This window comes from Asticcacaulis aquihabitans (assembly GCF_032490435.1).
Lineage (GTDB): Bacteria > Pseudomonadota > Alphaproteobacteria > Caulobacterales > Caulobacteraceae > Asticcacaulis.
The window spans coordinates 519,045-576,715 of the sequence record NZ_JAVGWM010000002.1 but is presented as its reverse complement, the minus strand read 5'-3'; the positions used below and the strand labels follow the sequence as shown (position 1 = coordinate 576,715).

The 57,671-nt window shown below is 58.1% G+C and carries 45 protein-coding genes (2 of these 45 cut by a window edge); 23 read left to right on the top strand and 22 right to left on the bottom strand.

Going from position 1 to position 57,671, the window contains the following annotated elements:
• The 3 genes in view from RCJ00_RS09265 to RCJ00_RS09255 are tightly spaced (at most 3 nt apart) and all read left to right on the top strand, a layout consistent with a single transcriptional unit that may run on beyond the window.
• Positions 1 to 116, top strand: partial view of an efflux RND transporter periplasmic adaptor subunit gene (locus tag RCJ00_RS09265; RefSeq protein WP_411267530.1) — the final stretch only. The gene continues 1,042 nt to the left of window position 1, outside the view; only the last 116 of its 1,158 coding nucleotides appear in the window; its start codon lies off the left edge, out of view; it ends in the stop codon at positions 114 to 116.
• 3 nt (positions 117 to 119) lie between these two features.
• Positions 120 to 3,302, top strand: coding sequence for an efflux RND transporter permease subunit (locus tag RCJ00_RS09260; protein WP_316221538.1), 3,183 nt, complete (start codon positions 120 to 122; stop codon positions 3,300 to 3,302).
• Entirely contained in the window at positions 3,289 to 4,647 is a 1,359-nt protein-coding gene (locus RCJ00_RS09255; protein ID WP_316221537.1) for an efflux transporter outer membrane subunit, read from the top strand. The genes RCJ00_RS09260 and RCJ00_RS09255 overlap by 14 nt, the downstream gene beginning before the upstream one ends.
• Before the next feature lie 41 nt (positions 4,648 to 4,688).
• Here RCJ00_RS09255 and RCJ00_RS20650 read toward each other — a convergent pair whose 3' ends face one another.
• Together RCJ00_RS20650 and RCJ00_RS09250 are read right to left on the bottom strand one after the other, a co-directional pair.
• Positions 4,689 to 5,123, bottom strand: a complete 435-nt coding sequence (locus RCJ00_RS20650) for a DUF6678 family protein (protein WP_411267529.1) — start codon at positions 5,121 to 5,123, stop codon at positions 4,689 to 4,691.
• 1,091 nt (positions 5,124 to 6,214) lie between these two features.
• On the bottom strand, positions 6,215 to 7,132 hold the full coding sequence (locus RCJ00_RS09250; RefSeq protein WP_316221536.1) for a LysR family transcriptional regulator: 918 nt from the start codon (positions 7,130 to 7,132) through the stop codon (positions 6,215 to 6,217).
• A 124-nt stretch (positions 7,133 to 7,256) separates the two neighbouring features.
• On the opposite strand from RCJ00_RS09250, the gene RCJ00_RS09245 reads away from it, so the two are divergent.
• Both RCJ00_RS09245 and RCJ00_RS09240 read left to right on the top strand, forming a co-directional pair.
• Positions 7,257 to 7,952 carry a pirin family protein gene (locus RCJ00_RS09245; RefSeq protein ID WP_316221535.1) on the top strand — a complete coding sequence of 232 codons (696 nt, stop codon included), beginning with the start codon at positions 7,257 to 7,259 and terminating at the stop codon, positions 7,950 to 7,952.
• Positions 7,953 to 8,098: 146 nt separating this feature from the next.
• Positions 8,099 to 8,935, top strand: a complete 837-nt coding sequence (locus tag RCJ00_RS09240; protein WP_316221533.1) for an alpha/beta fold hydrolase — start codon at positions 8,099 to 8,101, stop codon at positions 8,933 to 8,935.
• Positions 8,936 to 9,089: 154 nt separating this feature from the next.
• Here the strand turns inward: RCJ00_RS09240 and RCJ00_RS09235 are convergent, their stop codons facing one another.
• On the bottom strand, positions 9,090 to 9,608 hold the full coding sequence (locus RCJ00_RS09235; RefSeq protein WP_316221531.1) for a hypothetical protein: 519 nt from the start codon (positions 9,606 to 9,608) through the stop codon (positions 9,090 to 9,092).
• Positions 9,609 to 10,023: 415 nt separating this feature from the next.
• Between RCJ00_RS09235 and RCJ00_RS09230 the strand changes: the two genes are divergently transcribed.
• Together RCJ00_RS09230 and RCJ00_RS09225 are read left to right on the top strand one after the other, a co-directional pair.
• The gene (locus tag RCJ00_RS09230; protein WP_316221530.1) at positions 10,024 to 11,121 is read left to right on the top strand and encodes an MBL fold metallo-hydrolase; all 1,098 of its coding nucleotides are present in this window, start codon (positions 10,024 to 10,026) and stop codon (positions 11,119 to 11,121) included.
• A gap of 191 nt (positions 11,122 to 11,312) precedes the next feature.
• Positions 11,313 to 11,969 (top strand): SDR family NAD(P)-dependent oxidoreductase, encoded by a 657-nt coding sequence (locus tag RCJ00_RS09225; RefSeq protein ID WP_316221529.1) that lies wholly within the window; start codon positions 11,313 to 11,315, stop codon positions 11,967 to 11,969.
• A gap of 54 nt (positions 11,970 to 12,023) precedes the next feature.
• On the opposite strand, the gene RCJ00_RS09220 is transcribed toward RCJ00_RS09225, so the two are convergent.
• A complete protein-coding gene (locus RCJ00_RS09220; RefSeq protein ID WP_316221528.1) occupies positions 12,024 to 12,314 on the bottom strand; it encodes a hypothetical protein in 291 nt (96 codons plus the stop codon).
• A gap of 481 nt (positions 12,315 to 12,795) precedes the next feature.
• Here RCJ00_RS09220 and RCJ00_RS09215 point away from each other — a divergent pair, with 481 nt between their 5' ends.
• The 11 genes from RCJ00_RS09215 (at position 12,796) to RCJ00_RS09165 (ending at position 22,553) form a co-directional block, all read left to right on the top strand.
• A complete protein-coding gene (locus tag RCJ00_RS09215; protein WP_316221527.1) occupies positions 12,796 to 13,293 on the top strand; it encodes a TspO/MBR family protein in 498 nt (165 codons plus the stop codon).
• Positions 13,294 to 13,368: 75 nt separating this feature from the next.
• Positions 13,369 to 14,082: a GTP cyclohydrolase I gene (gene folE / locus RCJ00_RS09210; RefSeq protein WP_316221526.1), complete on the top strand. Its 714-nt coding sequence runs from the start codon at positions 13,369 to 13,371 to the stop codon at positions 14,080 to 14,082.
• Positions 14,083 to 14,090: 8 nt separating this feature from the next.
• On the top strand, positions 14,091 to 14,510 hold the full coding sequence (locus RCJ00_RS09205; protein ID WP_316221525.1) for a BLUF domain-containing protein: 420 nt from the start codon (positions 14,091 to 14,093) through the stop codon (positions 14,508 to 14,510).
• 1 nt (position 14,511) lies between these two features.
• Positions 14,512 to 16,083 carry a cryptochrome/photolyase family protein gene (locus tag RCJ00_RS09200; RefSeq protein WP_316221524.1) on the top strand — a complete coding sequence of 524 codons (1,572 nt, stop codon included), beginning with the start codon at positions 14,512 to 14,514 and terminating at the stop codon, positions 16,081 to 16,083.
• A 1-nt stretch (position 16,084) separates the two neighbouring features.
• Positions 16,085 to 16,255 (top strand): DUF2256 domain-containing protein, encoded by a 171-nt coding sequence (locus RCJ00_RS09195; protein WP_316221523.1) that lies wholly within the window; start codon positions 16,085 to 16,087, stop codon positions 16,253 to 16,255.
• Between the two features lie 170 nt (positions 16,256 to 16,425).
• Complete coding sequence (locus tag RCJ00_RS09190; RefSeq protein ID WP_316221522.1) at positions 16,426 to 17,124, top strand: SDR family NAD(P)-dependent oxidoreductase; 699 nt, start codon at positions 16,426 to 16,428, stop codon at positions 17,122 to 17,124.
• Between the two features lie 110 nt (positions 17,125 to 17,234).
• Positions 17,235 to 17,993: a hypothetical protein gene (locus RCJ00_RS09185; protein ID WP_316221520.1), complete on the top strand. Its 759-nt coding sequence runs from the start codon at positions 17,235 to 17,237 to the stop codon at positions 17,991 to 17,993.
• Positions 17,990 to 18,841 (top strand): hypothetical protein, encoded by an 852-nt coding sequence (locus RCJ00_RS09180; RefSeq protein ID WP_316221518.1) that lies wholly within the window; start codon positions 17,990 to 17,992, stop codon positions 18,839 to 18,841. Before RCJ00_RS09185 ends, RCJ00_RS09180 begins: the two co-directional genes overlap by 4 nt.
• A 140-nt stretch (positions 18,842 to 18,981) precedes the next feature.
• Positions 18,982 to 19,203, top strand: a complete 222-nt coding sequence (locus RCJ00_RS09175) for an AbrB/MazE/SpoVT family DNA-binding domain-containing protein (RefSeq protein WP_316221516.1) — start codon at positions 18,982 to 18,984, stop codon at positions 19,201 to 19,203.
• Position 19,204: 1 nt separating this feature from the next.
• Positions 19,205 to 19,615, top strand: a complete 411-nt coding sequence (locus RCJ00_RS09170) for a death-on-curing protein (RefSeq protein ID WP_316221514.1) — start codon at positions 19,205 to 19,207, stop codon at positions 19,613 to 19,615.
• A 166-nt stretch (positions 19,616 to 19,781) separates the two neighbouring features.
• Positions 19,782 to 22,553 carry a bifunctional diguanylate cyclase/phosphodiesterase gene (locus RCJ00_RS09165; RefSeq protein ID WP_316221512.1) on the top strand — a complete coding sequence of 924 codons (2,772 nt, stop codon included), beginning with the start codon at positions 19,782 to 19,784 and terminating at the stop codon, positions 22,551 to 22,553.
• Between the two features lie 21 nt (positions 22,554 to 22,574).
• Here the strand turns inward: RCJ00_RS09165 and RCJ00_RS09160 are convergent, their stop codons facing one another.
• The 11 genes from RCJ00_RS09160 to RCJ00_RS09110 all read right to left on the bottom strand — a co-directional run bounded on the left by RCJ00_RS09160 (position 22,575) and on the right by RCJ00_RS09110 (position 37,034).
• Positions 22,575 to 23,834: an SGNH/GDSL hydrolase family protein gene (locus tag RCJ00_RS09160; RefSeq protein WP_316221510.1), complete on the bottom strand. Its 1,260-nt coding sequence runs from the start codon at positions 23,832 to 23,834 to the stop codon at positions 22,575 to 22,577.
• A 155-nt stretch (positions 23,835 to 23,989) separates the two neighbouring features.
• Complete coding sequence (locus RCJ00_RS09155) at positions 23,990 to 24,607, bottom strand: ParB-like protein (RefSeq protein WP_316221509.1); 618 nt, start codon at positions 24,605 to 24,607, stop codon at positions 23,990 to 23,992.
• On the bottom strand, positions 24,591 to 26,225 hold the full coding sequence (locus RCJ00_RS09150; protein WP_316221894.1) for a SulP family inorganic anion transporter: 1,635 nt from the start codon (positions 26,223 to 26,225) through the stop codon (positions 24,591 to 24,593). The genes RCJ00_RS09155 and RCJ00_RS09150 overlap by 17 nt, the downstream gene beginning before the upstream one ends.
• Positions 26,226 to 26,487: 262 nt before the next feature.
• Positions 26,488 to 26,901, bottom strand: a complete 414-nt coding sequence (locus RCJ00_RS09145; protein ID WP_316221507.1) for a hypothetical protein — start codon at positions 26,899 to 26,901, stop codon at positions 26,488 to 26,490.
• Positions 26,902 to 27,064: 163 nt separating this feature from the next.
• Positions 27,065 to 27,370: a hypothetical protein gene (locus tag RCJ00_RS09140; RefSeq protein ID WP_316221505.1), complete on the bottom strand. Its 306-nt coding sequence runs from the start codon at positions 27,368 to 27,370 to the stop codon at positions 27,065 to 27,067.
• A 104-nt stretch (positions 27,371 to 27,474) separates the two neighbouring features.
• Positions 27,475 to 28,962, bottom strand: coding sequence for an efflux transporter outer membrane subunit (locus RCJ00_RS09135; RefSeq protein WP_316221504.1), 1,488 nt, complete (start codon positions 28,960 to 28,962; stop codon positions 27,475 to 27,477).
• Positions 28,959 to 32,135 carry an efflux RND transporter permease subunit gene (locus tag RCJ00_RS09130; RefSeq protein WP_316221503.1) on the bottom strand — a complete coding sequence of 1,059 codons (3,177 nt, stop codon included), beginning with the start codon at positions 32,133 to 32,135 and terminating at the stop codon, positions 28,959 to 28,961. Before RCJ00_RS09130 ends, RCJ00_RS09135 begins: the two co-directional genes overlap by 4 nt.
• Positions 32,136 to 32,189: 54 nt before the next feature.
• Positions 32,190 to 33,350, bottom strand: coding sequence for an efflux RND transporter periplasmic adaptor subunit (locus RCJ00_RS09125; protein ID WP_316221502.1), 1,161 nt, complete (start codon positions 33,348 to 33,350; stop codon positions 32,190 to 32,192).
• Between the two features lie 178 nt (positions 33,351 to 33,528).
• Entirely contained in the window at positions 33,529 to 34,884 is a 1,356-nt protein-coding gene (locus tag RCJ00_RS09120) for a sensor histidine kinase (protein ID WP_316221501.1), read from the bottom strand.
• A complete protein-coding gene (locus RCJ00_RS09115; RefSeq protein WP_316221500.1) occupies positions 34,877 to 35,557 on the bottom strand; it encodes a winged helix-turn-helix domain-containing protein in 681 nt (226 codons plus the stop codon). The genes RCJ00_RS09120 and RCJ00_RS09115 overlap by 8 nt, the downstream gene beginning before the upstream one ends.
• Before the next feature lie 118 nt (positions 35,558 to 35,675).
• Positions 35,676 to 37,034, bottom strand: a complete 1,359-nt coding sequence (locus RCJ00_RS09110; protein WP_316221499.1) for a carbohydrate porin — start codon at positions 37,032 to 37,034, stop codon at positions 35,676 to 35,678.
• A gap of 331 nt (positions 37,035 to 37,365) precedes the next feature.
• On the opposite strand from RCJ00_RS09110, the gene RCJ00_RS09105 reads away from it, so the two are divergent.
• Positions 37,366 to 39,483 carry a right-handed parallel beta-helix repeat-containing protein gene (locus RCJ00_RS09105; RefSeq protein ID WP_316221498.1) on the top strand — a complete coding sequence of 706 codons (2,118 nt, stop codon included), beginning with the start codon at positions 37,366 to 37,368 and terminating at the stop codon, positions 39,481 to 39,483.
• A 62-nt stretch (positions 39,484 to 39,545) separates the two neighbouring features.
• On the opposite strand, the gene RCJ00_RS09100 is transcribed toward RCJ00_RS09105, so the two are convergent.
• The 6 genes from RCJ00_RS09100 to RCJ00_RS09075 form a co-directional block, all read right to left on the bottom strand.
• On the bottom strand, positions 39,546 to 42,008 hold the full coding sequence (locus RCJ00_RS09100) for a glycoside hydrolase family 95 protein (protein ID WP_316221496.1): 2,463 nt from the start codon (positions 42,006 to 42,008) through the stop codon (positions 39,546 to 39,548).
• Positions 42,005 to 43,945, bottom strand: coding sequence for a sialate O-acetylesterase (locus tag RCJ00_RS09095; RefSeq protein ID WP_316221495.1), 1,941 nt, complete (start codon positions 43,943 to 43,945; stop codon positions 42,005 to 42,007). The genes RCJ00_RS09100 and RCJ00_RS09095 overlap by 4 nt, the downstream gene beginning before the upstream one ends.
• A 47-nt stretch (positions 43,946 to 43,992) precedes the next feature.
• Positions 43,993 to 46,677: a glycoside hydrolase family 3 C-terminal domain-containing protein gene (locus RCJ00_RS09090; RefSeq protein WP_316221494.1), complete on the bottom strand. Its 2,685-nt coding sequence runs from the start codon at positions 46,675 to 46,677 to the stop codon at positions 43,993 to 43,995.
• A 105-nt stretch (positions 46,678 to 46,782) separates the two neighbouring features.
• A complete protein-coding gene (locus RCJ00_RS09085; protein ID WP_316221493.1) occupies positions 46,783 to 47,814 on the bottom strand; it encodes an alpha/beta hydrolase in 1,032 nt (343 codons plus the stop codon).
• 8 nt (positions 47,815 to 47,822) lie between these two features.
• Positions 47,823 to 49,862 (bottom strand): alpha-L-arabinofuranosidase family protein, encoded by a 2,040-nt coding sequence (locus RCJ00_RS09080; protein WP_316221492.1) that lies wholly within the window; start codon positions 49,860 to 49,862, stop codon positions 47,823 to 47,825.
• A gap of 231 nt (positions 49,863 to 50,093) precedes the next feature.
• Entirely contained in the window at positions 50,094 to 50,963 is an 870-nt protein-coding gene (locus tag RCJ00_RS09075; protein WP_316221491.1) for an aldo/keto reductase family oxidoreductase, read from the bottom strand.
• A 94-nt stretch (positions 50,964 to 51,057) separates the two neighbouring features.
• On the opposite strand from RCJ00_RS09075, the gene RCJ00_RS09070 reads away from it, so the two are divergent.
• From RCJ00_RS09070 to RCJ00_RS09055, 4 genes are all read left to right on the top strand, one after another.
• On the top strand, positions 51,058 to 51,969 hold the full coding sequence (locus RCJ00_RS09070) for a LysR family transcriptional regulator (RefSeq protein ID WP_316221490.1): 912 nt from the start codon (positions 51,058 to 51,060) through the stop codon (positions 51,967 to 51,969).
• Positions 51,970 to 52,370: 401 nt separating this feature from the next.
• Entirely contained in the window at positions 52,371 to 53,069 is a 699-nt protein-coding gene (locus RCJ00_RS09065; protein ID WP_316221489.1) for a TorF family putative porin, read from the top strand.
• Between the two features lie 31 nt (positions 53,070 to 53,100).
• The gene (locus RCJ00_RS09060; protein WP_316221488.1) at positions 53,101 to 54,774 is read left to right on the top strand and encodes a methyl-accepting chemotaxis protein; all 1,674 of its coding nucleotides are present in this window, start codon (positions 53,101 to 53,103) and stop codon (positions 54,772 to 54,774) included.
• 352 nt (positions 54,775 to 55,126) lie between these two features.
• On the top strand, positions 55,127 to 56,185 hold the full coding sequence (locus RCJ00_RS09055; protein ID WP_316221487.1) for a PAS domain-containing protein: 1,059 nt from the start codon (positions 55,127 to 55,129) through the stop codon (positions 56,183 to 56,185).
• A 154-nt stretch (positions 56,186 to 56,339) separates the two neighbouring features.
• Here the strand turns inward: RCJ00_RS09055 and RCJ00_RS09050 are convergent, their stop codons facing one another.
• A protein-coding gene (locus RCJ00_RS09050; RefSeq protein WP_316221486.1) for a TonB-dependent receptor crosses the window boundary here: on the bottom strand, positions 56,340 to 57,671 show its 3' portion. 600 nt of this gene lie beyond the right edge of the window; 1,332 of the gene's 1,932 nt are visible here — the last part of the coding sequence; the start codon falls outside the window, past its right edge — the gene reads right to left on this strand; the stop codon is at positions 56,340 to 56,342.

The following is a 57,671-nucleotide window of genomic DNA, read 5'->3' as shown; positions in this document are numbered from 1 at the left end:
TCATGGAAGGCCTCAAGGCTGGTGACAAGGTGATCGCCGAGGGCGCCATGAAGTTGAAGGACAAGGGCGATATCAAGGCGAAGCCCGTCAAGCCCGCTCCTGCAACGGAGCAATAAGTTATGCTGTCGCGCTTTTTTATCGTCCGGCCGATCTTTGCCTGGGTCATCGCCATCGTCATCATGTTGGCCGGTACGCTGGCCATCTTCACCCTGCCGATCGAGCAATACCCGAAGATCGCCCTGCCGCAGGTGACGGTCTCCGCTACCTACACCGGCGCCTCCGCCAAGGTGGTTGAGGATTCGGTGACGCAGGTGATCGAACAGGGCATGACCGGGCTCGACGGCCTGAAATACATGACCTCGACCTCTTCGACTGGCTCAGGATCAGTCACACTGGTTTTCGAGGCCGGCACCGACCCCGACGTCGCTCAGGTTCAGGTGCAGAATCAGGCCAATTCGGTGTTGCGCCGCTTACCCACCGATGTGCAGACCTTGGGCCTGCGCGTCAACAAGGCCTCAGGCTCGACCCTGATGGCCATTTCGCTCTATACGGAAGATGAGAGCCTTTCCAACGCCGACCTGGGCGATTGGATCGCTTCCAACCTGAACGATCCAATCTCGCGCATCGAAGGCGTGGGCGACACGCGCGTGTTCGGCTCGCAATATGCCATGCGCATCTGGCTCAACGCCGACAAGCTCGCCAGTTACAGCTTGACGCCGGCCGACGTCGTGGCCGCCATCCAAGCCCAGAACACGCAGGTCTCCGCCGGCAATCTCGGCGCCGATCCGGCTAAGCCGGATACGGCGTTGACCGCCACCATAACGGCGCAATCGCAGCTCCAGACGGCAGCGCAGTTTGAGAACATCATCGTCAAGAACAACACCGCTGGCACGCCGGTTTATCTGCGTGACGTCGCGCGCGCCGAGCTTGGGCCGCAATCCTACGGCAATATCGCCCGTCTGAACGGCCACACCGCATCCGGCATGCAGATCACCCTGGCCACCGGCGCCAATGCGTTGAAAACCGCTGATTTGATCAAGGCAAAGATCAAGGAATTGGAACCCTCCTTCCCTCCCGGCGTCAAATACGCGATCCCCAATGACTCGACCGAATTCGTCAAGCTGGCGATCGAGGACGTGGTCAAGACCCTGATCGAAGCGATCGTGCTGGTTTTCCTGATCATGTTTCTGTTCCTGCAAAACTGGCGCGCCACCCTCATTCCCACCATCGCCGTGCCGGTGGTTCTCCTGGGCACCTTCGGCATCCTTGCTGTCTTCGGCTATTCGATCAACACCCTGACCATGTTCGGTCTTGTACTGGCCATCGGCCTTCTGGTCGATGACGCTATCGTCGTGGTCGAGAACGTCGAGCGCGTCATGCACGAAGAAGGCTTGGGCCCGCTCGAAGCCACGCAGAAATCGATGGATGAGATTACCGGCGCCCTGGTGGGCGTGGCCTCGGTTCTGGCCGCGATGTTCGTGCCAATGGCCTTCTTTGGCGGCACGCAGGGCATCATCTATCGCCAGTTCTCCGTCACCCTCGTGTCGGCCATGGCCCTGTCGGTTATCGTCGCCCTGGTCCTGACGCCGCCTCTTTGCGCCACCTTGCTGAAGGCGCCCAAAAAGGTCGAAGGCGCGGCAGAGCATGATCCACACGCTCCCGAAGAGGACGTCAAGGTCAAGGGCTTCTTCTCCGGTTTCAACCGAGGCTTCCAGGTCTTTTCCAACCGGTATCAAAAATCGGTCAAGGGGATTATCCGCACGCCCGGCCTCTTCATGGTCGTCTATGCCGCTATCATTGCGGCTGTGGTGGGGCTGGCTATGACCTTGCCAACCTCTTTCCTTCCCGATGAAGACCAGGGCGCCCTGATGACGCAGGTACAGTTGCCGGTCGGCTCGAAGACCGACAAGACGATTGCCGTACTAAAGCAGGTGCAGGACGTCTATCAGAAGGACCCGTCTGTCAAATATGTCTTTACTATCGCCGGTTTCGGCGGCTCCGGCTCGGGTGAAAACCAAGGTATGTCGTTCGTGCGTATGAAGGACTTCAAGGAGCGTCACGACGACAATATGAAGGTGTTTGCGCTCGTTGAGCGCGTCAACAAGCAGTTCTCGCAGATCCACACCGCGCGCGTGTTCCCAATGATCCCGCCGGCGGTGCGTGAACTGGGCAATTCGTCCGGTTTCGACCTCCAGCTTAAGGACGTGGGCGGCGTCGGTCATGAAACCCTCGCGGCAGCCAGCGATCAGCTTATCAGTATGGCGGCGAAAGACCCGCTTCTGAGCAATGTCCGCGCCAATATTCAGGACGACACCCCGCAACTCAAGCTCGATATCGACAATGCCCGGGCCGGCGCCATGGGCGTTTCGGTGGCCAACATCAATTCCCTGCTCGGCACCGCGCTCGGCGGAACCTATGTCAACGACTTCATCGATCGCGGCCGCATCAAGCGAGTCTATGTTCAGGGGGACAGGGAGTTCCGCAGCCAGCCTGAGGACATCAACCGGTGGTATCTGCGCAATTCCGCCGGCGAGATGGTGCCCTTCTCGACGTTTGGCACCTCACGCTGGACCTTCGGACCGCCACAGCTCCAGCGCTATAATGGCGCGGGTTCGATGGAGATTCAGGGCACAGCCGCCGCTGGCCAATCGAACGGCAAGGCCATGGACAAGATGGAAGAACTGACTAAACAACTGCCGGCGGGCGTCGGATTTGAATGGACAGGCATCTCGCTGCAGGAAAAGGAATCCGGCGCCCAGGCCCCTGCCCTTTATGCGCTTTCCATCCTCGTCGTCTTTCTGTTGCTGGCGGCGCTTTATGAAAGCTGGTCCATCCCGTTCGCTGTCATCCTTGTGGTGCCTCTCGGCGTTTTCGGCGCCCTTCTGGCCACTTGGTTCCGCGGCCTCGATAACGACATCTACTTCCAAGTCGGCCTGCTGGCCACCATGGGTTTGTCGGCCAAGAACGCCATATTGATCGTCGAGTTCGCCAAGCTGCTGCACGAAGAAGGCCGCACCCTGATCGATGCCACCCTCGAAGCCGTCCGTATCCGCCTGCGTCCCATCATCATGACGTCGCTGGCCTTTACTTTCGGGATCATGCCCCTGGCCCTGGCCAATTCGGCCGGCTCTGCCTCGCAGCATGCTATCGGCACGGGCCTGATCGGCGGCGTTCTGTCGGCGACCTTCCTGGCCATCTTCTTTGTGCCGCTTTTCTTCGTCTTGGTGCAACGCCTGTTCCGTCATGACAATAGGCCGCAAGACATCGCGGCGCGTGAGGAGGCGAAAAATGCAAAACGCTAAACTGACCCTGATGCTCACGCTCAGCGCCGTGACATTGAGCGCCTGCACACTGGCGCCTAAATATGTCCGGCCCGCGCCTCCCGTGGCGTCGCAATGGCCCATCGACACGCCCACCACGGCCGACGTTCATTTGAAGTGGCGCGACCTATTCCTCGATAAGCGCCTGCAGTCGACCATAGACCTGGCAATCGCCCAGAATCGCGACCTGCGGGTCGCCGCTCTGAATATCGATCATGCTCAGGCCCAGTACCGCATCCAACGCTCAGCCCTCCTGCCTGCGATCAACGCATCGGGAACCAGCACCCGTAACCAGACCAGCGACACCTACAGCGCCAATCTGGGTCTGGCCGCTTACGAAGTGGATCTCTTCGGGCGCGTCCGCTCGCTGAAGGATGCCGCCCTCGAAAGCTTTTTCGCCGAACGTGAAAACCGCAACGCCGTTCAGATCAGCCTGATCGCCGCCGTCGCGCAGCAATGGCTGACACTGGCCGCCGATCAGGACGCTTTGCGTCTGGCAAAGCAGACCCAGGCCGGACAGCTGGACACCTTGAAGATCGCCGAAGGTCGCGCTCGCATCGGCGTCCTGAGCGATCTTGATCTCAACCAGATCACAGTCCAGGCTGAAACCGCGCGTGCGGATGTCGCACGCCTTGAAACCGTCATCGACCAAGACAAAGCCGCCCTGACATTGCTTGTCGGCGCTCCCCTGACGCCGGACCTATTGCCTGACGGCCTCACCTCCGGCTTGGTGATCGATGCCCTGCCGGTCGGACTGCCGTCCGACGTACTGCTGGCGCGTCCCGATGTGCTGACGGCCGAACACGACCTCAAATCGGCCAATGCCAATATCGGCGCGGCCCGTGCCGCCTTCTTCCCGCGCATCACCTTGACCGGCTCAACCGGCTCATCCAGTTCCGACCTCGACGGCTTGTTCAAATCGGGTACCAATACCTGGAGCTTCTCGCCCGCCATCAGCGTGCCGATCTTCGCCGGCGGCGCCAATCGCGCGGGCCTGGACAGCGCCAAGATCAACCGCGATATCGCCGTGGCGCAATACGAAAAGGCGATTCAATCGGCGTTTTCAGACGTGAGTGACGCCTTGGCCGTAAGGTCGCGCATCGACGAACGCCTGAGTGCCCAGACCGCCGCCACCAATGCCGCAAGTCGTAGCCTGACCCTGTCACAAGCGCGCTACGATACTGGCTCGGATAGTTATCTTGTCCTGCTCGATGCCCAGCGCACCCTCTACAGCGCCCAGCAAACGCTCATTAGTCTTCAGGCCTTGCGCGCGACCAACCTAGTCGCCCTTTACAGGGCCCTCGGGGACGACACGAGTCTGAACTAGGGCAAATATCTAGCGGATTGCCTTAATAGCGGGCGGCGCACCTAAGCCGTTCGGATATACCCGCGAATTATCAAGCCCCGTTCGGTCATCTCCAGCGGCAACTGCCCCAAGCCAGTCAGAACGCGCATAGCCCCGTCCACGTCCTGACGAACAAGGTGGGCTGGAGTCGTACGACCTGTCTGATACTCTGCAATACGTGGAAACAACAGCCATTCGATTGATCGGAGCGGGATTGGACCGAACGAAGTCGTGTCGACCCAAGGGCGAGGGACGTGCAAACAGGCGCCTGGATTTCCAATTCGTTCTTCAGGGCTGTCAATGAACTTAATTATGCATTGGCGCAGTTCCAATTCTTGATGCGCCTGAATCGCCGCAAACACCTTTCGCCACTTTGTGTCCGACATAAGCGAACCGATCGTCGTGCTGCGTACACGACGACGGACGTGGTCAAGTTCTGCGCGGTCATGAACAGCCATGCTGGCAGGCTATAATGATATCCCGTCTTTGTCAGCAATCTCTCGAAATCTATTTTAACCGTCTGTGCAAAAACCCTGTAATTAATATTAAGAACAATAGGCAAGGAAGTCCAAAGTCGAATACTTCCAGCATATGTAGATCTGACATATTAACGTAAATAATATCCCCCTTCATGCTATGCGGATAAATACGTCCATCTGCTACCGATAAGACGCGATAACTATCTCCAAAGCGGCTCGGAAAGGTGCTCCATATTGCCATTGCGGCCACAAGAATAATCACGAACGAGCCGCCCAATATGGTAAGAATTCGCCGCAATCCCCCCCCCTCAAAACGAATTATGCGCCCATCGGCGCTTCCGTGCCATTGTACTATTGACCGCTTACTTCTCAAGCTATTGAACTGCCTCAGTTACGGCTTTCGCGACGGGTGCTACTGCTGTTTCGGTAACAGGTTTGGCTGACAGAGTCATAGCGGTATAGCTGGTTCCTACTTCGACCGCTAGCCTGCCTATTTGGTGATGAAGGCGGCGGACGAATATCACAGCAAGACGATAGAGCCGAAGCAAATGTGCGGAGGGACTTCACCTACTCTAATATCATACGCTGGGGCGAGTTCTAACTGTCACCATCCTCGATGACTTCTCCCGTTATATCGTCGCCCGAAACGGAACTACACAACGCCCGATGACACCGTCTCGACATCGATGTTAGAACATTGCCATATGCTGGCGTAAGCGGGTTGCCGCGGCCTTCTAGAGGTAAGGGCCACACGCCCACATACGGCTTTCGTCACGGCCACCAAATGATAAGAGCCATGCCGGTCAGTATCAACGCGATGCCAGCAACATACAACCAGATATGCGCTGAAGGCGCCCTCGTCTGCTCGACATTGCCATAAGCCGTCGGCCTAGTCGTGATCTTGCGTGCCTTCGCTTTCGCGTATGGCGGTTTCGTTTCTGCGTACCTGATGTGTCTCATTTCCGGCATTCCCGCGTCAGGAATACCTTTACCTGCAAGGTTTATGCCTGGGAGGCGACTCCGTTAATGGGTCGTTGCCTCACTCGAAGAATGGTTTCACTCCCAGGCACCTATGTTCCCCCTTGCGTCCAGTTGGCCTTGGCGATCTTCCCGACAAGAAAGGCCATCAGAACCTGAACGCGGGCCGGACGCAGCGTGCCGGGAGGGGTCACGAGATAAAGGGATAAAGGCGGGGGCGCCCAGCCAGGAATGGCAATCTCCAGACGCCCCGCCTGGATATCGTCCCACACAAGAAAATCTGGCTGCATGGCTATGCCCGCGCCGCCAATAAGGGCCGGACGGAGAATATCGGCGTTGTTCACCCGTAACGGGCCCGGCACGGATACGGAATACTGCCCATCCGTGGCGTGCTGGAAGCGCCACATGCCTTTGGCACGGCCATTCGTATAGACAAGCCCGACATGATCGGTAAGGTCCTTGGGGTGAGTTGGGCGTCCACGCCGATCAAAATAGCTCGGCGCCCCGACAGGCAGTATACGAACCGGCGCCAATCGCCGCGCCATCAGACTGGAATCCTCCAGATCAGAAATGCGCAATGCCACATCAAAGCCGTCTTCGACAATGTCGATGAAATGGTCGGCCAAGGTCAGGTCGACCGTCACCTCCGGATAGAGGGCGAAAAATTCCGGTAGCATGGCCCCGAGATGCGCAATGCCAAACGACATGGGCGCCGTCATGCGCACCACGCCACGCGGCCGTGCGGCCAGGGCCCACGCCTCCGTTTCCAGGGCTTCTGCGCTGGCCAGCAAACGTGTGGCGCCCTCCAACGCCGCCAGACCGCTTTCGGATAAGGCGACGCGGCGTGAGGTGCGATGAAACAGGGTTGCGCCCAGTTTCGTCTCCAGCCGGCCGATCAGTTTTGACACCGTCGCCTGAGAAAGCCCCAGGTCCTGGGACGCCGCAACGAACGAACCGGTTTCGGCCACCTTGGCAAAAACGGCCCAGGCTTCAAAGTCTGGCAACTTCATGATGTCATTTTTCGAAATGGTTTCTTTCTATCATTTGTATTTCAGAGGTCATGGCAAAAGTCCATAGTGTGTTCAGACAGGACGCACACGGCGGCCGGCAATTTTAGCAAGTGGAGATATAACCATGATCGAACGTAGACCTTTTAACAGCCTCGGTGGCGCCAACCACGGTTGGCTGGACGCCAAACACCATTTTTCGTTTGCCAGCTATCGGGATCGCGCCCGCGACCAATGGGGCAATCTGCGCGTCTGGAACGACGATACGATCGCACCCGGGACTGGCTTCCCGCCCCATCCGCACGCCGATATGGAAATCATCACCTATGTGCGCGAAGGCGCCATCACCCATCAGGACAACCTTGGTAACAAAGGCCGCACCGAAGCGGGCGATGTGCAAGTCATGAGCGCCGGCAGCGGCATCCGTCATTCCGAGTATAACCAGGAGCCAGGCGTTACCCGCATCTTCCAGATCTGGATCCTGCCGAGCGAAACCGGAAAAGGACCGGCCTGGGGCACCAAGCCATTCCCCAAGGGCGACCGGTCCGGCAAGTTCGTGGCCTTGGCCAGCGGTTTCGCCAACGACGATGACGCCCTGCCCATTCGTGCCGACGCCCGCGTCCTGGGTGCGACCTTGAAAGCCGGAGAAACAGCGGAATATAGTCTGGCCGGCCGCAATGGCTACCTTGTCCCATCGGCCGGATCGGTTACCGTCAACGGGGTACGCATCGACACCCGAGACGGCGCCGCGATCGCGGATGAAGCGCTTATCCGCGTCACTGCCTTGGAAGACTCGGAACTTGTTCTCGTAGACGCCGCCTAACGGCCGTTTTTAGTCGCCCAAAGCGCTTTTCGTATAAAAAGCGCGTAAAAGTAAAAAATTAGAGCGCCGATCTGATGCAGTCAGATCGGGACAGGCTCAAGCGTAAGCCAAACCTTCAAATCCCATCACAAATCGGAGATACGACCATGACCAGCAATAGCTATGTCACCACCCAAGACGGTACCGAAATCTACTATAAGGACTGGGGCCCCAAGACCGCCCAACCGATCGTCTTCCATCACGGCTGGCCCCTGTCGTCCGACGACTGGGACACCCAAATGCTTTATTTCCTGGGTAAGGGCTATCGCGTTGTCGCCTTTGACCGCCGCGGGCATGGCCGCTCGACTCAGGTCAGCGATGGTCACGATATGGACACCTACGCCGCCGATGCCAATGCGGTGGTCGAGGCCCTGGACCTGAAGAACGCCGTCCATATCGGCCACTCGACCGGTGGCGGTCAGGTCGCCCGCTATGTCGCTCGCTATGGCAATGGCCGTGTCGCCAAGGCCGTCCTGGTCAGCGCCGTTACCCCCATCATGCTGAAGACAGACGCCTTCCCGCTGGGCTTACCCATAAGCGTGTTCGATGGCCTGCGCGAACAGACAGCCACCAATCGGACCCAGTTCTTCAAGGATCTGCCCATCCCGTTCTATGGCTTCAACCGCGAAGGCATAAAACCTATTGACGGGGTGATCGACAACTGGTGGCGTCAGGGCATGATGGGCAGCGCGAAGGCCCATTATGAAGGCATCAAGGCGTTTTCGGAAACCGATCAGAGCGAAGACCTGAAGGCAATAGACGTGCCGGTCCTGATCATGCACGGCGATGACGATCAGATCGTGCCCTATAAAGCCGCCGCCCTGGAAGCCATCAAGCTGGTCAAGAACGGCACCTTGAAAATCTATGAGGGCTATCCGCACGGCATGCTGACCACCCATGCCGACGTTATCAACCCGGACCTACTTGCCTTCATCCAAGCCTGATCCTTACCCACGGGCACCCAATGAACGGGTGCCCGTGATCGCATCTATGCGGGCCTTAGTATAGGCAGATATACCCCAGCGCCACTACCCGAAGCGATGGGAGGCAGCGGAGGGTCAACAAGCCCGGTAATAGCCGTGGCGTTTTGTATAGACCTCAGTGGCTTGCCCCTTCGTTTGCCCAATAGCTCTCGGTTTCGAGTTCACAAAAAAGCACCGGCGGTTTCTGGCGAGCCAGTCGGATCGACCCTGTGAACGTGTGGCATGTTACCGCCTTTCCGGGCATGCCGGTGCTGTCAACGGACACAAGAACCTGAGGTTCACCCTCACTCGTTTGCGGCAACTTTTTTGCGTCAAGGGGGCTTCCATACAGATGGACCCTACGAGCACTATTGGCATATTTAAATATTTCCCGGCCGAGATATATGCGGTGAAGTGTGTCGGCTTCGCCAATAAAGGCGGGCTTGGCGTGACCATAGTAAAAGGCATCGACGTATAGGTTTTCAGCGCTTTTCAATGTCACCTCCGCCTTTGGTGACGTCTTTAGGATCAGGTCGAAGCTGTAGGGGCCCTCTTTCGGCTTTGGGTTGTGAATGGCTTCGATCACATCGCACTGTGTCAGACCAAAAATCAGCGGCACCAGGGCCATATATCTGGCAAAATTAAAATATTTCATGCTCTCCCCCTCTGAGATGAAAAGCTTAACACAGAACAAGCATGCTTGTCTAAATGAGTTGAAAAGTGAGCCCGCCGAAAATAAGATAACATTTTCAATAATTTAAAGTTATTCCCAGAATCTGAATCAGGCTATGTTTTGCTGCGAATTTGCGGTGTCGCCCCATGCTACACTCGTAATGAGGTAGCTGTCGCGTTGATATGGTCAGGGCATCAACCGGATGGGGGCAGACAGCCCTCGTCTGTATTCTCGGCGGCTTGTACCGGTTAGGTGATCAACGTCCGGTGCAAGGCCGAGCACGTTTTCCCATAAACCTTGCCGCTTTTTAAAGCTGGACAAAGGCTAGGGAATAGGTTTGGCTCAACACCTTGGATTTGAAATCACACCTTCGTCCGAATAGAGCCGGGGACTGCAAATGGCATTTTCCTATCCCTCACGCAGATCGTTTATGGTGGCCGGCGCAGCGGTGGCGGGCGCGCTATCTACCACCACGCGGGCAAGTCCATTACTAACGGTACCCGTCGTCGATAGCCTCTCAACCCAGGTTCTGGTTGATAGCGCTCAGTTTGGACCCTTTCTGGACGATGTGAAACGCCCTGGACTGCTTATTGAACGCAGCAGTAGCAAGAGACCGCCTGCCGCCAGGATGACTGGGAAAACCTTGGAGGGCCAATTTGGCCTTTCGCTCCTCAATGAGTCGCGTATGGTCGGGCAAACCCGACGCATTTTAATCGATTTCGGCTTTACCTACGATGTCCTGGCGAACAACATTACCGAGCTCGGGATAGATCCGACGCAAATTGACGCCGCTGTTCTTAGCCACGGTCATATCGACCACTATGGTGGCTATCGAGGACTGTTCGCAGCCCGAAAGCCGGACCGCCCTCTTCCACTTTACGTCGGCGAAGAAGAAGCCTTTTGCGAACGTACCGGCCTTGGCGGCAACCCACCCATTATAATGGGGGCGCTGGATCGCGCGGGATTGAGTGATGCGGGCTTTGTTGTTCTGACACGCCCTGACCCCGTGATTATTGCGGATCAGGCGTTCACCACCGGTATCATACCGATGTCGACGGCCGAGCGCGCCGCTATCCCGACTCAGATGCGTCCGGGAGTGGGCTGTGAGGTCGCGTTGCTGTCGCCGTCCAAACGCGATAAAGCTCTGCTGCAAGATGACGGCGAACACGAACTGGCCACCGCCTATGTCGTCAAAGGCCTGGGGCTCGTGGTGATTTCATCCTGTGGACATCGCGGCATTTTAAACACCATTCGCCAGGCGCAGCGCGTGTCCGGCGTCGAGAAGATCCATGCCGTCATGGGCGGTTTTCATCTTGTGAGACCCCGGACAGAAGAAGAGGCCAAGGCAACAGCGGCTGCGCTAAAGGATATCAACCCCAACTACATCATTCCCATGCATTGTACGGGTGAAGTGTTTATTACCGAGGCAACACGGCTAATGCCTGGGAAGGTTATCCGTCCTTATGTCGGCAATCGGATCACGTTTTCGCTCTGAATCGGGCAATAGGGCGAGGCAAGGTGCCAACCGCAACTGCGGCATAACCCGCCTAAACGCCATGGCCATACCACAATACCTGTTTATTGGCGGTGTAACATCTTGAACTGGGAGCGCAATTCGTGACGGCGAACAGATCTGCGAAGACGGAATGGACGCCCGCCAATATACCCTCTTTAGAGGGCCGTAATATGCTCATAACCGGCGCGAATAGTGGCATAGGATATCAGGCGGCGCTGGTCTTGGCCGCGAAGGGGGCACAGGTTACGCTTGCCTGCCGTGACAAAGTTCGGGGAAACGCTGCCCTCCAGGCTATCCGCCAGAGCGTGCCTGACGCCCGCCTTATCCTTGGCCATCTCGACCTGGGTTTGCTCTCATCGGTGAAGCGCTTTGCCGAAAGCGTGCTGAACCAAGGCCAGCCACTGCACTGCCTGATAAACAATGCCGGCGTGATGGCTCCGCCGCGCCGGCTTGAAACAGCGGATGGCTTCGAATTGCAGTTCGGAACCAATGTGCTGGGGCATTTCGCCTTGACCGCCCTTTTAATGCCGGCCCTTCAACACGCCATCAGCGCTAATATTACCGATGCGCCCCGCGTCGTCACGCTTGCCTCTATCGCGCACAAACGTGGCCGTATCAATTTTGACGATCTGCAATCCGAACATCGGTATTCGCCAATGGCAGCCTATGCGCAGTCAAAGCTCGCCGATCTGATGTTCGCCCTGGAACTCAATCGACGTCTGCGCGCGGCGGGTTCGGACATCTTGTCCGTTGCCGCGCATCCTGGAATTGCCAGCACCAATCTGTTTAAAACGGGCGACTATCACGGCATTGAAAAGGTCGTGTGAAATGCCTTTGGGCCACTGATCGGCCTGGCCCTCAATACCGATGCGGCGGGCGCATTACCGACACTCTATGCGGCGACGGCCGATGCTGTGGAGGGCGGGTGTTACTACGGCCCGCAAGGAATTCTGGAGGTTCGCGGCCAACGCGTAGGGAAAGCCCGGATTGCCGATCAAGCGCTGGACCTGACCGTCGCCGAACGTCTTTGGCAAACTTGCGAAGACTTGACGGGTCTCCCCTTCCCGGTCATCGGCCAGACAAACTGAGGCGACAATCGCTTCCGACATACCTGAACCGACCGATGCCATATGGATTTGCATATTGGCCTGATCCACTCGCCAAGTGATCACGTATGTACCGTCAGGACATATGACATGGGACCAAACGACAAAGCTTTGAAGCGTTTTACGCGAGATCATGATGTGGTCTGTGTGGACTGCCTCACTGTTCCCCTGTTCATCCGCCACAATGGTCGTGACTACGTTGTATGCGAAGGCTGCGGGCATAAGGTGCCGTCGTTTGAGGCCGCGACAGGCGCATCGCAACATGTCTCCCGGCGACACGTTTCGCTGATCTTGCCCTATTTAGAAAAAAGCAAACTTGAAACGGGGATTATGCGCAAACGCTTGGCACCATGCTCAAGCGGAAAACCGAAGTTCATCTACAGGGCGTGGGCTGAGACAGACGCGCTTGGCGGGCGCTGACTGACCGTCTCATGTCGCCGCGTTATCGGCCGTAGCCCGGATATCGGATTGAATATACGCAAATCGGCCTTTCGCTGAACCAAGTAGCGCGTTCGCACGTATACGTACGAAACGATAAAGGACGGCCATGGACGCCACAAGACAGACCAGAAGACATCCACTGCGAGCCGCCGCTATCTCGGGCGGTCTTGTGCTAGCGGCCGCGGCCATCGGCAACCTGGCCACGTTTGCCAATTTGAAGACGTGGTACGCTTATTTGCACAAGCCGGCCTTTACACCGCCGAACTGGGTGTTTGGACCGGCCTGGGGGATTCTCTATGTTTTGATGGCTGTGGCCTTCTGGCGCATCCTGACCGTGTCCGACAATGCCCGAAACAAACGGTTCGCCGTTACTTGCTTTCTCGTCCAACTTGCCTTGAACGCGTCTTGGTCAGTGGTCTTCTTTGGCATGAATTCGCCCGCCGGCGCGCTGATTGTCATCGCTTTGATGATCGTAGCCATCGTGGCGACCTTGATCGGATTTCTGCGCCTAGACCGTATAGCTGCGCTATGTCTGGTTCCCTATCTGGCTTGGGTGTGCTTCGCAACGGCCCTGAATGCCGGTGTCTGGAGTCTTAATCGCTAATTAGGGCGCATCGCCGTCAAACGAGTGGCGATACAGGCGGCTCACAAGGCGCTAAATATCTGAGGAAGTGAGAGAATGATCAATCCAGATTTGCCCACCGCCGGCGAGGACAGCGACCCGGTGTCGACACGCATACGCAAACGTCTGCAAGCCGCCAAAACACGCTTTTTTGCCAATGACAATATCTCAGCCTTCATCGAGACCGGCGAACTCATAGAGATTGAAAACGAGGTGGCCGAGAAGTTTGCCGCGGTACTGGACAGCCTTATCATAGACGTCGAGCAGGATCACAATACGCGTGAGACAGCACGCCGCGTCGCGAAGATGTATCTACGGGAGGTGTTCGCCGGCAGATATTCACCCGCGCCGCCCGTTACGGAATTTCCGAATATCTCCGCCCTCAACGAACTTATGATCGTGGGGCCCATCACCGTGCGAAGCGCATGCAGCCACCATTTTTGCCCCATAATGGGCCGTCTATGGATCGGGCTTATGCCCAATGGTCACTCAAACCTGATAGGGTTATCCAAATATGCCCGCGTCGCCGAATGGATCATGTCGCGCCCGCAGATTCAGGAAGAGGCCGTCACCCAACTGGCCGACCACTTCATGGAGCGCGTGCGGCCTGATGGCTTAGCTATCGTCATGGAGGCAGACCATTTCTGCATGCATTGGCGCGGCGTGAAGGACAATGAATCGAAAATGATCAACAGTGTCATGCGGGGCTCCTTTCTAAAGGACCCCGCCCTGCGACGCGAATTTCTATCGCTTATCACCCCCAGCCGCTGAGGCATATCATGCTTGTTCGTTGTCTCTACGCCAGCCGTCTAACGTCAAAGTTGTCTGCATCCCTGCTCTCGGACATTCTCGACCAGTCTCGCCGCAACAACCCAGCCCGCGGCATAACCGGGCTGTTGTGTCACACGCAATCGGTCTTTGTGCAGGTGCTGGAAGGCGATCGTGAACAGGTATCGATATTGCTGGCAAAACTGATGCAGGACGACAGGCATCAGGCGGTAACCGTTTTACTGTTCGAGGAAATAGCCGAACGCGCCTTCTCGGGCTGGACGATGGGCCAGGTGAATATCGACTTAGTCAATCCGGGACTGTTGCTCAAGTATTTTCCGCAACCGAAGCTCGACCCGTTTACCGGCACAGGCAGAACCGCCATGGCGTTCCTTATGGAACTGGTGGCCACTGGCGCCATTGGGGCCTGAGGTGGCGACAACCGGGCCAAAGCCTGCCGGGCGGGTCGGAGCTGTCCGCCTGATCCTTGCGGATCAGTTGTCCTCGCGGTTGCCCATCCTTATGGATGCGGACAAGCAAAGCGACGTTATTTTGATGGCTGAGGTGATGGCGGAGGCGACCTATGTGCGCCATCACGTCAAGAAAATCGCCTTCCTGTTTTCAGCCATGCGTCATTTTGCCGAAGCGCTTAGGCGCGCCGGATTCAATGTCCGCTACGTGACACTTGACGATCCGCAAAATCGGCAAACCCTATCGGGCGAAATCGAACGTGCCGTCGAATGCTTGGCACCGCAGTGTGTCGCGGTCACCGAGCCCGGCGAATGGCGTCTGAAGGAAGCCTTCAAGGCGCTGGAACGCACTTTATCCGTCCCGCTGCACAATCTGCCGGATACTCGCTTTCTGTGTTCGCATGAACGGTTCGCTGCCTGGGCAGAAAAGCGGCAAAGCTTGCGCATGGAATTCTTTTATCGGGAGATGCGTCGGGACTACGGTATCCTTATGGAACCCGACGGCCAACCGACCGGGGGGAAGTGGAATTATGACGCCGACAACAGGCAGCCGCCCAATCCCAAACTCAAAGGACCGCGACGTCTGAGTTTTAAAAAGGACGACATCACACGTGCGGTACTCGACCTCGTCCGAGAGAGATTTCCGGACGGCTTTGGTGTGCTTGAGCCATTTCATTTCGCCGTGACGCGGACCCAGGCCTTACGCGAACTGAAGCATTTTATAGCCGACATTCTGCCTGACTTTGGCGATCATCAAGATGCCATGATTGCCGGAGAGCCCTATCTCTACCATTCGTTATTATCGGCCTATTTGAACGCGGGGCTGCTATATCCGCTGGAAATTTGTCAGGCGGCGGAGGCGGCCTATCGGCAGGGGCACGTGCCGCTAAACGCCGCCGAGGGCTTTATTCGCCAAATCCTGGGATGGCGCGAATTCATCCGCGGCATCTACTGGCGGTTCATGCCGGGCTACGCCCAACACAACGGGCTGGATGCGCAGGAGCCCTTGCCCTGGCTCTATTGGAGTGGGGAAACAAAAATGGCATGCATGCGAGAAGCGATCGCGCATACACGGCAACATGCCTATTCCCACCATATTCAACGCCTGATGATCACCGGCAATTTCGCCTTGATCGCTGGTCTAAGGCCGGCTGACGTCCACGACTGGTACTTGAGCGTCTATGCCGACGCCTACGAATGGGTAGAGTTACCCAACACACTCGGAATGGCTCTTCATGCCGATGGGGGGATTGTCGGTTCCAAGCCCTATGCCGCCAGCGGTAACTATATCAATCGCATGAGCAATTATTGCGCGGATTGCACCTATAATCCCAAGTTGTCCGTGGGCGAGTCCGCCTGCCCCTTCAACGCCCTCTATTGGGATTTCCTCGCCAGACACCGCTCGCGCTTCGCCGGCAATCCCCGCCTGCCCTATGTCTACGCAACCTGGGACAAAATGGGCGAAGACAAACGCATGAATATTCGAAGCCAGGCACAGGCTCATCTTCGGTCGATGCGCCAGGGTAGCCTCTGACATGGCAAGACGCACGGAAAAGTCTGATCTGCCCGTGAAACTATGCGGGGTGTGCCAGCGTCCGTTCACCTGGCGCAAAAAATGGGCGAAGGTGTGGGACGACGTCAAATATTGTTCCGACCGATGCAAAGGCAATCGCCAATCTGCCACGTCCACCCAACCCCGCCAATGACGCGGCGCCGATATATTTTACGCTTATCGCGGCGGCACATGAACCGATACCAGGGCGCGTACGTATGAACTAAGGCTGGTCGCACAATACGACACCTAACGATCCGCCCGCTAAAGGCGTTTGCCTTTCGCGGTCATTTAGGTCTTTGAGCAAGCATATGGGGAACACGCGTGGCGAATTATCTCGTTTTGGCGGCATCAAGCGCCATAGGTCTGGCGACCACCGAACGGTTGAAATCGCAAGGCCACCGCGTTCTCACCACCGCACGTACCGCCGATAAAATCACCCCGGATTACATAATAGATGCGTCCGACTTTGATGCCGTAGAGCAGGTTTTCGCCGACGCGGGCCCGTTGGACGGCGCCGTCAATTGCAGCGGGTCGCTTTTGCTGCGCTCAGCGCACCTCACCTCCCGCGCTCAGTTCGACGCCGTGATCTCCGCCTCCTTGACCACGGCTTTTGCGACCGTTCGTGCCGCCGGTAAGCATATGACTGGCGGCGGCTCCCTTGTTCTCATATCGTCTGCAGCCGCGCTTGAAGGGCTTGCCAATCACGAGGCGATTGCGGCGGCCAAAGCGGGCGTTATCGGCTTGATGCTGTCTTCGGCAGCCACCTATGCACCTATGAACTTACGCATAAATGCGGTCGCCCCCGGCCTCGTGCAATCGCCGTTGACCGCACAGCTTACGGTGAGCGAGGCGGCACGCAAAGTGTCTGAATCGATGCACGCCTTGGGACGTTTGGGTAAGCCGCAAGACGTGGCGGCCGCCATAGCCTTCCTGCTCGACCCCTCGAACGATTGGATTACCGGCCAAACCTTGGGAGTTGATGGCGGTCTATCACGTGTCCGGCCCAAGATGAAGATTTAGGCATCCGCACCAACGCCCGTCCAGCTTGTGTGGGTGCGCGGCGTCCTTATTTTCGCCACATCGGTCGGCAAAGTCGCGGTCGGGATAGAGATTATAAAAGGACGCCTGTTTTGCACGACCCGGTTACCGCTCTCGTCGTCACCCTGTTCAGTTCGCCCGGCGTGGCGCTTCTTCTGGCCGGCGCCATTCTTCTATTCGGTATAGGCTTGATCACCTGGTCAAGCTTCAGCGAGTATCGGCCCTTGCAGGAAGAACTGCGTGAGCGGTGGAACCTGCTCTCAGCCTTGCGCGGCGGCGCAGCGCGTGCCGCGTTTTATAGCCAATTTTCAAATCTGGATGTCCGCTTCGGCGGGGCGGCCAACAATGCTTCCACATCAGCCGCCCTGGTTCTGGGATGGGCAAACTATAGAAGCCTCCTGGTCGATACGGGTGACAACACCTATGCCACGTCCATACGGGCAGCCGAAGCCTTCGACCGCCTGGATGAACCGGCACGCAGCCTGGAATGGTGGGCCAATATCCTTGTCGCCATCGGTCTGGTCGTGACCTTTCTCGGCATTGTGGCAGCCCTCAGCGAGGCCACCGCCGCCATGGCCGATACCAAGGGGGCAGGTATGGAAGCCGCCCTCATGGGACTTCTGGCCATTGCCGCCACCAAGTTCTGGACGTCGATCGCCGGGGTTCTGGCCTCCATTATTTTACGCTTCGTGGCCCGCTGGCGCCGCCAGCGTATCCAGTCTCTGGAAGCCACCCTATTCGAAAGCCTGGATGCCTGCGTGCAATTCATGCCGCCGGAAAAAGTCATGCTCGAACAACTCAAGAGCCTAAAGCGTCTGGAAATCGCCTTGTCGCGCGAGGCGGCGGCATGAAGTTCCGTCACCGGCGCGCCGAGGATGTCGAGGAAGGCGAGAGCTATTATGTCTCCATGACCGACATGATGGTCGGCGTTCTTTTCATCTTCATCATCCTGCTTAGCTATTTCGCCCTCAATTACCGTAGCACCACCGCAGCCCTCACAAGCGCCAAGGACAGCCAGACGGCTCTGCTCCTGCAAACGGCGACCGCGCTTGAACGTCGTGATGCCTCCCTCGAGGTCGATACCAAAAACCGCATTGTGTGCCTGCCAGGTAGCGTGCTCGGCGATCCATCGGGCGACCGGCACTGCTTCGCCTATTCGGGCGGGGCGGAACCGGCAAAGCCGGCGACCGCGATTGCCGCCGCCGATCGCGCCGCCTTCATGTCATCGATAAATGCGCAATTGGGCAGCGTGGCCAGAAGCGATTTGAACGCGGCCACCCTCTCCTTCACGGCCGACCAGTTGTTCGTGACGGGCACGGCTACCCTAAAGCCGGAAGGTCAAGCTATCGCCCAAAAGGTCGCTCAGACCCTGGCATCGCAGCTGCCCTGCTATAGCTATGGCGTCCCCCCGGCCGGCGGTTGCACCAACGACACGAAGATGGCCATCGTCAATGTGGTGGCCAGTGTGAACCTCGATGTCAGCACGCCGCAGGGCCGCGCGGCGCAAGCCTTGGCCCTGGAACAATCTGTGGCCTTACGCGACGCCCTCATCGCCCATCAGCCACTACTGGCGCAGTTGCGCGCCCAACAAGACCCTGGCGGCCAGCCCATGTTGCAGGTCGCGTCCTATGCGCAGTCCCAGACAAACGCAGCGGGTAGCGGCGCAAATCTGTCGATTGAATTCCGCATGGCGCAGTAGGCCCAAGTCGCGGAGGCGCGGACATGCCCACGCCTCCGAATACGGTTTCTTATTACCTCTTCACGTATATACAGGCGTTTATACACCGATTTTTGACGATTAGAGTCTAGGCTTGGGAAACTCCTGATTCGAGGCGGGCCATGGAACTTAAAATCACCAAGATCGGCAACTCACTGGGCGTCATCCTGCCACGTGAATTGCTTACGCGCCTGAAGCTGGAAAAGGGCGATACCATCTTCATCACCGAGACGCCTGACGGCTACCGTCTTTCCCCTTACGATCCCGCCTATGCCGAGCAAATGCATACGGCGCGCGAACTGATGAAAAAACGCCGCAACGTTGTTCATGAACTGAGCAAATAGCATGGCCTTTCTGCTCATTCGCGAGGGCGTAATAGAGGCCGTTCAGGCCGAACTGGTGGCGGACCACGGTACCAACGCCGACCGCGCGACGGGCTTGCGCGAACGCAGCATGATGAAGATGATGCATGCCCGGGTCCACGCCCTGAACCAGAGTTCTGCGACCGATCTGGCCAGCCTGGCCGCATGCTATGGCTACGCTCTGGCGCACGATCAGCTTTTCCATGGCGGCAATCTGGCCGTCGCCCTGATCACCATAGAACTATTCCTGACGCTGAACGGCTACATGCTGAGTGCTGACGATACCACCTGTTTCCTCGGCCTTATGGTTGTGGCTGACGGCGAACTGAGCGCTGAAAATTTCGCAAGCTGGATACGCAACCATATTGTGCCGATGCCGGCGAAGGCCGGATAAAGACAAATCGGCGGTTTCGATTAAAATAACCGCCTATCCACCTGCCAGAGCGCTACGAATTTAATAAAACAACAAGCAAATCAATATATTCTACAATAAATACATCGCCAAAGTTAACATCAGGGCAATATGTATTAAAATTGGCGCGTCATAACCACGTTCGAGTATGTTTAGAGTTCTGTATTGCCTTAAGGATCAGCACGACTGGAGACTAGTGCTCCTGGCGGGTGTCATCTGTCTCATCTCTTGTTTTGTGTCGGCACTCCTCATTGGGCGTGCGCAATCCACCCAAGGTGGACAACGCCTACGCTGGATTTTGGCTGCCGGCATGGCGTGCGGCTTCGGCATATGGGCTACACACTTCGTCGCCATGCAGGCCTTCAATCCCAACGTAGCGATCGCCTACGACCTGATGTTGACCCTTGTGTCGCTCATTTGCGCCCTGGTGATTACTACAGGAGGCGTAGAGATTGCCGTCAGTCGCGCTTTCCCGCACGCGCGTCTCGTTGGGGGCAGCGTAATTGGATCCGGCATCGCCACTATGCACTACCTCGGTATGATGGCGCTGGATGTTCCAGGCAATGTTGAATGGGCGCCCGACCTCGTTATCGCGTCGATCCTTATAAGCCTGCTACTGGGTGCACTCGCTCTTTGGACCATAACACTGCCCGCCCATAGCAAACTGCGTCGCGTCGGCTGGCTTATATTGCTGCTAGCGATTGTCGGCCACCACTTTACTGCCATGGGCGCAGTCACCATCCGGCTCGATGCGACACGCAAGATGAGCGGCTTGGTCCTGTCACCACAAGCCATGTCTCTGGCCATCACCGTTGCCGCCGTCGCCGTCTTAAGTCTATGCGCCTTTGCGGTCGTGTCGGCTCGCCGCTTAGATAGCCTGCGCGCCGACACAGATCGCCGCTTCCGTATCCTTCTTGAAGGGATGGAAGACTATGCCATTTTCATGCTGGACACGCGCGGTAACGTCGTTGATTGGAAAGCTGGCGGAGATCGGATGAATGGCTATCTGACTTCAGACATTGTGGGGCGATGTTACGCAGATGTCTGTGCCGTAGACACCACCTTTCCGGACCAGTATCGCGCCGCCCTGATTAAAGCCGCGGAGGCAGATCGGGCAGAAATTGAAGGCCCCGCCCGCCGCGCGAACGGGAAAGTCTTCTGGAGCCACACCCTGTTGCGTGCACTGCGCGACGATGACGGCAAATTGCTGGGCTTCGCCAACATCACACAAGACATCAGTGAACGAAAGGCAACGCAGGATCGCGTAATAGAGAGCGCGCGAAATCTCGACGCTGCCCTATCCAATATGCCTCTGGGCCTGTTGCTCTTCGACCGAAACGAGCATCTAATCCTCGCCAACTCGCGCTTTTCCGAGTTATACGGTCTGGATCCGGCCTTCATGGCTCCTGGACTAACCTTCCGTGCCTTGTCGGACCATATGGTCCGCATATGCCTGGGTCGGTCCGTGGATCCCGGAACCTTAGCCATGCACCATGCGCGCCATATGGCGTTGATCACCGAACCCGGTGGTGGGACCATGGTATCGGATCTGTTCAAGGCGCGTTCCATTGCGATTTCGCATCGGCCGACCTCTGACGGTGGCTGGGTATCGACATTTGAAGATGTAACTGAGCGCCGGCTGTCTGAACAACGCATCGCCCACCTATCGCGTCATGACGGTTTGACAGGCCTGCCCAACCGATTGCATTTCAACGAATATCTTGATCAAGAGCTGACCGCCGCGGTGCGCAGCGGCGAGCAGGTCGCGGTGATCATTGCAAATATCGACCGCTTCAAGGACATAAACGACCAACGTGGGCACGGCGCCGGCGACACGGTCTTGAAGGCCGTAGCCCGTCGCCTGTCAGATGCAGCAAACAGTTGCGGGCTGATCGCCCGTTTCGGTGGAGACGAATTCGCCGTGGTCATGCGCTTCGACCGGCGCGAGACGGTCGAAGCGAGGATTGCCGCACTCAGCAACGCCGTCTGTGCGCCCATTTCACTCGACGGAGGGCCTACTACAGTCCAGGCCAGCTTCGGCGTAGCCCTATATCCCGGTGACGGCGGCAACCGAGAAACCTTGCTTAATAACGCCGATCTGGCGCTGAACCGCGCCAAGAGCAATGCTACGCAAAAAATCTGCTTCTATGACTCCGGAATGGATGAGGCCGAACGCCATCGGCGTGCCTTGGCTGCGGATCTTGACGTCGCACTGGGCAATGGCGAATTCCGGCTATTCTACCAGGTGCAGCATTCGGTGCGCACCGGGGAGATAACTGGCTACGAAGCCCTTATCCGCTGGAACCACCCGGAACGTGGTTTCATTTCTCCCGCCGAATTCATCCCCATCGCCGAGGAAAGTGGTGCAATCATCGCTATTGGCGCCTGGGTGCTGCGAGCCGCGTGCTTGGAAGCCCTAAGCTGGCCCAACACAGCCAAGATCGCCGTTAACCTCTCGCCTATACAACTTAATGACGTCGCTCTGATAGAAACAGTTAAATCGGTGCTCATCGAAACCGGCCTGTCGCCATCGCGTCTGGAATTGGAAATAACGGAAACGACCATTATCGGCGATAAGGTCCGAGCCCTGCACCTTCTGCGACAGATCAAGGCGCTGGGCGTCACCATAGCCATCGACGACTTCGGCACCGGGTATTCCTCCCTGGACACCCTCAATTCCTTCCCGTTCGACAAGATCAAGATCGATCGCTCCTTCTTGATGGAGGCCGATAAGAGCCCGCAAGCGCGCGCCATCGTTCGCGCCATCCTCGCACTTGGCAGATCACTGGGCATACCGGTTCTGGCTGAAGGCGTTGAGACCGAAAGCCAGTTGGGACTGCTGCGCGAAGAAGGTTGCGACGAAGCTCAGGGGTACCTGTTGGGGCGACCGGTTGAGTTTATTGGCCGAAAAGCGGCTTGACCGCCGGTGACCTTGCCTACCCTACCGCCTGCCCCCGTCAAAAAAGCCAAGCGGAATAGCATTGGCCATGGCGGCGGCGCCCGCATCATTGGGATGAAGATGGTCGCCGACGTCGAAATCAGGCCTTAGCTTCGTCGGGGTGTCGGGTTGGCGCACGGCCAGATCGAAATCGAACACACCATCGAAGATATGGCTTGTCCGCAGCCATGTATTGATCGCCACACGGCGTGCTTCCTTTTCGTCGGAATAATAGCTGCTGAAAACCGTGCCTTCGAAAGGCGTCAGGGTGCCGGCATAGATGCTGAGGCCCCGCTCATGGGCCCGCGCCGCCATCTGGCTCAGGCCATCAATGATATCCTCGGCGGACACATAGTCTTGCGACCCCGGCCCTTGCGCATGCCCTAAATCGTTGATGCCGATAAGGACAATGACGGCGGAGACATTCGGTTGGGCCAGGACGTCGCGGTCGAAGCGCGCCAGACCGTTGTCACCGAACCGTGCCCATTGGCCATGGTGCAGCAGGCGATTACCGCTAATCCCGCTGTTGACGACGCTGAGCGGAATGCCGGCCTCACGCAGGCGGCGCCCAAGAACCTCCGGCCAGGTCCCGCCACGATCGGGTGTAAGACCATAGCCGTCGGTGATGGAATCGCCGAAGGCAATAATGGCGCTTTTGGCCTCTCCGCCCGACACTTCGACTTCCGCAATCCATGGGAAAGCCTTGCCTAAGCCAATGTCGGCGGCGGACGCTTCTGTAAATTCGGCCATGTCGGTCATCCGCCCCGGCGCCGTGTAAAGGACGCTGCGCTGAATATCGTGAACCGTAGAGAGCGACGCCGAACCAGCGGCATATACGCTGACCGCCAGGTCGTGATCGGCGATTATGTCAAGGGCGATAGGATCGCTCAGCGCATAGGCGCCGGGCGCCAAAGTCACGCCCGACTTACCATTGAATGTCACGGTGCGGTCACTGGCCGCGTCAATACGACTGCCGGACACCCTGCGCGCTACGTGTATCTCGTCAAGCCGCAACGGCTGGACGCCATAGGCGTTGGACAGGCGCACGCGCACGGCGCTACCGCCAGCGCTGACGCGAACAATCTGACGCAAGGTCATGTCCTTGATCTGCAAGGTGCTGCCGGCAGGCTCCGGCGCGGCATACCAAGAGGGAATCCAGACCGCTTGATTGGCCGACGGCTGCCGGGGCGCCTTCGCGGCCACTGGCATCGCCTGAACCCCCGCGACACAAACAAGAGCGGCGACAATAGAGATAATCTTCATAAGCGGCATCCTGAGCGGGAATCGCTCAAACACTACATGACGTGCAGGCGCGGGGACAAGCACAGACGGCCAAACCTCCACCTGTTTTCGCCTATTCAGCCTGCACCGACTCGATAGGATGCCATGCGTCCCGAATGATGGCCCGCATTACCGCCTCAGTCCGTTGGACCGCACCACCCCGGCAGGTAACTGGCTTCAGATGTTTTGGCGATCTCACACGCCTGAGCAAGACAGGTTTCAAAGTTTTTCGCCAGGGCCGAGCTTTTGATACGCCGTCGCAGAAAGTCGGCCCAAAGGAACTCGCTGAATGGCACCGTATCCTTGGCATAGCCACCCGCCCGACGCAGAGCCCCCGCCAAAGAGCGATAAGGATCATCGGCTAAATCCTGGACAGACTTAGGAATATCCTCGTACCTGCGCCTTTGGCCCGCTTCATCGAAGGGGTGCATCCAGTTACGATTGTCCAGGACAACCCAGAACGCATCCTTGGTGAGATGGCTGAGATCGCTGACGACAGACACGAGCACATCCTCCACACCTTCATCATGCAGGGCTCGCGTAAGGTGATGATGGTCGATGATGTAGGCGCGCTGCTTCGGGCCCAACACGACAGGGATCATATGGCGGCCCAGAAACACCTCGCCCTTGCCGTCCCGCTCGCTCTGCCATCTCTCGCGCTTGGCGGACACTTCGCGCATCCCTACCGTCATCTGAGTCGGGCGCAGATCGCGGATAGGCGTGGGTTTGACCCGAGGTTCACGAACCGGACGCATTCACATCTCCCGTCGACAGGGTGGGTGAGGCCTTCAAGGTGTTTACCGCCTCATTGACGCTGTGAAAAAATAGGCCTTCGCCCAGCTCACGCATAATACCGAAGCGCTCAAACGCGTCCTGCGCCTTAATGGATTCAAGCCGGGCCAGGGCCAGACTGATATGATGAAGGCGGCAATAGGCAATGACATCTATGAACGCCTGCGCCGCGGAATAGTCAATATCGGCTATACCGCTCGCTTCCAAAACCACGACCCGCGGCAACGGCTTCGCTGTGCTTATTTTACCGATCATGCCCCGCCGGAACACGTCGGCATTGGCAAACAACAGAGGCGCCTGGAATGCCACTACCAGAATACCTGCATCTTCCGGCGCCGGGGCATTCCCCTTGTGAGGCCACCAGATCGTCGTTCCCGGCAATCTGGACAATTCAACCGGTCGGGTCTGAAGGATCATGGCAACGCCATGCAGCAGGGACAACCCGATGCCAACGGCGACACCGGTTTGTATCGGCAGTCCTATAACCGCCGCCGCAGTCAGGATAACCAGGCCACCCTCAAGCGGTGTCTGCCTGATCACCTTTATGACGGTGCCGACGCTACAAATGCGCTGAGCGACAAACAATAAAATGCCGGCGAAGGCCGCCTGCGGGACAAGCCTGAACAGACCGCCGCCCCAAAAGACGACGATCAATACAAAGATACTCGCGATAATGGCGGCGAGTTGCGACGTGCCCCCGGCCTGCGCCACCACTGCGGTACGCGGCGGGCTGGCATTCACTGGAAACGCCCCCACCAGGGCAGCGATCAGGTTTCCCGCCCCCATGCCCAGAAAATCACGATCGATGTCCGGTCCGCTACCCGCAGGTGACGACACCGACTGACTGACGGCCGCGGTTTGCATCATGACAATCAAAGTAATGATAAGGGCCAGCGGCACCAATCTCGCCCATCCTGAAAAATCCGGAAGGGTTAGCTGAGGCAGCCCGAAGGGTATAGCGCCCATGACCGATACGCCATGAACGGTTAGATTGAAACCGCTGACAGCCAGTGTCGCCAAGACTATGGCAATAAGCGCACCTGGAAGGCGGCCGCTCAGTTTTTCCGACACAAGCATTATGGCCAGCACGCCCAACCCTGTCGCCAAGGTGTACGGGTTCAGCGCGGACATATGTCCAATGATATATCCCAAACGCTCCGGTAAGGTGTCGCCGGCGGCTGAAATCCCTAAAAGCTCAGGGAGCTGCGACACCAGAATGTGCCCGCTAATGCCAATAAGAAAGCCAGTGATGATAGGGACGGACAAAAGGCCCGACACCCATCCCAGCTTCATTAAACTGCTGACGATCAGCATGCCGCCGACCAGTATCGCCAAAGCCGCCGCTTCGGCCGGAAGAGAACTGGCATTGGTAACCGCAAGCGCCGCCAGCGTGCCGGCAAAAATTGGCACGGTCGTGGAATCGGCACCGGCCGTCAGGAGGCGATTGCCGCCGAACAGAGCAAACCCCAAGGTCGCCGCAACAAAGGCGAATATACCCGCCTGCGGTGCAAATCCCCCCAGATGCGCCGTGGCGATTTGTTCGGGCAGGGTTATGGCTGCCAAGGTCAATCCCGCTGTCAGGTTCTGGCCCCACCGCGCGTTCGTCCAGCCTCTGAAGGGCGAGAGAAGATATGTTAAACTTAGACGGCCGTGGGAGTCTATGGACCTGATCCCTATGTCTTTGTCACCCGAACTGGCGTTCCCGATGCGTTGTACGCAGCGTTCTCTTCGACCGGGTGCTCCTAGAGCATCTCGCGTTCAATTTGACTTGAATTGAACGCGAGATGCGGACAAACTTAAAATGTAGAGCGAGGATTTTGATCGAACCAGGCCGGATCTGTCACTAGGATCCGTGACTTGCAATCAGGTGTTTGGCGATTTCAAATTCCTGCGCGTCGAGCAGATCGGCATCCAGAGCGCCTTTCAATGCGACGGCGTCTTCCTCGCGGATAAGCCTTTTCTTTTTCAGCAGCCGCCTGATCCTCTGCCCATACAGCACTTGTAACTCCGACAAGGTCATGAGGCCTTCAGAACGCATAATATCGTCGATCCGTTGGCGGTCTTCCGGAGGTAGGTGAAAACCATTCTCGGCAAGATCTCCGAGTCCAGCCTCCAGTCCCCTGCGCTGTTGCAGCGGCGTACATTCTGTCTTCCATTTTTCGATGTCGGCCAAAATATCATATTGCGGGATCATCTGCTCCGCCAGCCTGAGCAATATCTTTAGAAAGTAATCAAACTCGGTTGATTGAATGGCCATCTTTTTCCCCAGATTCATTCAGTTTAGTAGCGCAAAAGTCTATATCAAAAACCGACCCTCTACGACGTACAAAATTTACCATATTTTTATGACTGAACAGAGGAAATCCCGACGGTCAGCCGCCCGGCATTCCACTGGCCAATCACTCCTATGATCCGTCACCCTAACGACCCGTCAGTTGTCTGCACACGTCTTGAAAATGACGAATATTGGACAGGGCGGCGTCGCCGTATTTAAGTCGTCGCTGCTCCATCAGTAACTTGCAATCCTCCGACAATGACGCCGCATCCGCATCCGTCGCCCGTTCGAGGCGCACGCAAAGGGCGATGGCTGCGGCCTCATTGCCGCTCGGAAAATTCGTCAGTTGCTCCCTTACCCTGCCTGCTCCGCCACGATAGGCGGCTGACCGATAGGTTGGCCATCGCGCATCCAGCCGGCAATCACTCAGAAGGTGCTCACGAATGGACATGTCCTGTATCCCGGCCAGGTTCGGCGGGATTTGAGGACCGGCGGCGCAACCGCACAGTAAGCCCGAACCTATCAAAATCCAGGTGTGGTTTTTCGCCATCTTCGCTACCGATCCGCCGTCGGCGGACCGACGGCAATGTAAAAGGCGACCGTATCGAGGTAGCGTTGCAGCCGGGCGGCATCCACAGCGCTGTCCGCCTGCGCCTTGGCCCGAACAGCGGCCAGAAGCTGAATCTGACCTCCGGCGCCCTGCGCCGCCTGGCTTTGGTTAAAGGCCAGATTTCTGTTGGCCACGGTTTGTACATCCAGAGCATGCGCCAATCCTGTGGCGTCGGCATACAAGGCGTCCAGGCAATCTGCGACATTTGAAAGCGCCTGCAAAACAACGGAGTGATAGCTGGCCTTGGCGGCTTCCAGTTGTTGCGTTGCCGCTCTCGCCTGATGCTTAAGGGCCACTGCATTCGTTATGGGCTGGGTCAGGCCCAACGCCATTGTCCAGTAATCGTTTCCTTGATCGACCAAATGCGACAACTGACTCGCCGCCCCTCCTGCACTTCCGTCCAGGGAAATGGCAGGTAGGCGGGCCGCCTGGGCCATGCCTGCGGCGGCATAGGCCGCGCGCAAATTGGCCTGGGCCTCCAATATATCCGGTCGTTGCGCCACCAGGTCAGCAGGGGCGACATAGGGCAGATTATCCGGCAGCGAGAATAGCCGCAGACCGAGGGGGGCCGCGACAGGGGCCGCCGGCTCATGGCCGGTCAGGCGTTTCAGTACGTCCTGGGCCACAGTCAATTGGTGGCGAACACCCTCTTCCTGAACGGCATCCTGCGAGGCGGTGGTCTGATAAACGACAAGATCGGCTTGGCCAACGGCGCCCAGTGTCGCCTGGGTCTGCATCAATCGGAGTGTCTCTTGGCTGGCGTGGCTTGCCACCGCGGCATCTGCCAACTGGTCCTGAAGGCCAGCCACTGTCAGCTCGGCCGCCACCATGTTGCCAACAAGAATCTCCCGCGCGGCCGTCGTCTGATAGGTTTGACTGGCGAGCAGGGCCTTGCCTTGCTCGAGGCTGCGATGATTTTCCCCCCAGAGGTCGACGGCATAGCTTACGGCCACTTGGCCCGTATGCAATGTGTAGGTTGGCGGGGGTTCATTACCGGATAAGGGGTTGGCAAGCGTATCGGAATTTTTGCTGCGCTGTAGCGAATAATTTATCCCGACCTGGGGCAACAGCGACGTTTTTTGCGCGGCATACATTTCCCTGGCGGCCGCCAAGCTGAAGGCCGCAGACTTTAGATCCGGATTTTGCGCCAGGGTTTCCGCGACCCGCTGATTCAGCTCATCCGACCTGAAAGCGCGCCACCACTCAGTGTCGTGACTCTGCGAGCCAAATATTTGGGCGCCAAGTGTCTGCGTTACCGCGTCGGCACGCGGGAGCGCCGTTGGATCACCAGACGTGGCGTAGGATTTGAGTACAGGCGCGGACGGCGCAACGTAAGCCGGACCGACTGCACATCCGCTTGACCCCAAGAGGGCAGCGATGGCCAGAGAGAAGGCCAAGGCGCGAACGGACGACGAAAAACGAATATCTGTCATTGCAGAACCTGCGCGCTTGGGGTGGTGGCACCGGATTCGTCCACCTCTTCCGAAATCAGGTGACGGCTGACATGTTTGGAAAACAGGCTCAGCAGAACGGGCAGTACGGTCAGTATCAGCAGGGGCGCCAGACTGGCGCCGCCGACAACGACGATGGCCAGGGGTTTCTGGACCTGCGAGCCAACGCCGTTCGCAACCGCAGCCGGGAGCAGCCCGACAAAGGCGACGAAGCAGGTCATGACGACAGGTCGCAGGCAGTGTTTCAAGGTCAACTGCATGGCGCGCGTCCGCGACAGGCCGTCGTCAATGGCCTGATTGTAGGTTGAGACAACGATAATGCCATCCATCACCGATATGCCCAGCAAGGCGACAAAGCCGATGGCAGCGGATATGGAAAACGGCGTATGGGTCAGTAGAAGCCCAGCCACGCCCCCGATCATGGCCAGCGGCATGGCCGCGCCGGCGATCGCCATGTCCCGCACGGAACCGAAGTTCATAAACAAAAGGACCAGGATAAGGCCAATCGCCACCGGCACGATAACCGCAAGTCTCGCCAGGGCCTGATTGAGTTCGCCCAGTTCTCCCGCCCAGGATATGTGGTAGCCGGGCGGCAATTTAATCTCTTTATCTATCCGTGCCTGCGCTTCCTTGACCGCGCCGCCCAGATCGCGTCCACGCACGGAGAACTTGATCGGCACATACCGCTCCCCGCCTTCCCGGTAGATAAAGGACGCGCCCGAGATCAGTTTTATGTCAGCGACATCACTCAAGGGCACGGAAAGGGGAAGGCCTGTGGGAGATGTGCCTGTAACGGGAATGCGGGAAATAGCGGCAATGTCATTGCGGTCAGACGGACTGAAGCGAACGATAATCGGGTAATTGCGGTCGGTTCCCGGCTCGTAATAGGCTGCTGCGTTTGCGCCGCCAATAGCCGCCTGAACGACCGCATTTACATCGCCTGTATTGAGCCCGTAGCGCGCCGCCTTTTCGCGGTTCACCGTAATGTTCAAAGTCGGCTGCCCCAGAGAGTTGAACACACCCAGGTCGGCGATACCTCGCACATGAGACATGGCTTCTTGTATACGTCCCGCCGTCTTTTGCAGCGTATCGAGATCCGGACCGAATAGCTTGATGGAGTTCTCACCCTTGACGCCGGAAGCTGCCTCTTCGACATTGTCTTGAATATATTGTGAGAAGTTGAACTCAATACCGGGGAACCGGCCAGCGAGCTTCGCGTTCATCTGTTCGATGAGCTTTTCCTTGGACTGGCCCTTCCAGGCGGCATTGTCCGTGAAGGGTTTGAGCGGCACGAAGAATTCTGCGTTGAAAAAGCCCGTGGCGTCGGTTCCGTCGTCGGGGCGGCCGTGTTGCGAAATGACGGTCTGAACTTCCGGATAGGTACTCAAAATACGCCGGATGTCATTGACATAGCCATTCGAGGCTTCGAGCGACACCGAGGCCGGCATGGTAGCGCGTATCCACATGTTGCCTTCCTCGAGATGCGGCAGAAATTCCATGCCGAGAAACGGGACCGCTACAGCGGCAAACAGCGCGAATCCGCCAGCCACTGCCAACGTCTTCAGGCGTGATTTCATGCACAGCGCCCAAAGCGGACGAAATAGGCTGTGGAGACGCGCGACCAGCCACGTATCCTTTTCTTCAAGGTTTTTCTTCAGAAAGACCGCACTGAGGGCGGGCGTTATGGTGAAGGTCGCGATCAACCCGCCGATAATGGCATAGGCGTAAGTCGTGGCCATGGGCCCGAAAATCCGTCCGACCACACCGGTGAGGGTAAACAGCGGCAGGAAGCTCGTAATTATGATGACGGCGGAAAAGAATATCGGCTTTCCGACTTCGCTGGCCGCCTCCAATATGGCGGAGCGCCGCATACCACCGGGTAGCGCTTGCGCCTTATGCGTCGTCGACAATTCCGACAGGTGGCGATAGATGTTTTCCATCATGATCACGGTCGCATCGACAACGAGACCGAAATCAATAGCACCGACCGACAACAGATTGGCGGAATCGCCTTTGACAACGATGATTATGACCGCGAAGCACAGGGCGAACGGAATTGTTGCCGCCACAATGAGCGCGCTGCGGACATTGCCGAGAAACAGCCATTGCACGATGAAGATGAATAGAATGCCTTCGACGAGGCTATGAAAAACCGTCTCTGTCGTTATCTTTATCAGGTCGCTGCGGTCGTAGATGCGCTCGATATGGACGCCGTAAGGCAAGATATTGCCCGCATTGATGTGGTTGATTTCCGCTTCGACCAGCTTGATCGTCGGGGTGCTTTTTGCGCCGCGCTGCATCAGGACGATCCCCTGAACAATATCGTCATCCTTGTCCTGTCCGGCGATGCCCTGACGCGGCAGGTTGGAAACGACCACCTCGCCCAAATCCTTTATTTGGACGGGAATACCCTTCGCGGAGGTCACGACAGTGGTGCGGATATCGTTGATCGATTGAACCAGGCCGACGCCACGGACAATCGCCGACTGAGGGCCAAAATTGACGGTTTGACCGCCGACATTGACGTCCGCATTGCCAATGGCCGCCAATATCTGCGGCACGGATATGCCGTAGGCATTCAGCTTTTGTCGGTCCAGGACGACTTCATAGCTCTTGGTTTTGCCGCCCCAGCCGGTCACATCGATCACACCGGGAACCGCCTTTAGACGACGTTCCAGCATCCAGTCTTCGATCGTCTTTAAATCCGTAAGACTGTACCCTTTGGGGCCTACCACACGGTATCGCATGATCTCGCCAATTGGACTGACGGGCGATATGCCCGGATGTGCCCCGCCGGGCAGTGCATCCATCTGACTTAGCTTATTGATGACGTGCTGCTGCGCCTGCTCGTGCGTCAGGTCATAGGTGAACTGAACCTTGACGTCAGACAGGCCAAACAGAGAAATCGTCCGTACGCTGGACACGTGCGGTATGCCCGCCATCTGTATTTCCACCGGGATGGTGACATTGCGCTCCATCTCCTCAGCCGAATAGCCGGTCGACTGCGTGACGACTTCCACGGTGGGGGGGACCGGATCCGGATAGGCTTCGATGTTCAGCTGTGTAAAGGCAAAGACGCCAACGGCCATCATGGCGGCGAGCCCCATAAGGATAAGCACGCGCTTATGCAGGGCGAAGTTGACGATATATCTCATTATGAAATGCCTTGAATTCGGAAAATCGAGCGCAGTGCCACAACCACCCAGGCCTCAGCCCAGGCCGGCCTTATCAACAAAAAGCCCGCCCTTGACGACGACCCGTTCACCCGGCGCCAACCCGGTCAAAATCTGGGCAAAACCGCTGTTGACCAGACCTAAGGTAACCGGACGGCAGTGCGCGGTACGGTCGGTGTCGACGACCCAGACCCGTGCTTGGTCACCCTCGCGGATGACGGCATCGACGGGTATGGCGAGGGCGGTCTGGGTGCGATCGCCGGAAATGTCGAAGCTGGCGAACATTTCGGGTTTCAGTGCACCATCCGTATTGGTGATTTCGGCACGGACAGGCAACCGATGCGTGTCCGGATCCAGGCTGGGGGCGACTGAGCGAATCCGGGCGGTATAGGCCTTGTCGGGATAGGCTGTGACATGTACCGACACCGTTTGACCGACAGCAATCTTGCCGGCATCGCTCTCCGATACCTGGGCCTGGAGCCACACGCTGGAAATATCAGTAAGGGTTATGGTGAGCGTTCCCGTACCCGTAATCATAAGCCCGGGGGATACGGCGCGCTGCACGACCAAGCCAGAGATCGGCGCGCGCACCACCGCTATATCCTTGCCGCCAAACGTGGCGCTGCCCAACTCATTTGACGAAACGCCCAGAATGCCCAGCTTTTCCTTTTCGCTTTGCAAGGCCGACTGCGCCGCCTGTGCTGCCCCGCGAGCCGCAATAAGGTCGTGTTGTGCCTGCTCGTAGTCCTTCAGGGCGCCGCCCGCCGTCCGGTAAACCCCTTCGGCGCGCTTCTCGGCGGCGTCCGCCAACGCCTCCTGCGAGCGCGCCGCCGATAGGTTGGCCTCGAGCGCCGACAGATCCGACCGCGCCTGGACGTACTCATTGGCGGCGATGGCAAACAGGGGCTGGCCCTTGGTTACTCGCTGGCCCGGCTCCACCATAACAGCAACGACCCGCCCGGTGTAAGGCGAGTAAACCGAGACGGTTTGATCGTCGTTTGTCGTTATCTTGCCATCTGCCGACGCGATGTCGTGAAAATCGCGCGGACTGGCCGTTGCAAACGTCAATGCGCCGTACTGATCGGGTGTCAGTTGGACCGTGCCCGTCTGAGCCGCTGTTTCCCTTGCCGCTGCTTCGTCGTGCCCCTTGCCCAGGCACAACATCAGTATGCCGGCAAGACAGACGGCAACGGCCAACCCGAATAGCCAAATATCCCGCCTGGCAACGGATTGAAAAAGTGACCCAGGCCTCATGCGCATCGTGAATTCCACCTCATGCCGCAGCGCAACAGTTGCGATGCGGCAGCGCAGCGACACTATATCCGCTGACCTTACCGGGCGATGGCGGGAATATTACCGATTGGAAAGGTAGCCGTCAGATCACCGGCAACACGAGGCGGGCAACGAGGCCAGGCGACGCCGATTCCAATTGAAGGCTGCCGCCGTGCAGGGTGGCAATGGCCAAGACGACGGATAAGCCAATGCCGTTGCCCGGCAAATGCCGGCTTTGGTCCAGACGGAAAAAGCGCTCGGTCACTTTGGTGAGCGCGTCGGCGGGGATGCCCGGCCCGTCGTCACGCACCTCCAGGCATGCCCCGGCCTCATGTAGAAAGGCGCTAACATGGACATGGCTGCCTGTCGCGGTATGCTTGATGGCGTTGTCGATCAGACTGGCCAAAGCATTGGCCAACAGGTTCCGGTCGCCGTTGGCTGGCACGGACACGGCACAGTGAGCCATCAACACTACGCCGGCGGCTTCGGCTGTGGCGTCATATAGCTCCACCATATCCTGGACAATACTTGCCAGATCGATTGGGTCAGCCACCTGGGTGCGCACGCCCGACTCCGCTTCGGCAATCTGAAGCAACTTTTCAAACAGCCGGATCAGATCATCTATATCTTGCACCGCCTCGACGAAGGTTTCGGGGAGGGTATTCAGATCCGCGTCCGGCCCTATGGCCTCGTCGAGTTTATTGCGCAGGCGGGTCAGCGGCGTACGCAGGTCATGGGCGATGGCGTTTGAGACGTGACGAACCCCGTCCATCAGGTGCTCGATCCGGTCAAGCATCCGATTGATATCGACGCCCAGCCGTCCGAATTCGTCATTGTTCGAAGCCGGAATACGGCGGCTCAAATCGCCGCGTTCGATTTCGTGCGCGATGTGACGAATATGGCCAATGCGGCTTTCGATAAGCCGCCGAAACAGGATCGCGCCCGCAATAATCAGGCATATCGACAGAACCATGCCGACCAGAATAGAGCGAATAACCAACTCGCCTATCATCTGTTGCTCTTTGAGGTCCTTTCCAACGATCAACCGGTAGCCGTCAGACAACCGGCGGATGATAAGCCGGGCCTCGGTTTGTTCGTCGTTTCGCGACACCGAACGCGTCAGGGGGTAATCGGTTTTCGTCGTGGCGTCTGGCCATTGCGACAGATTGCCGGCAACGGGTTTGTCGTCCGGTGAAAGAAGGAGGAAGATTTCCGTATCGCTATCAACGCCATCGTTCAGCTGCTTCCGGATTGCCGTCGCCAGGCCGCTGTCCTGACCGCGCGCAAACTGCGTGCTCAGGCGTCTGGAGATAGTGATTATCTTCGTATCTGTGGCCTGGTTGAGCACGCCGATGGTTCCGGCGTAGAAGGCAACCGCCAATAAGGCAATGGCAGCCGCCAGCACAGCGCCATAGCCTATGGCCAGTCCCGAAGCTATGGAACGCGTGAGCTTAATCATTGATGCCGATCATATAACCGGCGCCCCGCATGGTATGAATCAGGGCCGGCGAGAACGACTTGTCCACTTTCGTCCGCAGGCGGCTAATCTGAACATCGATGACGTTCGTCTGCGGGTCGAAGTGGCAGTCCCACACGGCCTCGAGCAGCATGGTACGCGTGACCACCTGTCCGGCATGACGCATCAGATACTCCAGAAGGCGAAACTCTCGCGGTTGGAGGTTAATCAAACGGCCCCCTCGGGTGGCGCGCAGCGAACTGCGGTCCAGAACCAGGTCGGCAACCTGCAACTGATCGGCGTCCGTCTGGGGTTCGCCGCGACGCAGCAGCGCCTCGACGCGGGCCAGAAATTCCGAAAAAGCAAACGGTTTGGACAGATAGTCGTCTCCGCCCGTCTTCAGACCGCGTACACGTTCATCGACACTGTTCAAGGCGCTAAGGATCAGGACGGGGGTTTTCTTTCGCAGATCGCGGAGCTTTGCGACAATGGACAGCCCGTCAACACCTCCGGGCAGCATGCGATCGAGAATAACAATATCCCAGGTTTCGTTTATGGCCTGATGCAGGCCATTCACGCCATCGCTGCAGGCATAGACGATATGCCCAGCCTGTTTCAGACCGTTGCAAATGTATTGCGAGGTTTTGACGTCATCCTCAATCAGCAAACACTTCAAAACGGTCTCCATCGTCCACCCGTAACAGCCAGTGGTCTGGACGTATCACCACAGTAGGACTTAGGCGCCTAGGGCGCAACATCGCAAAACAATCGGCGCCGATCCGATCGCAAGCGCTCTAATACTGGGTATGAAGCCTTAGTCCCAGGATCGAAACAGACCCTCTATCTTTGTTGTACGCGGGGTTTTGGACGTATTGATAATCGAGTGCTGCGACGACAGTCTTCGTCAAAGGCAGGCTGTAATAGGTTTCAAAGATATGCTCGTCACGTTTGTGCGGCAACGCGCCGTCTCCGATCAACGGCCCCAATCCGCCCGCCGCCAGATAGGCCGCGTGTTGGCGCGAAATGGCGTTGTCGACCAAGGCTAAGCCCACGTGATCCTGGCCCCGACGCCATGCGGAACCCACGATGGAGAAACCAATGGCGCCTGTCCGGTCAATATCCGTAAACTCATAGGTCTCAACATGACCATCCGAAACGCCGAGGCGCGCAAAGAAACTGATGTCCGGCATCAAGACCTGGTCAGCACTCATCGCCACGCCGGAACGGGACCGATACCGCCTCAACGTTGCAGTATCGGGCACCTCACCCGGCGGGGTCTGCGCCAACACCTGGGAAAATGACGCCATGCGGGCGCGTGAGACAAAGCCCGTCACGCGCAGGGCGCCGTCAAGATGATTGATCGAGTGGTGTTCCTCGACTTCAAATACGCCCTGGACCTGGTGGAAGTTATCAAGCGTTGGCGAATTGGGTACATTTGACATGTCAAACGCGCCTATGCGGGTCACAAAACGACCGATATAGGCTTCTGCCGAGGCACCGTAGGTGTAGCCCCATGCGTCGGCGGCATAGTCGAAAGAGCCCGTATCAATGACGGACCAGTTCAAAAAATCATGGCGCGGATCGTGGGCGAATACGGACGCATCGAAGATGTCGGGCACGCCGAATTTACCCACCGTAAGCGTTACATGGTCCTTTGAGCGGACAGACTCGAATTGATTGAGATCAGCGTCAACGGTTTCATTTTCCCCACCCAGATCGAAATTCTGTCGCAGGAAGACGCGCGGCAATTTCAGGTAAGGTTTTTTGGCGCCAATCTTATAGGCCTCGCCACTTGAATAGCCGGCCAATCCCAAGGTGTTTGAAAGCCCGAACCCTTGATCAATTTCAGGATTTATCCAAACTTCCGCGCCAGACCAAGGCCGATATCCGATGTAAAGCGTCGCATCGAAGGTCTCCTTGCCGTTGGCCTTTGGCGAAAGACTGTTGGCACCCGAATATGGCGCCTTAAACCGATCATTTCCCTGAAGCGTAAATGTGCTTTGAAAATGAAAGTTGAAGTCAGGCGCCGCAGGGAGAGCATTAGACGCCCGGCTTGATATCGGTAAAAGCCCAAACAGGAAAAGGACCACGGCAGCCAGGGCAGCGGGTTGCATATCTATGAGGCGGCGGCTGTGTGGTGTGATCTTTATCAATGGAATCCCTTCCATATTTTGGTGATGTCCACTTAGATGGAGAGTTAATGGGTATCAAGCAAATCCGATTAGCTCTCTGCTCACCCTGCCTGGAATCGACGCGAAACAGGCTCATATCGTCGATTTATTTCGCTCACGTGACAAAAAGGCCCCCTTAAGAGGCGCGACGTGGCACGACCCCGTTCCAGCAAATTCTCAAATAGCGTCTCCGGGGCGAGAATTTCCAGATTCGGAATGGACGAGACAACATTTAAGACATAATACGTATGATATAAATAATGACGCAGCGACCCTCCGTTGCGTAGACAAATGCTGGGAAGGATACGCCTCAATGAAAAACCCAAAATGTACCGTATTGGTCTGCGGCTTCATCCTGTCAATTGCCGGGATGGGGCTGATTGCGTCCCCTGCCCTTGCGCAACTGCCGCCCATGCCGGACATTCCTGCCGTTACGCCTCCGAAGTCTGATCGATTGTCCGGCTCGGTCAACCTGGCACATCGCCCCAAGCCCGTACCGTCGATAGTCTATGTTTCCACCACGGGTTCAGACGGTGGTGACGGTTCGTCAGCCCGTCCATTCGCCACGCTTGCGCGCGCTCAGGCCGCAGTGCGCGCTCTGAGCCAGGATAATGACGTCACGGTCACTATGGCCAATGGCGTTTACCGCCTCGACGCGCCCCTGAGATTTACCGCCGCCGATGGTGGCCAAAACGGCTTTACAGTCCGCTACAAGGCCGCCCCTGGCGCACACCCGGTCATTTCCGGGGCGGTGCGCATAGAGGGTTGGACCTTGGCGGATGGTCGTCGCAATATTTGGGTCGCCGATATGCCCCGCGGCATGGACCCGCGCCAAATCTGGGTAAACGAAAAGCTGTCACGCCGCGCTGCCGTCGTAGCACCCCGCCAGGCCTTCGAATTCTATGACTGGGGCTTGAAGATAGTCGATCCGGCCTGGCGCTTCCTGGCCGATCTGCCCGACCAGAACCGCCTGGAAGTCGAAGGCCTCGGTTGGTTCACCGACCGCCACGCCACGGTCGCGCGGATCGATGGCGACCGCATCATCATGCAGCAACCCGGCTGGCGCAACAACATAGTGGGCTATGACACCTTGGCCCGGCCAGTGTCACCGGACACGGCCCGTCTGGAATTCGTCAACGCTTTGGCCTTCCTGCGCACCGAAGGCGAATGGTACGCCGACCCGAAGACTGGCAAAATCTATTACAAGCCGCGTAAGGGTGAGGATATGGCGACGGCAACAGTCGAAGCGCCGCGACTGGAATGGCTGATGTCGATTAGCGGCACATATGAGCGTCCGATTGTAGACCTCGAATTCACAGGTCTCAGTTTCCAGTATACAAGTTGGCTGCGCCCTTCCGAGCCGGAAGGCTATGCCAGCCAACAAAGCGGCGCCTATCTAGCCGGAAACTTGCCCAACTATCCAAAAGATCCGATCCGTGACTGCAGTTGGGGATGTACCGCCTTCGAAGCCTCCCGCAACAAGTGGAGCCAGCAACCCGCCGCCGTTCAAGTCTCGGCCGCCGAGCGTATCACCTTCTCGCATGACGAATTTACGCACCTGGGCCAGATTGGGCTTGGTATCGGCAACAATGCCGAAGCCAATGCCAGCGGAATAGGGCTCGGCGCCAGCACGATCAACGTCGTGCGTAGCCGCTTCGTCGACCTTGCAGGCGGGGCTATAATGGTCGGCGGCGTAACCCCCGACGCGCATCACCCCTCGCGCCCGGAAATGACCGTCGCTGATATTCTGATCGCCAATAACCTAGTTCAGAATATCTCTCAGGATTATCACGAACAGGCCGGCATCATGGTCACCTACGCGACCGGCGCGACCGTCATACACAACGATGTCTCAGAGGCGCCCTATGACGGCATTGACATTGGCTGGGGCTGGGGCGCCAACGACCCCGGCGGGTCACCAGCCTACCGCACCGCCAATCGCGCCTATTACGACCAGCCGGGCAATCTGGTCTATAATAGCCCAACGATCCTTCGTGACACCGTGGTCTTCGCAAACCGCGTGCACAAGGTGAAGCAATCCTTCCCCGACGGCGGCGCCATATACCACCTGTCCGCCGATCCTGGCGCCCTGATTGCCGAGAACTATGTCTATGACGTACCCGGCGGCATCGCCCTCTATCTCGACGAAGGGTCGCGATACATCACCGTCCGCAACAATGTGGTCAGCAATGTCGGCGTCTGGCTGAACCTCAATTCGCAGGACAACCTGGCCCCCCGGCGCACGGCCATGGACAATATCGCAAAGGACAATTGGTACAATTCGGGCGTCCGCCACGGATCGTGGACCGACTATCTGAACAATCAGTTCCTTAACAATGCCGCCGTCAAGGGCGAGGCCTGGCCCGAAGACGCCAAGGCAGTTATCTCACGCGCCGGCATCCAGCCTGAATCTGCGACGGAGGCACACTAAGTTGCGTTAACCTTTCCGAACGAGCAATCGCATGCGCGCGGACTCTCGCGGCAAAAGGACCTTTAAACCTTAAACACGGCCGTTCCGTCCGGCCCCAGGGTGAGGGTCCTTTCTGTGCCGCGATAGATGACCCGTACAGCTTGCCCGGCACGTCCCTTGAGCTGGCAGGCGGTCAATACACCCGCCCGCCAGGCCAGATCGACCGTCAACGCCCCGCGCGCCCGAAGACCGCGCACTTCACCGGACGTCCAGGCGGATGGCAGGGCCGGAAGCAACCGGATCTCCCCACCCCAGGATTGCAGCAACATCTCCATTATGCCGGCCGCGCCGCCAAAATTGCCGTCAATCTGGAAGGGCGGATGGGCGTCGAACAGATTGGGATAGGTGCGTTGCGGTCCCACCAGGTCTTTCAGGACGCGATAGGCGTGGTCGCCCTCCCCCATTCTGGCCCATAGGCACAGACGCCAGGCTGTCCCCCATCCGGTGGCCATGTCGCCGCGAACAGCCAGGCTTGTCTGCGCCGCGTGTATCAGGTTCGGCGTATCGCGAACATTTATCTGATCGCTCGGATAGACGGCATAAAGGTGCGAGACGTGGCGATGTTGCTGTTCAGGCGCCGCCCCATCCCAATCTTCGAGCCATTCCTGGAGTTGGCCGCCCTGTCCGATCCGATCCGGCGCCAGACGGTCATGCCGCTGTTTTAGCTGAGCGAGGAAGCCCGCCTCGTCTCGCACCAGTTGCCCGCAGGCAAGCGTGTGCGCGAACAGGTCGCGAATAATTTGCCGGTCCATGGCGGGCCCGGCGCAAACGGATGAGCCGAAGGGGTGCTGGTTTTCCGGCGATACGGAGGGCGATGTGATAAGGCCGCGCCCTTTTGGGTCTTCGATCAGCGTATCCATGCAAAACAGGGCCGCGCCCTTCATCAGCGGATAGAGCCGGGCCGGCAAGGCGTCGTCACGGCTATAGTCATAATGATCCCACAAGCTGTTGCACAGCCAGGCACCGCCACAGGGCCAAAGGCCCCACATCGGCCCGTCGATCGGCGCGGTGGCCCGCCAGATATCAGTATTGTGATGCGCCACCCAGCCCCTGGCCCCATACATCGTCTTGGCCGTCCTCGCTCCCGTTACGGCTAGCTCCTCGACGAGCCGGATCAGCGGTCCGACACACACACCGAGCCCGGCCGGATCGGCGGGCCAGTAATTCATCTCGGTATTGACGTTTATGGTGTATTTGCTGCCCCACGGCGGGGTCGTGGACTCATTCCATATGCCTTGCAGGTTCGCGGCCTGGGTCCCCGGCCGCGATGAGGAAATCATCAGATAGCGCGCATACTGAAAATAAAGGGCCTGGAGGCCCGGATCATCGGTTGTCGCCGCCGCCTGAACCCAGTGGTCGGTCGGCGCCAAATCGGCCGCTTCCGGTCCCAGATCAAGCGAGACCGATTGGAACAGCGGCTGATAGTCCGCCAGATGGGCCTGCTTCAGGGCGCTGTAGGATTTTCGCCCCGCCGCCTCCGTCTGCTGGCGCACCCGCGCGACGGGATCGCCACTGACATCGGCATAGGTGACGAAACTGGTCGCTGCTGCGATCAACAGGGTGACCGTTTTTGCACCACGCACCTTCAGGCGTCCCTCTTCAACCGTCACCTGGCCATCCGAAAGGACTTTTACGCGCATGGCAAAGGTCATGGAGGCCGGCGTGCTTTCGCCCGCCTCATTACGTCCGGTGCACAGTAGGGCGCCGGCGCCGTCCGCGACTGTAGCCGCGCCGGCTGGCAACGGGTCGATGGCTTCCGTCATCAACCAGTCCGTGGTCACGGGCGGTGTCAGTTTTTCGTCGTGGCCACCATAGACCGCACCAGGCACCTTAACTGCCCGCGGTCCGTGCCAGCTCAAATCGAAGCCGATCAGACACTCACGCGCGTCGAGACGCAGGACGATCACCTGGTCCGGCGCCGACACAAAGGCTTCGCGCACGGTGTCATGCCCGTTCCCTGAGGACAGCCGCGTCGTGGATATCGCGGTGGCCAGATCAAGCTGGCGTTCATAGTGCTTAGGCTTTGACGCGCCGTCGAAGGTCAGCAGCAGATCGCCGAGCGTGCCATAGGCCGCCTGATGCAGAGGCTGTCCCATCATCTTGCGGCTGGCCAGATCCGTAGCGGCCGCATACTTGCCGTTGGCGATCAGTTGCCGAACTTCAGGCAAGGCGCCATAGGCCTGCGGATTGTCCGCCGAATAGGGCGCGCCGGACCACAGCGTGTCTTCATTAATCTGGATACGCTCCTGCGCTACCCGACCAAAGACCATGGCCCCGAGACGGCCATTGCCCAAGGGCAAGGCCTCCTCCCAGAAACGCGCCGGCTGCCGGTACCACAGGACATTCTTGCGCGTCTTTTCGACCGTCGTCTTGGCCAGGCCCGAGGTTGACGCCAGCGCCAATGCGGTCGATGCGGCCAAAACGCTGCGACGAGACGGATGTCCTGGCCGCCTGTCCATATCCGCGCCGGCGTTGTCTCGGCTCATTTGCTCACCGGCAACTCAAATGTCGTGACCGGCAATTGCGCCTCGTCGAACAGGTTGACGACCGGGAAATCGCTCCAGGCGTACCGGATCCGGCTTACCGGATTGCCGTCTCCTTTGAGGTGAACCGTCGCTCCCTCGGCAGTAGCCGATGCGTAACGGCAGGAACCGGGGCCCTCGCCGCACAGTTCGAAGCCGATCGCCACCGCGCTGCTGCGCGTATGGAGGGCTCCCGTTACATCCGTGAAGTGCAGGACGACATCACCACCGTCAAGACGGGCCGAAGCGATCCGGGGGCCCGAAGGCGGCAAGGTCGCGCCATAGGCCAGCGCTCGCATGGCCCGCGCCATCCGCCGCCCGACCTCGTGCTTTTCGCCGGGGTGAATATCGAACGGATCGCCGAGGTCGACCGTGGAGACCCAGGCGGCGTGGCCATCGGCTTCTGCCATCCTGCGCTCGGCGTCACGCACATTGGCCCAACCGCTTTCCGACGGCTTTGTCGCCGGAGTGCCATAGGCGGAGAGCTGGATAATAACGAAGGGCAGGTCCGTTTGGCCAAATTGACGTCGCCAGTCCGTAGCCATCGCCTTGAGACGCCCCTCATACCCCGGAAAGTCCGTATCCGATTCGCCTTGATACCAGGCAACGCCTTTCAGGCCATAGGCACCTAATGGTGCGATCATGCCGTTATAGGCAGTGCCGGCGCCCCCCATGTCTTCCCAGGGCGTATGCGGCGGATTACGCGGTGTTTTCAGCGCAATGGAATACTGCCACTTGTCCGCCAGGGGCTGGGACTGACCATCCGCCATTTGCAGCGTCATGGCCTCGGCCGGTCCCCGCATGCCGCCATCGGCATAGGTGTTGTTGATATTGACGATGATGACGTTCTTGCCAGCCTTGAGCACCCCCTTTGGCACAACAAAGGCTTTCAAGGGGCCCGACTGATCGGCCTCACCCAATGACGTGCCATTTATCCACGCCATGCCCAGATCATCCAGGCCGCCCATGTTCAGAACGGCGGCCTGACCGGCGGCGGTTGCGGGGATGTCAATTTCCCTGCGGAACCAGACCATGCCGACATAGCTGGCCAGGGCAGGATCGCCCCATTTCTGCCAAACAGTGATCGCCGGCACGGGCTTCCATTGCCGTTCCGTCTTTGGCTGCCACGGTTCTTTACCGGGTGTGTCCCCCGTATTCTGCCGCCACCACGTCTCCCACTGGCCATTTGCGGCCAGCTCAGCCGCCGAACGGTCGCGGCCATACAGCTTAAGCAAATCGGAACGCGCGCCCAGGCCCACGGTCGCCAGAGCGCGTTCGCCCATCCACGGACTGATTTGCGTGCCGCCCCAACTGCTGGTGATGGCGCCGATCGGTACGTTTTCACTCTGCCGCAACGTCTTGACCATGTAATAACAGTTGGCCGAGAAGTCGGCGACCGTCTGCGGCCCGGCAACCTGCCAGGCCGTGGGATGGGTAAAGGTATCGCGCGGCGTATAGGCCACGGCTTTTTCGACAGTCATCAAGCGCAGATCGGGATCGGCCGACGAAAAGGACTGACCAAAGGCGTCCTGCGCGCCCTTGACCGGCATTTCCATGTTGGACTGACCCGAACACAGAAAAACATCCCCTATCTGGACATCTTTGGCGATTGCCTGTCCAGACGGCGCGTCAACAGAAAGCGCTATCGGGCCTGGCGTATCAACGGGTGAGAAGTCCGCAACAAAACGCCCATCGGAATCGGCGACGGCAGTGGCAAGCTTTGCCCCCAAGCGAACGGAAACCGTCTCGCCGGGCAAACTTGTGCCGCGGATTGCCACAGGCCGTCCGCGCTGTATGACGGCGTGATCGCCATATAGCGCGTCAAACTGAGGGGCCGCCAAGGCTATGGCGGGAAGGCCGAACACGCCCGCTACCAGCCCCAAAACTGCTGTCTTCATCATGGCATTTTCCTGATGTCTTTGTATTTGCACGGTATGGGTGGCCAAGCCTACTCTGGAATGGAACGGGCGCTGGCGATGACAAGATCCCCAGCCTGGTAGGCTATACCCGCTTCGGGCTGGCCGGAACCGACGGACACCTGATATCGTCCCGGCATAACGGAGCGATGGCCGTCACGATCAACAAAACTCAGATCGCGAGGCGACAGGGTGAAGGTTAGCGTGCGGCTTTCGCCGGCCTTCAGGGACAGGCGCTGGAATCCGCGCAGAGCCAGCCGCGGCACCCCCTCAAACGCTGGCGGCGTCAGATAGAGCTGCGCCACTTCATTTCCGGTACGTGGCCCGACATTTTTTACCTTCACGGTGACCGTCACACCATCCTCGGCCTTGCCGCCGACCGGCTGAATTTGAAGCGTCTCGTAGGCAAATTGCGTGTAGCTGAGCCCATATCCAAAGCCATAGACCGGCTTGCCATTGAAATAGCGATAGGTCCGGCCTTTCATTGAATAGTCGTCGAACGGCGGCAGATCGCTGACGCTGCTGTAGAAGGTCAGCGGCAAGCGGCCGCCCGGATCCGCGGCCCCGGCCAGGACGTCGCCGACGGCCCGCCCACCTGCCTGGCCCGGATACCAGGCTTCGACGATGGCCGAGGCATTTTCTTTCGCCCACGACAGATCGAGCGGGCTGCCGTTCATCAACACGACGACCAAGCGTTTGCCAGACGCCTTGACCTGCTCAAGCATTTTGCGCTGGTCCGCCGGGATGTCGAGCGAGGTCTTGTCGCCACCCTCAAACCCTTCGATCTTGACCGGCATCTCCTCCCCTTCCAGATCGGAGGTCAGGCCGACGACGGCGACCACGACATCGGCGTTTTTGATGCCCTCTCCCAGGTCTGCCTCCGGTTTGGCGGATATGCGCTTCCAGACCAGGCCAGACGGCGCACTGACCCCCGCCTGGGTTTGCAAATGCAGTGGGTAGCGTTTGCCCTTTTGCAGCGTCACGGTCGTCAGCTTCAACGGTTCGGCCCAGCGCGAATAGGTCTTGGCCTCCAGTCGCACCCCATCGTCGAGCTCAATGTCGCCCTTTACGCCGGTCAGGCCAAGACGGTAGGTGCCCGTTTCGGGGGCTACGAAATATCCGGTCCAGACAACCTTGTTCTGCTCGGACAGCCCGGGGACTTCGCTGGCGCGCGAAGCCAGATTGCTATCCGTGCGCGTGGCCAGCGGCCGGGCTTCAAACTGCGGCTCCGAAGTGGCCTCCGATCCAGCCGCGCGAGGTGCCGCATTGTAATATTCGGCCTTCAGACCCGGCTTCCCCGCGGGCGTCAAAAAGACGGTATTTGGCACCGGGTCGCCATCCGTCATTGAAGCGCCGAACGGCACAAGGGTGATGGCGGCTTTCGGCATCGCGGCGCGAAGGCCGGCTTCCACGGATATGGGCGGTGCGCTTTGCGACGACGAATAGTTACCGCGCAGAACACGCGTGGCATCAGCCAGCGGTCCGACGAGGGCAATCTTAACATCGGGCCTGAGCGGCAACACGCCATCATTCTTCAAGAGGACCAGACTTTCGATCGCGGCCTTGAGCGCAAGCGCCTGATGCTCTGGCGTGCCTATGGCCGACACCGGCGTAGCGGACAAGGACCGGCCCGCCAATCCCGCCAGATCGCCATTGCGATAGCGGGCCGAAAACAGACGCACCAGAGCGGTATCGATATCCGCCATGCTGATGAGACCGCGCGCATAGGCCTCCTTGTAACGTTCGCCCAAACCCGGCGTGTCTGAAAGCGTGGCGCCATTACATTCATTGTCCACCCCCGTCTTAAGGGCGACAGCCACAGCCGCGGCCGGATCGGCGGCATATTTGTGGTGATTGGCAATGTCGACCACGGCATCGCAGTCCGAAACGACATATCCCTTAAAGCCCCAGGCTGTCCTGAGGCGATCCTTCATGAGAAAATCGTTGCCGCACGCCGGCTGGCCGTCGATGCGATTATAGGCGCACATGATCGAGCCCGCATGGCCATCGACGATCGCTGCACGGAAGGCGGGCAGATAGGTGTCTTCCATATCGTGCGGTGACACAAAAACATTGGCGACGTGACGGGTCGATTCCGGGCCGCTGTGAACAGCAAAATGTTTGGGCGTGGCGATGACATCCGGCATCTCAGGATCGGAGCCCTGCATACCCTGCACAAAGGACACCCCCATTTGCGCCGTCAGATACGGATCTTCCCCATAGGTTTCCTGGCCGCGCCCCCAACGCGGGTCTCTGAAGATATTGATGTTAGGCGACCAGGTGTCGAGACCCGTGCCGATATGGCCAAGTTGTCCGGTTTTGCGACCCAGGGTATGAAGACCGCGAACCTCGACGCTGATGACCGAGGCAACGTCCTTGATCAGCGGGCTGTCAAATGTCGCCGCCAACCCGATAGGTTCGGGAAAATTGGTTGTCGGGACAGCGCCTATGGCGCCATGCAAGGATTCCGTCCACCAGTTGTAGGCGGGAATATTGAGCCTGGGAATAGCGGGCGCCACATTCAACAGCTGCGCCACCTTTTCGTCCAGGGTCAACTGCGCCACCAGCGCCGTCGCCTTCTCGGTCGCCTCTTGGCGTATGGAGGACTCCAAGGGTGCCGCCTGTGTTTGCGCACAGGTGGCGGTGGAGGTAGCGCTAATGGCCAGGCAGCCCGCCAATACCAATCCGGATGCGCATGAGCGTAATATGTTAGACATTTCGTTTCCCTTTTCCCTGTATTTTCTGTTCTGAAGCCTCACCTGCGTCACGCGCAAAAGCGTCCGATCCGCGGGTCAGCCGTCACCAACGATTCTGGCCCGACTTTACTTCCTTGCAGGCTGGGTGAAGGACAGCGTCTTGCTGAAGAAGGGCAGGACGTGGTTCTGGAAGCGATCCGCTACACCACTGACATGGTCGCCCGAGTAGATTTCAAAGCTATTGGCCACGCCGCTATTTTGCATGAGGGTGTGCATTTGCTCCGCGTCGACCTTCAGGCCGTCGCGATCGCCGACATCGATGGCAATGGCCGTGTAGCGGCGCAAATTGAAAATATACTGGTCAACCATCGACAATGGGGCATTGGCCGCCCAGCGGTTCAGTACGGACGGCTGTGGCACCCCGCCCTTGGTCGGCAAGTCGAGATAGAAGGGGGGGTTCTTTGGGTTCGGTGCCCACGCCGCCGAAACAGCCAGGGTGCCACGCGTAAAAAATCCCAGCTTTTGGCTCTCTTCGGGTGATTTCAATGCCTCAAGCTGGGCGGCATCCTCAGGCGATGGCGCACTGCGGGCCGACAAGCAGCACGGGCTCATCGCATAGAGCGCGCCAAAGACATCGGGATATTTCATGCCGAGACGCAGCGTACCGTAACCGCCCATAGAATGCCCGGCGAGGCCACGACTGGCCCGATCCGCAATCGTGCGATAGTGGGAGTCGATATAGCTGACGAGGTCGTGTGTGATAAAACCTTCCCAGTCGCCTATGGTGACTGAGCTGGAATACATGGACCCGTTGTGCAGGGTTTGCGAATTGGGCAAAACAATGATCATGCCCTGGGTTCCACTCGCATAGGCGCCCGCGATCGTCTCCTGCGCCTTTATTTCCTTGCTCCAGATATCGTTATTGATGGAATATCCATGGAGCGCATACACAACGGGATATCGTTTTTTGGGGTTGGTCGCATAGTCCGGCGGCAGATAAACGATGACGGTTCGGTCCGGCGACTCGCCTTCCAGATTGCCCTCCAATGATACACTGTGCACCGTGATACGTTCGACGCCGACAGACGGCGCGGCGTGAAGCGGGCTAGCCAGCAAGGCCAGGCAAACGACTACGGCAACGATATTTACGGGTTTCATGACGATCCTCATTGGCCTGTGATGTCTAATTCATATACGACTGCGGCGGTGGGCGGCACGGACAGCCCGCGACCGGCCATGGCAATGTCGCCGGTCTGGATGGTTACACCAGGCTCTTTCCCAACGACATTGGCCGCTTCGAGATTAGGGCCGCTCAGGCTGTACATCTTGCCACTCGCGGCGATCTTGATGCCCTTTACGTCCAGGACGAGCGGCCGTGTTGCCGTGGTCGCATTGACGACGCCTACGATCAGCTTTTTGCGGTCGGGGCTCAGACCGGCGACGACATCCAAGGGCCAGGTCGAACTGCCGGCGACGACCTGGGGATGGTCGAGACCGACGGGATATTTAGGTGCCGGCCAAGGTGTATCGCCGTCGACGCCCAGCGGTATGACCCCTTCGCCGAAATGCTGGCCATAAAACTGGAATACCTTGCCGGTCGAATTGAGGGTGGCATTGGTCGGTGTAATGTCCATGGTGCTGCTGCCCATGGTAAAGGCCGACATGCGAATGGCGTCTGTGTGACGCAGCATTTCCTGCAACACCATGGCATAGGCCAAAGACGTCTTGAGGTTGGGCGCCGCCGGGAAATAGGCATATTCGTCAATCGACAGGAACATGTCCTTCTTGTCGATCACCGGATATTTGGAGCGGTAAATCTTCCACTCCTCAGCCTTCATCAGTACATTGTTGGACGGCTGGCGGGCAAATTCCAGGAGTTCGTCCTCAGGCGGTGCGTTCGGACGTTTTTCCGCTGTATCATACCAGTGCTCGGTTATACCGTCGAAATAGCCCGACGCATTGGCGATCAGCCCGCCCGTCCAATCCAGTTCGGTGCCGAATTTCGGGAGAATGCTCTGTAGGTTGGCATTCTCCTTATCGACCCCGAGCCACTTGCGCTGGTCCGGCATGGCCCCCGAAGCCAGAAGCGTAATCGATGGATCCGCGCGCTTCATCCGCTGCGCAAAATCGATGTGCTTGAGCGTATAGTATTCCAGCGACGTCTTGCCGATTTGCCAGTCCCCGTAGGGCTCGTTGCCGATATTCCAGTATTTGATACCGTATGGCGCCGCGTGCCCATTCTTCGCGCGCTTGCCCCCCCAATAGCTTGTCGCCGGCCCATTGAGATATTCAACCTCCTCGGCGGCCGAATTGGCATCGCCCAGCCCGGCATTGACCGTCACATAGGGCTCCGTGCCGATAAGGGCGCACAGCGTCATATATTCGTCCATGCCGATGTCGTTTGTCTGCATGGCGCTCCAGGAATGATCATACATTGGCCGCCGTTGATCGCGCGGCCCAAGGGCATCATGCCAGTCCCAGTTGGACAGATAATTGCCGCCCGGCAGGCGCCACATTCCTGACTTCAGTGTGCGTAATTCCCGCACGGCATCGGCCCGCCACCCCTCCATATTGTCGGCGGGCATCAAAGAAACGGCGCCGATCCGAAAGCTGCCTTGGCCGGTACCCGCAATTTCAAGCCGTGCGGTGTCAGAAGACGCACCGGCGATAAACGTGACTGGCACTGTTTTCCATGCGCTGCCACTGACTGGCAGACGCAGCGTCTGACGGTCGGCAGGCCCTTCGCCCCAGACCAAGGAGACAGATATTTTTGCCCCAGCAGGAACGGCGACCACAACGCGGCCGGAATAGGCTTTCCCGGCAACAAGGCTCAAACCTGACTGGAAGATGCCATGCGGACTGTCGCCAACCAGCGCGACTTTCGCACTCTGATCGCCGACAAAGGGCGCCGTCTTGTCCATGGTGACGGACTCAGCCGGACCAAGCGGACGCCAATGGCGATCGGGGCCGGTGAACGAAGGCCGCTTAGGCGGCGCGTCCTGCCCTTCGGCAAGGATTGGGAAATAGAACTTCCGGTCATCCAGCATTTCAGCCCACAGGCTGCGATCGATCGCGCGGCCGATAGGCTCGATAAACATGCCATATTCGTAGCGGCTGATGGGTCTTGATGCCTTTGAGGCATCTATGCCGGCGCGAACAGGAAATATCTGGGCGACCGCTGAGCCCTCAGCGAAAGCAGGTGGCACGACGCTCGTTAAAGCGGCCGCAAAAATAAAGGTAGCGCTAACATTCCGCAATGGATTCCGCATATGGTTCTTCCCTGTGTAACGACCGGTATAGTCCGGTTCTACCCTAGGAACACGCAACCTAGGCTTTTTGTCTGACTTAATGTAGATAAACCTGTGCCGCCACCTTTTGCAAGTCTGTAAATAGGCCGCATCCGCAAAGCGCAAAATGCGCGCATATTCAGACCGCTCTTAGCCCGCGCCGATCTCGTTCAATTGCTCAATTGCATCGGCAGGCAAAGCCAGGGCGGCGGCGGCGAGGTTCTCGTGCAGGTGACCCACCGACGATGTACCGGGGATAAGGAGAATATTTGGCGACCGCTGCAACAGCCAGGCCAGTGCGACCTGCATGGGTGTGGCGCCCAGGCGCGCAGCCACGTCGGAGAGGGCGGTCGATTGGAGCGGTGTAAACCCGCCGAGCGGAAAAAATGGCACATATGCAATTCCGGCGTCGGCGAGTTCGTCGATCAGGGCGTCGTCTTGGCGATGCGCCAGATTGTACTGATTTTGAACGCAGACTATCTCAGTAGTGGCCTGGGCTTCGGCAATTTGCGACGGCGTGACGTTACTCAGGCCGATATGACGGATCAGACCCTTTTGCTGAAGATCGGCCAATACGGCCACTTGAGCGGAAATCGAGCCTTCGGCCGGCCCATGCACATCGAACATGCAGCGCAGGTTGACGACATCAAGCGACTCTAAACCCAGGTTGCGCAAATTGTCATGGACAGCACTTATCAGGTCATCACCTGAAAACGCCGGGTTCCACGAACCGTCACTGCCGCGCCGGGCGCCGATCTTGGTAACAATGGTCAGGTCGTCTGGGTAGGGCTGGAGAGCGTCACGGATAAGCTGATTTGTTACGTGCGGCCCATAGAAATCACTTGTGTCGATATGATTCACGCCCGCAGCAATGGCCGCACGCAAGACGGCCAGGGCACTCGAACGGTCCTTCGGCGGCCCGAATACACCTGGGCCTGCCAGTTGCATTGCGCCGTAGCCAATCCTGTTAACGGCACGTTGGCCAAGCCTGAAAATTCCAGCGGTGCTGATATCGGTCATAAGTGATGCTCCTTGCATTGGATGGAAGCATAGACCTAAGCTCGATATGTGATAATGGGGTACAATCGGCACAGCCTGTGCGGAAAGGCGAACAATGAACGATCTGGGCGACCTTACGGCTTTCGTCGCCGTGGCGCGGGCTAAGGGCTTTCGCGAGGCGGCCAGGGCGACCGCGAGGGGGGCGTCGAGCCTGAGCGAGGCGGTACGCCGTTTAGAAGCCAATCTGGGTGTGCGTCTATTTAACCGGACGACCCGCGCTGTCGTGCCCACGGAAGCCGGGGTACGCCTTCTTGACCGCCTGGGTCCGGCTTTGGCAGAGGTCGATGCCGCCCTGGACGTCGCCAACGGGTTTCGCGATCGTCCGGCAGGGACGCTGCGTCTGAATGTACCCGTGAGCGCGGTACGACTGATATTGCCCGGCATAGTCCCAGCCTTTCTGGCCGCCTATCCCGACATACAACTCGATATCATTGCCCAGACCGGCTTTGTGGACATAGTCGCAAGTGGCTATGATGCCGGAATCCGTTATGAAGAACGGCTTGAGCAAGACATGATAGCCATTCCCATCGGTCCACGTGATCAGCGATTTGCGACCGCAGCGTCACCCGCTTATCTTGATAAGTACGGACGCCCCAACCACCCGCGCGATCTGTTAGCACATGCCTGCCTTCTGCATCGATTTGGCGGTGGCGAGGTGTCGACCTGGGAATTCGAGCAAGACGGCGAGGTCATCAGCGTGAATCCGACCGGCCCGCTGATTGTGCGTTCTGGCGCTACAGTTGACCTTGCTGTGGATGTCGCCATTGCAGGCCTCGGCCTTATTCGACTATTCGAGGACTGGCTCAGGCCGCATCTGGACGCAGGCACGCTGGAGCCGGTGCTCGAACCCTGGTGGCAACGGTTTTCAGGGCCGTTCCTATACTACCCCAGCCGCCGCTATCTGCCCGCACCGCTGCGCGCCTTCATCGATTTCGTTAGGTCACACCCGCAATGCCCAACGGGATGACTCGGCCCCATACCGTCTATACCGTCTTCTTGGTGAATTGGACGTCGCGGATTTCCGATGAAGGCAGATTTGGTTTGTCGACGCGCAAGCCGCAGGTCTCTATGGAGCAAAGGGCCGACGCAACGAAAAAGCGAACAAAAACCAGGATCGCCAAAGGCGAGTGTGATCACAACAAGAGCCAATATTTGGCAAAAAAGACACCACAGACGTCTTTTTAAACGACTGATCACATAATTTCGCCCAATAGACACCTTTTCCGCCAATAATTGGCGAAAGCGCCCCATGGCCAGCCATAAACGGTTAATCCTCAGCTAACCTTGTTTTCCTAATCATGTTCTCAGTTGTCACGGGGTTTGATTCGTGGCGGCAGAGTATTGTGGCGTTTGAGTAAGGGGCGGGCCATGTCAAAGCACATTCGGCTACTAGCGGGCATTTCATCTCTCATTTTCCTGGCCGGCGCACACGGCGTGCTGGCGCAAACGCCTGATTGGCAAATGTCTGGGACATTTGCCGTTGCCAGCGAAGGCGTTAGCAAGGATGTTACCGAAACGGACGGGCGCGGACAACTGAAGGCCGCTCTTGAAGCCGACCGCGGGCCAATTTTTATCAGTGCACAATGGCGTAATCTGCACGAAGGCGGCGGCATCGATGGACAGCAGGAATATGTGCTAGGGCTGAAGGGTCAGTCCGGGGGCTTCGATCTGGCCTTCAGCGGCGGCTATAAAATTAAAAACAATGCACCATCGGGTTTCGACGCGCATTTCGTTGAGTGGCAAGCCGATGTGTCGCGCACCTTCGCCACCGGAACAACTTTGCGCATAACGGATGTCTATACGTCCGATGCGCCAGGCGCGACGAAAGGCGACAACTGGATAGATGCCGGGTTATCGCAGCAGATCAGCGCGCGCTGGTCCTTGTCGGGGTCTGTCGGTACGCGTCACCGGACGCCGAAGGACGACTACAGCGCCGTCAATCTCGGTGCAACCTATGCCCTTCTGCCCAAAACGAAAATCGATCTGAGATATTACGACACGGATCGGCATGACGCCGGGGACGCCTTCAAATCACGCCTCGTTCTGCAACTGATGCAAAATTTCTAATCCAACCTACTGTCCGTTCCCTGGAGTTCCTATGCTAAAAACCCAAAAAATCGGCGCTAAAATGATGGTGATGTTGGCGGCCATTGCGCTGAACACCTTAGCCTCCGGCCTCGTCATATTTTACATGGAATCGGCGGTTGATAAAAACAGCCGATGGAATGATCACAGCTATCAGGTGTTGCAAAATGCCGATGCCTTGCTGATGTCGATGGTCAATCAGGAAACCGGTATGCGTGGCTTCCTGATAACCGGGAATGACGCCAATCTTGACCCGTATAAGAACGGTAAGACAAGCTTCGACACCCAGTTCGCCACATTGAAGGACCTCACCAAGGACAATCCGGCGCAGCAGCAGCGGCTCGACAATATGAACGAGATCGCGACGTCATGGCACAATGACGTCACCGAGCCGGCTATTACCCTCGGTCGGAACCCGGCGACCCAAGCGCAGGGACAGGACTATGAAAAAACCGGCAAGGGTAAGAGTTACATGGATGGCTTTCGGGCCAAGATGGCGGAATTCCGGGAGGCAGAATCCAGCCTGTTGACAGTACGGTCCAAGGCCCTGGCGTCTTCTCTGTCCGGTATTGTCCTGACGATTATTCTGAGCAGTTTGGTGAGCCTTGGCGTGATTGTCGCAATCCTGTTCGCCGTATCGAAGATGATTGTTAGCCCGATCACCAGCTTGACCGGTGCAATGGAAAAGGTGGCGCGAGGCGAGGACAATGTGAAGGTGCCGGGCGCTGAACGTGGCGACGAGATTGGCGCTATGTCACGCGCCTTCGAAGACAACGCCAGGCGGGTCGCTGCCATGGCGGAGGCCCAAAAGGCGCTTGAAGCATCAGCCGCTGAACAGCGTAAGATCGCAACGCTCAAGCTCGCGGACGATTTTGAAAAGTCGGTAGGCGGTATTGTCACCCTGGTCTCATCCGCCGCGACCGAGATGCAAGCTGCCGCGTCACAGCTCAGCGCCACCGCCCAGGAAGCTTCGGCTCAATCGGTGGCCGTCTCAAGCGCAGCCGAAGAGGCTGGGGCCAATGTGACCTCCGTCGCGTCGTCGGCCGAAGAACTTGGCGCCTCGGTAGCTGAAATCGGCCGCCAAGTCGAAACCTCGTCGGCCATTTCTTCTGACGCAGTGCGCGAAGCCAATGAGGCTGTGCGGATTGTTGCGGAGCTGAATGAGGTCGCTTCCTCCATTGGTGGGGTCGTTGACCTGATCGCCGGGCTGGCGGGCCAGACCAACCTTCTGGCGCTCAACGCAACCATCGAGTCCGCGCGGGCGGGTGAGGCCGGCAAAGGCTTTGCGGTCGTTGCCTCCGAAGTAAAGGCCCTGGCCGGCCAGACGGCGAAGGCTACGACCGAAATTTCAAGCAAGATTTCGCAAATACAGGAGGCCACATCAAGGGCAGCCGGCGCTATTCAGAGCATCACCGGGACGATCGAGAATATCAACCAGGTCTCTACAACCATCGCCTCAGCCGTCGAGCAGCAATCTGCGGCCACACAAGAAATCGTTCAGGCCGTCAATCAGGCCTCGATTGGCACCCAGGAGGTCACCTCCAATATTACCGGCGTGGCGCTGGCCGCAGAGCAGACCGGTGAGGCAGCCTCGCAAGTCCTCAGTTCATCAGCCGAATTGGCGACACAGGCGGAACGCCTAAATCTTGAAATGGATAAGTTCCTGACGACCGTTCGCGCGGCCTAGCCAGAAAAGTCACAGCCCGCCGAATTGTCACGGCGGGCTGTTAAATCCGCATCCACCGCCACCGACAAGCCATTGATACTGAAACCAAGTCTCACCCCACGATGCCTCCCTCTCTTTTTTGTTGTGCCGAATGGCGAAGACAGCCGGGACCCTTCCGCGCCTTGCAAAGGATAGACAGATGGCGAGTATCGAAGCTTTGGCCATGAAAAAGGATCAGGCTCAACACCTCAACAATCTGCCAATGGCTTTACGTCCTGATCAGGTCTGAACCGGATGAATTATCTTCATCAATACCTTAGTGGGCGGGCCTTTACCCAGGTCTGAAAATCCCGAAGTAGAGATAGGGACGCATATGCCCGTCAAGAGCCAGCTTTCATCTGTTCATAAGCTCGCCATACTAGAGCAAACGCTCAGGATCGGTATGGTCGAGGTTTTGGACGCGGGCGAGTCCGTTTTATTTTCGCAAGGATTTGCGCGTCTCTGCGGTCTTGATAAATCGGACACAACACTCAGCGCGTTTGGCTGGGCCATACATCCGCAAGACCGCGCTACTTTCATAGAAGACCTGGCCGCTATTCGGCGAAAACAACTCCCTCCCAACCGGGTCGTCCGTATTGGGCACCCAAGCGCGACCGCTCGCTTCATCAGCCTTCAATTTGAAGATGGCTCGACTGGGCCGGCAGGCGGCGGAATTATTGGCATTGCGCGCGACGTCACGGCTGAAGAGGTCAGGGTTCGCGCCCAGAGCCAGCGGGATGAGCGCTTAAGCGCACTGTTAAATATGCTTAAAATCGATTGTATCTGGTACGCAGACGCCAATGGGCAATTCTTTGAGCATTTTGCGACATCACATCTCACCGGCATAATTCCGACATTCGACCCACTGTCAGACGCGATGGTTCATCCTAACGATCGGGAAATCGTATTACCCGCCATTGCCGAAGCTATGGCCGCAGGCACGCCTATATCTGCTCATCTCCGGATAATGGGGAACGATAGAAAGTTTCGCCGGTATCATAAGACAGGCACGCCTATTCGCGATGACAATGGAAAAATCACAGAGTGGTGGGGTCTTATTGTCGAGGATACAGATGAGACCCAACGCAACACGAGTACAACTAAGGCTTCAGCGGCCGATGTAATCGAAATGACGACCGGTGCGATTACACGCGCTTCCGCGGCACTCCTGAATTGGACTCATAGCGACCTGGCAATGCGATCGGGGCTTTCCGAGACGACGGTCACCCGGTTTTGCGCAACAGATGGCGTTCTTGTCGGCAGGTTTCGGCGAAGCGGCGTCGAAGCCGTCATTAAGGCATTTTCAGACCAAGGAATGCGGTATTTTCTGACAAGCGCGGGTACCCTTTCCTTTTCGTTTATTCCCAACGATAGACCTAACGACTTGAACTAAGAAACCGCCAGTGGCGGCTCACTAACCGAGTGAGCATTCGGATGCGGCCTTTTTAACCTGATAGGCGCCTATCTTATCGCTGCGCCGAACGAACAGAATGCCGCTCACCCCGGGGAGATGAACGGCTTTCGGCGGACTGTTTCAGGTCCTAAGACTAGAAATTATAAACCAAGCCTAGGCGCAGGTTTCGGCCGGGCTCGACCACTGCATCCTTGGTGGAAGACGTCGCCTCGCGCATCTCAATATCGCCGAGATTGCGTACCTCGGCGAACAGGGACACGTTCGGCAACTGCGGCAGCTTATAAGACGTAAAGATATTGACGGTCGTGTAACCATTTGTCGGAGTCTCAAAAGTGGCCAGACGCGATTTGCGCGCATCGACGGCCCGGACCTCCGCATAGGACTCCCAAGCACCGCCCTTGCTCTCTAGTCGAAGCGTCAGGGCTTGGGGCGGAATGCGAACGACCGGGCCGATGTCGGTATTGCCATGTGTGTAATCATACGCCGCGTTCAAGCTGAAGGCCTGGCCAAAGGCCTCGCCAAGACGGGCATTGGCCTCGATTTCCAACCCGTAGATATCGGCATTGGTCTGCACATACTCGAAGATGGGCATGCCCTCGTCATCTTTTCCGCCAGTGTCGCGAAGATCGATGAAGTTGTCGAAGTGGCTTGTATAGATGTGGGCGTCAACACTGAACCGCTGGTTTTCGAACGATGCCAGATGGCCTGTCAGTTCCAGACTGTAACCCACTTCGGTTTTGAAATTCGGATTACCGATGATGTACTGTCCGGTGGCCGCATGAGGTCCGTTAGCCAGGACTTCTACATCCGCAGGCGCCCGCTCGGACCGCGTCAGACTCAAACCAACGAATGTGTGTTGCGAGGGTCGATAGAAGCTGCCCAAGGAGGCTGACACCGTATTGAAGTCGCGGTCGAAGTTGGATTCGCGGGAGACAATCGACGTCTGGTCCACACGTGCGCCGCCCTCAATACCCCACGCGCCGCTGTCATAGCGATACTGCGTAAAAATACCCGTCTGTTTGGTCGTCGTGGAGGGCACAAAGGCTTCTTCGCCAATAGCTTCGAAGTCCCGCTTCAAAGCGCTGACGCCAACCGTGCCGCTAACCTTGCCCAGCGAGTCCCGAACCAGGGCAGCGCGGAATTCACTGCCTTTGGAAAGGAATTGCGTACCGAGTTCGCCGCCTTCCACTTCGGCGTGGTTATAGTCGGAATAGCCGGCCGAGGCGTCCAGACGATTAAAACCACCCCAGTTCAGGTTGAGCCCGCCGCGCGCATCCCAGCGTTCCTGATGCAGATCGATGTGCACATCCTGCTCAATCGCCGTGCCATAGGTATAGTCCGTAGTCTTGTAGCTCAGGCCGACAAACCCTTGCTCACCAACATAAGAGACGCCCGCGCCGACATTGCGCATGTCCTGAGCCGAATTGGTCTGCTTGCGACGCGTATCAGGCGCTTCGCCGTCGGC

Excerpts from the sequence above, each read along its gene's own strand:
- RCJ00_RS20650 (WP_411267529.1), bottom strand. The coding sequence starts at position 5,123 with ATGGCTGTTCATGACCGCGCAGAACTTGACCACGTCCGTCGTCGTGTA.
- RCJ00_RS09260 (WP_316221538.1), top strand. The coding sequence starts at position 120 with ATGCTGTCGCGCTTTTTTATCGTCCGGCCGATCTTTGCCTGGGTCATC.
- RCJ00_RS09075 (WP_316221491.1), bottom strand. The coding sequence starts at position 50,963 with ATGACCGATATCAGCACCGCTGGAATTTTCAGGCTTGGCCAACGTGCC.
- RCJ00_RS09245 (WP_316221535.1), top strand. The coding sequence starts at position 7,257 with ATGATCGAACGTAGACCTTTTAACAGCCTCGGTGGCGCCAACCACGGT.
- RCJ00_RS09155 (WP_316221509.1), bottom strand. The coding sequence starts at position 24,607 with ATGCGTCCGGTTCGTGAACCTCGGGTCAAACCCACGCCTATCCGCGAT.
- RCJ00_RS09105 (WP_316221498.1), top strand. The coding sequence starts at position 37,366 with ATGAAAAACCCAAAATGTACCGTATTGGTCTGCGGCTTCATCCTGTCA.
- RCJ00_RS09170 (WP_316221514.1), top strand. The coding sequence starts at position 19,205 with ATGGCCTTTCTGCTCATTCGCGAGGGCGTAATAGAGGCCGTTCAGGCC.
- RCJ00_RS09055 (WP_316221487.1), top strand. The coding sequence starts at position 55,127 with ATGCCCGTCAAGAGCCAGCTTTCATCTGTTCATAAGCTCGCCATACTA.
- RCJ00_RS09195 (WP_316221523.1), top strand. The coding sequence starts at position 16,085 with ATGGCAAGACGCACGGAAAAGTCTGATCTGCCCGTGAAACTATGCGGG.
- RCJ00_RS09175 (WP_316221516.1), top strand. The coding sequence starts at position 18,982 with ATGGAACTTAAAATCACCAAGATCGGCAACTCACTGGGCGTCATCCTG.
- RCJ00_RS09085 (WP_316221493.1), bottom strand. The coding sequence starts at position 47,814 with ATGAAACCCGTAAATATCGTTGCCGTAGTCGTTTGCCTGGCCTTGCTG.
- RCJ00_RS09060 (WP_316221488.1), top strand. The coding sequence starts at position 53,101 with ATGCTAAAAACCCAAAAAATCGGCGCTAAAATGATGGTGATGTTGGCG.
- RCJ00_RS09065 (WP_316221489.1), top strand. The coding sequence starts at position 52,371 with ATGTCAAAGCACATTCGGCTACTAGCGGGCATTTCATCTCTCATTTTC.
- RCJ00_RS09235 (WP_316221531.1), bottom strand. The coding sequence starts at position 9,608 with ATGAAATATTTTAATTTTGCCAGATATATGGCCCTGGTGCCGCTGATT.
- RCJ00_RS09120 (WP_316221501.1), bottom strand. The coding sequence starts at position 34,884 with ATGATTAAGCTCACGCGTTCCATAGCTTCGGGACTGGCCATAGGCTAT.
- RCJ00_RS09090 (WP_316221494.1), bottom strand. The coding sequence starts at position 46,677 with ATGTCTAACATATTACGCTCATGCGCATCCGGATTGGTATTGGCGGGC.
- RCJ00_RS09250 (WP_316221536.1), bottom strand. The coding sequence starts at position 7,132 with ATGAAGTTGCCAGACTTTGAAGCCTGGGCCGTTTTTGCCAAGGTGGCC.
- RCJ00_RS09095 (WP_316221495.1), bottom strand. The coding sequence starts at position 43,945 with ATGATGAAGACAGCAGTTTTGGGGCTGGTAGCGGGCGTGTTCGGCCTT.
- RCJ00_RS09230 (WP_316221530.1), top strand. The coding sequence starts at position 10,024 with ATGGCATTTTCCTATCCCTCACGCAGATCGTTTATGGTGGCCGGCGCA.
- RCJ00_RS09130 (WP_316221503.1), bottom strand. The coding sequence starts at position 32,135 with ATGAGATATATCGTCAACTTCGCCCTGCATAAGCGCGTGCTTATCCTT.
- RCJ00_RS09255 (WP_316221537.1), top strand. The coding sequence starts at position 3,289 with ATGCAAAACGCTAAACTGACCCTGATGCTCACGCTCAGCGCCGTGACA.
- RCJ00_RS09225 (WP_316221529.1), top strand. The coding sequence starts at position 11,313 with ATGCTCATAACCGGCGCGAATAGTGGCATAGGATATCAGGCGGCGCTG.
- RCJ00_RS09145 (WP_316221507.1), bottom strand. The coding sequence starts at position 26,901 with ATGGCCATTCAATCAACCGAGTTTGATTACTTTCTAAAGATATTGCTC.
- RCJ00_RS09100 (WP_316221496.1), bottom strand. The coding sequence starts at position 42,008 with ATGAGCCGAGACAACGCCGGCGCGGATATGGACAGGCGGCCAGGACAT.
- RCJ00_RS09205 (WP_316221525.1), top strand. The coding sequence starts at position 14,091 with ATGCTTGTTCGTTGTCTCTACGCCAGCCGTCTAACGTCAAAGTTGTCT.
- RCJ00_RS09180 (WP_316221518.1), top strand. The coding sequence starts at position 17,990 with ATGAAGTTCCGTCACCGGCGCGCCGAGGATGTCGAGGAAGGCGAGAGC.
- folE (WP_316221526.1), top strand. The coding sequence starts at position 13,369 with ATGATCAATCCAGATTTGCCCACCGCCGGCGAGGACAGCGACCCGGTG.
- RCJ00_RS09135 (WP_316221504.1), bottom strand. The coding sequence starts at position 28,962 with ATGACAGATATTCGTTTTTCGTCGTCCGTTCGCGCCTTGGCCTTCTCT.
- RCJ00_RS09140 (WP_316221505.1), bottom strand. The coding sequence starts at position 27,370 with ATGTCCATTCGTGAGCACCTTCTGAGTGATTGCCGGCTGGATGCGCGA.
- RCJ00_RS09165 (WP_316221512.1), top strand. The coding sequence starts at position 19,782 with ATGTTTAGAGTTCTGTATTGCCTTAAGGATCAGCACGACTGGAGACTA.
- RCJ00_RS09160 (WP_316221510.1), bottom strand. The coding sequence starts at position 23,834 with ATGAAGATTATCTCTATTGTCGCCGCTCTTGTTTGTGTCGCGGGGGTT.
- RCJ00_RS09070 (WP_316221490.1), top strand. The coding sequence starts at position 51,058 with ATGAACGATCTGGGCGACCTTACGGCTTTCGTCGCCGTGGCGCGGGCT.
- RCJ00_RS09240 (WP_316221533.1), top strand. The coding sequence starts at position 8,099 with ATGACCAGCAATAGCTATGTCACCACCCAAGACGGTACCGAAATCTAC.
- RCJ00_RS09215 (WP_316221527.1), top strand. The coding sequence starts at position 12,796 with ATGGACGCCACAAGACAGACCAGAAGACATCCACTGCGAGCCGCCGCT.